Genomic DNA, 41448 nt, shown 5'->3' with positions numbered 1-41448 from the left:
ACGGGGGGGGGGGGGCGGGGGGGGGGGGGGGGGGGGGGGGGGGGGGGGGGGGGGGGGGGGGGGGGGGGGGGGGGGGGGGGGGGGGGGGGGGGCCCCCCCCCCCCCCCCGGCCATGGGCCCGCAGGATCCGCAGCGCCTCGATGGTGACGATCGGCCGGGACTCCAGTGAGGTCCCCGGCGCCCACTCGCGCCAGGTGACCGGCCAGCCGCCGTCCGACAGCTGCTGACCGGCGAGGAAGTCGAGCGACCGCTCCATCTCGCCGTCCGTGAACCAGCGGCGGGCCAGGGACTGGGGCACGCGCGCGTAGTCGTGCGGAAAGTGGTGCTCACCCGGCGCGTACCCCGGTGGTACGGGGTGCTCCGCGCGGCGCCCGGGATCCAGTACCGCCAGCCCCTGGTCCCGTACCAGCCGGCCGAGCCGGTCCGCCGCCGTCTCGGCCCGCGCCCGGTCGGGGACGCCGTCCAGGAAGGCGACCGCGGCCTGGATCTCGTACGGATGTGACTTCGCCAGGTTTGCGACGGCGGCCCAACAGAAGTCGGTGGCCCGGAAGAGCCAGGCGTGCCATACCTCGTTGCGGTGCAGGAGCCCGACCACCGGGCCCGTCGCGAGCAGTTCGCCCGGCGGGTCGTCGACGACCGGCAGGAAGGGCGCGAATGGATAGTCCCGAGCGGAGGGATGGAACGCGGGCAGCGCTCCCTCCGGGGTCGACACGGCGGTCAGATAGCGGCAGATCCGTTCCACCCGGGGCCCGTCGCAGCGTCCGATGGAGTCGAGGACCCGCAGCGCGTGCGCGGTGTGGAGGGGCTGGCTGACGGGGCCGCGCAGATCGGGTTCGAGACCGTGTCCGTACCCGCCGTCCTCCTCGCGGTACGCGGTGAGCGCGGCCTCGACGGCTTCCTCTCCCCCGCCCGTCCCGCCGTTCAGGAAGTGGTGGGCGAACAGACGTTGTTCGAGCACCCGGGCGGTCAGCCAGACGAAGTGTTCGGCGCGGGAGAGGGGGGACGCGGTGGATCCTGCGGTGCCAGCCATGTTCCGACCGTAGGGCGCAAACGGCCGGGAGCAAGGGGGACGGGCCCGGCTGCACTCTCAGGGGCGGGATACTGAGGGCATGCGGTTGACGATTTTCTGGGAGCGGATGGCGGACCACTTCGGTGCGGCCTACGCGGATTCCTTCGCCCGTGACCATGTGATGACCGAGCTGGGCGGCCGTACGGTGCACGAGGCGCTCGACGCCGGCTGGGAGGCCAAGGACGTCTGGCGCGCGGTCTGTTCGGCTGTGGGCGTTCCGGCGGAGAAGCGCTGACGAGGCTGCGGGACCCGATGTCCGTGCCGTAGGCCAGACTTGATCCGTGGCAGCGACAGACAACACCGCACCGGACACGCCCCCGTCGGCCCCGCCCACGGTCCCTCCACAGGCCGCGCCTCCCGTGCCGGGGCCAATCAGCCCGGGGGACGGCGGCGCCGGTCAGGTCCGGATGCCCCGGTGGCTGCCGCGTGCCATGGTCCTGGCGCTGGCGCTCGTCGCCTGTTTCCAGCTGGGCAGTTGGGCGTTTCATCAGCTCATCGGACTGCTGATCAATGTGCTGATCGCCTTTTTCCTGGCGCTGGCGGTGGAGCCCGCCGTCGGCCGGATGGCGGACCGCGGTCTGCGGCGAGGACTCGCCACTTTCCTCGTCTTCTTCGGTGTGCTGGTCGTGAGCGTCGGCTTTGTCGTGATGCTCGGCTCGATACTGGCGAGTCAGATCATCGACATGGTCGAGTCCTTCCCGGAGTATCTGGACTCGGTGATCAACTGGATCAACGAGAACTTCCGTACGGAACTGTCGAGGGTCGAGGTCCAGGACAGCCTGCTGCACTCCGACTGGTTGCAGAGGTACGTGCAGAACAGCGCGACCGGCGTCCTCGACGTCTCCACCACCGTGCTGGGCGGGCTGTTCCGGCTGTTGACGATCTTCCTGTTCTCGTTCTACTTCGCCGCGGACGGCCCCCGGCTGCGGCGCGGGCTCTGCTCCGTGCTCCCGCCCGCCCGGCAGGCCGAGGTGCTGCGCGCCTGGGAGATCGCGGTCGACAAGACCGGCGGGTATCTCTACTCACGCGGGCTGATGGCGCTCATCTCCGGTGCCGCCCACTACATCCTGCTGGAGATCCTCGGCGTGCCGTACGCCCCGGTGCTCGCGGTGTGGGTCGGGCTGGTCTCCCAGTTCATCCCGACCATCGGCACCTATCTGGCGGGTGCCCTGCCGATGCTGATCGCCTTCACGGTCGCCCCCTGGTACGCGCTGTGGGTGCTCGGTTTCGTGGTGATCTACCAGCAGTTCGAGAACTACATGCTCCAGCCGAAGCTGACCGCCAGGACCGTCGACATCCATCCTGCCGTGGCCTTCGGCTCGGTCGTCGCCGGTACGGCGCTACTGGGCGCGGTCGGCGCGCTGATCGCGATCCCGGCGATCGCCACGCTCCAGGCCTTCCTCGGGGCGTATGTGAAGCGGTACGACGTGATGGACGACCCGATGGTGCGGGGCCGCAGGCCGCGCGGCCCCGTCCCGCTCCTGGCGCAGCTGCGGCGGCTGCGCGGAGGCGATGGCGGACGGTCCTGAGCCGGGCGTGAGCCATGACACCGCGGTGTTCAGGCGTGCTGACGTTCGTCCCGCTGCCGGATCAGTTCCTCGACCGCGCTCGGGAGGGTCGTCTCGAAGTCGATCAGCTTCGCCCATGTCGGGGTCACGACGATCCGGACCATTCCGTTGTAGAGCGAGCGGACGCCGGCCTCCCACTCGACCCGTTGCTCGGGCGTCATCTTGTAGCTGCCGCTCGCCTGAAAGTACTCGTCAGGGATGCCCTCGACGGTATCCAGCCCCGCCCGGCCGCGGATGAGCAGGATCTTCGGCGGATGCACCTCGGTGTCGATCGTCAGGGCGACCGTCGGATTGCGGCGCAGGGCCGGTAGCTTCGGGGCGTTCTTCGATGTGCACATAACGATTTCCGAGCCGTTCCAGACGAACCCGATCGGGATGGCCCGGGGGGTGCCGTCCTTGGCGACGTAGGCCAGTCGGGTCAGGTCGCGGGCCAGGAGCTCCTGGCTGAGCGGACGGTTCAGAACCTCGGCGATCTCGCTTGGCTCCACGGTCGGACCCACCTTTCAGCGGTCGTTCACCAGTACGCCCCAGTTTAAGAGCCTTCGGTCGCCGACCGCGCCTCGTCCGGAGCTCCGTCCGGTGCGGGCGCGACACGGCGAGTCCGCGGAGGGATGCGCTTGACACTGAAATCGAACATCTATTCTCATGGGGTGGCGGGCGGTGTTTCCCGGGGCCGGCCGGCGTGGATGTGTGGTGGCGTGGCGGGTGTGCCCGGGGGCGACCGTCCGAAGTTGTCCACAGGCCGGGAGGGCGTCGGGACGCGTTGTCAGTGGCAGGGGATAGCGTCATCGACGTGAAGCGATCGACTCAAGCAAATCGGGTGGAACCCATGGCAGGAACCGACCGCGAGAAGGCGTTGGACGCCGCTCTCGCACAGATTGAACGGCAATTCGGAAAGGGCGCGGTGATGCGCCTGGGCGACCGGCCGAACGAGCCCATCGAGGTCATCCCCACCGGGTCGACCGCGCTGGACGTCGCTCTCGGCGTCGGCGGTCTGCCGCGCGGCCGAGTGGTGGAGGTGTACGGACCGGAGTCCTCCGGAAAGACGACTCTGACGCTGCACGCCGTGGCCAACGCGCAGCGGCTCGGCGGCTCGGTGGCCTTCGTGGACGCCGAACACGCCCTCGACCCGGAGTACGCGAAGAAGCTCGGCGTCGACATCGACAGCCTGCTGCTGTCCCAGCCGGACAACGGCGAGCAGGCGCTGGAGATCGTGGACATGCTGGTCCGCTCCGGTGCGATCGACCTGATCGTCATCGACTCCGTCGCGGCTCTGGTGCCACGCGCGGAGATCGAGGGCGAGATGGGTGACTCGCACGTGGGTCTGCAAGCACGGCTGATGAGCCAGGCGCTCCGGAAGATCACCAGCGCGCTCAACCAGTCCAAGACCACCGCGATCTTCATCAACCAGCTCCGCGAGAAGATCGGTGTGATGTTCGGCTCGCCGGAGACCACGACCGGTGGCCGGGCGCTCAAGTTCTACGCCTCGGTGCGTCTCGACATCCGTCGTATCGAGACGCTGAAGGACGGCACCGAAGCCGTCGGTAACCGCACCCGCGTCAAGGTCGTCAAGAACAAGGTCGCACCGCCCTTCAAGCAGGCCGAATTCGACATCCTCTACGGCCACGGAATCAGCCGCGAGGGCGGTCTGATCGACATGGGCGTGGAGCACGGCTTCGTACGGAAGGCCGGCGCCTGGTACACGTACGAGGGCGATCAGCTCGGTCAGGGCAAGGAGAACTCCCGCAACTTCCTCAAGGACAACCCCGATCTCGCCAATGAGATCGAGAAGAAGATCCTGGAGAAGCTCGGGATCGGGGTCAAGCCGGAGGCGGCCGGAGCCGAGCCCGGTCCGGACGCGGCCGTCGCCACAGCCTCGGCAGGGGACCCGCTGAAGGCCGTGCCCGCCCCCGCCGCCAAGGCCAAGCCGGCCAGGGCGGCAACGGCCAAGAGCTAGTTCGGACCGTGCCTTACGCAAAGAGGCGGCGAACAGAGAAGCCGGGCGGCGACTCCGACTCGTCGAGGGCCGAGCAGGAGCTGTCGCCCCAGGATCCGGCGGAGCGGGCGCGGGCGATCTGTTTGCGCCTGCTCACCGGGACCCCCCGCACCCGTAGACAACTGGCGGACGCGCTGGAGAAACGGGAGATCCCCGAGGACATCGCGCAGGAGGTGCTCTCCCGTTTCGAGGATGTGGGGCTGATCGACGACGCGGCGTTCGCGGACGCCTGGGTGGAGTCCCGGCATCACGGCCGGGGCCTTGCCCGGCGCGCCCTCGCGCGGGAGCTGCGTACGAAAGGGGTGGACGCCGCTCTGATCCACGAGGCGGTCGGGCAGCTCGACTCCGACCGGGAGGAAGCCACCGCCCGTGAGCTGGTCGCCCGCAAACTCCGCACCACCCGTGGTCTGGAGCGCGACCGGCGGGTGCGGCGGCTCGCGGGAATGCTGGCCCGCAAGGGCTATCCGGAGGGCATGGCACTGCGTGTGGTCAGACAGGCATTGGAAGAAGAGGGGGAGGATACCGAGGGACTGGACGAGAACCTCTACTAGAGGAGCAGAAGGACCGGAGAGCTTGGAGGACTCGGGATCATAAGGGCCTGGAGGATCTGGGAGCAGAAAGAGTCCGGGGGACCCGGACGGGGGCCGCGCGCCCGCTGCACCTGGGGGCGGTGCCTTCCGTACCGCGAGGGCGGGGCTTGCCCCACACCGGATGCCGGTCCGTTCCCGTACGCGGGCTTCATGCACGGATACGGCGGTGCGTGGCGGGCGGGCGGCATGCTGCGCCCGCGTCGCGCTCACCGCGATACCGGCAGCCCCTCCGCCTTCCACGCCTGGAAGCCTCCGACGAGGTCGGTCGCGCGGTGCAGTCCCAGTTGTCGCAGGGACGCCGCCGCGAGGCTGGACGCGTACCCCTCGTTGCAGATGACCACCACCCGCAGATCGTGGCCGGTGGCCTCGGCCGCGCGATGGCTGCCCTGCGGATCGAGCCGCCACTCCAGCTCGTTGCGCTCGACGACGAGGGAGCCGGGGATCAGCCCGTCACGGTCGCGCAGCGCGGCGTACCGGATATCCACCAGCAGCGCTCCGGCGGCGGCCGCGGCGAGGGCCTCCCGGGGTTCCACACGGTCCAGGTCCGCGCGTACCCGCTCCAGCAGTTCGTCGATCCCCACCCGGTCGCTCACTGCCACTCCTGGGGACGCTCGACCTGCTCAAGACGGAGCACCGCACCCGTGCGGCTGTAGCGCCGCATCAGCGGCAGCGGCGGGAAGTAGGCGTGGACGGAGACGGCGTGCTCGGCCCCGGACTCATTGCGCACCTCGTGTACATGGTGCTTGCCGAACGCCCGGCTCTCGCCCGCTGTCAGCCGGCGCTCGCGGTCGATGCCCTCGGCCAGTTCCAGGGTCTTCCACCCCTCGGTGGGCAGCCGGGCCGCGAGCGAGTCCTCCTTGAGGGTGCCCGAGGCCGTGGCGAACGCTCCGTGCGAGCCGCCGTGGTCGTGCCAGCCGGTGCCCGTGCCCGGCGGCCAGCCGATCAGCCATGCCTCGCTGCCCGAGGGACCGTCGAGCCGGATCCAGGTCCTGCCCTCCGGGTCGAGAGGCAGCGAGGCGACCAGCGCGCTGTCGGTGGCTGTCCGGCGGACGAAATCGAGCAGCTCGGCGGGGGTGGGCCCGGAGGCCGCAGGGACCGGAGCCGCTCCGTCGGGCGCGGAAATACGTACGGGAACAGACATGGTGACCGTCCTGAGAAATTCGCGGGGTCGCGCCCTGCCACGATGCGGCGCGGCGAGCGCGTGGAGAGAACAGAGGCGAAATCAGCAGGACGGGCGACACACGCAGCCCGCATAGCGGAGCAGGTCCATATGGACCCTCCGCCACAGGCGCACATCGGTGTCGGTCACGCTTCGGAGTACACCATGCGGGCCCGCGACGGTCAATTGACGTTCGCGGTACGGTCGGTAGTTACCGGCGCGTCCGGCTCCGCGTGGGCGGACGGAGTGCCCCCGCGCGCAGCGTCCGCCGCCGCGTACAGCTCCAGAGGGCGCACTCCGCCGAAGGCCGCCACCAGATGCCCGTCCGGCCGCACGAGCAGCACGTTGTGCGCGGAAGCGCCCGGATACGCCTCGGCGACCAGCAGCTCGGCCCGTACCGGCAGCGCGTTCACCGCCGCGGCGAGCCGGGGCATCACCCCCGCGGTCAGCCAGTGCCGCCGGTCCCACACCCCGGTACCCGGCGCGACCAGCACCACCAGCAGCCGGCCGAGCCCGAACCGCTCCCCGATCCGTACGGTCGCGCCGTCCGGCGTGGTCACCCGCACATCGGCGACCGGCCCGCCGGGGGGCGTCCCCACCGTGGTCTGCGCCTCGGCGTACGGGGCAGCGAGGGGGGAGTACGGATAGGACGGCGGCGCGCCCAGCGGCCCGTTCCCGAGATGCCCGTCGGCGAGCAGCGTGTCGTGCCCGCGCGCGGCGCCGGGCATGTACGTCCGCAGCCCGCCGCCGCCCCGCAGTATCGGCAGCGACTGATCGGCCGCCCGCAGCCGCGCGGCGACAGCGGTGCGCCGCTCGGCCTGGTAGCTGTCGAGCAGGATCTCCGACGCCCCGTGGTGCCAGTCCTCGGCCACCTTCCAGGCGAGATTGCCGACGTCCCGCAGCCCCTCGTCCAGCCCCTGGGTGCCCACCGCCCCGAGCAGATGGGCCGCGTCCCCGGCGAGGAAGGCCCGGCCCGAGCGCCAGCGCCTGGCCAGCCGGTGGTGCAGCGTGTAGACGCCGGTGTCGAGCAGTTCGTACGGCGGGGTCTCACCGCACCAGCCGGCCAGAGTGTCCCTCAAACGGGCCACCAGCGCGTCGGGCGTGACCAACTCGCCCCGGGAGGGCAGCAGCCAGTCGAGCCGCCACACCCCGTCGGAGAGGGGCCTGGCGGACACCTCCTCGCCACCGTCGCGCCAGGGCGGCTGCCGGTGCAGCAGCGCCTCGCCGGGCCAGGGGAGATCGGTGCGCAGCGCGGCGACGGCGTGCCGTTCCACCGCCGTACGCCCGGGAAAGCGGATGCCGAGCAGCTTGCGGACCGTGGACCTGGCTCCGTCGCAGCCCACCAGATGGCTGCCGCGCCACCAGGTCGCGCCGGGGCCGCGTGTGTGCACGGTGACGCCACGGCCGTCCTGCTCCAGGGAGTCGATCCGGCTGCCGGTGATCACACGGACCAGGTCCTGCCCGGCGATGGCGTCGCGCAGACCGTGCGACAGGGCGTGCTGGGGGATGTGCAGAGGCGCCGGTGAGCCGTCGCCGTCCTCGCCGAGCGGCAGCTCCCGGGTCAGCTGCTTGCGCCGCATCAGGCGCCAGCCGGACCAGCGGGTCCCCTCGTCACGGAGGGTGGTGCAGCCGAGCCGGGCCACCAGGGCGGCGGTGTCCGGGCGCAGTATGGCGGTACGCGCCGGGCGGGGGGCGTCCGTACCGTCCCCTTCGTCGAGAACGACGGAGGGGACGTCCTGGGCGGCGAGTGCCAGGGCGAGCGCGAGCCCGACGGGGCCCGCGCCGGCGACGATCACCGGGTCCACGGCGCGACCCCTCCGGCCCGTGCGGTCATACGGTCAAGGGCGGTAGGAGCCCGGTGTGTGATCACAGAACGTATGCAACCCACTGGGGGTTCCCGCGTCAAGCGACGGGCTGGGCGGTGCGTGCACCCCCCGTCCCATCCGTCTCAGGCGGCGTGTACACCGTCCACGGTGTGCCCCGGACCGTGGGCCGTATGAGGCTCTCCGGTGCGGGGAACCTCCCCGCTGCTCTTCTTGCCGCGCCGCAGCCACTTCTCCAGCCACCCGGCGAAGGCGGTGAGCAGGGAGTTCAGAACGATGTAGATCAGGGCGATGACGACCAGCGTCGCGATGGTGTTCGCGCCGTAGTTCGCGGTGATCGCGCGGTTCTGCGAGAGCAGCTCGGAGAATCCGAGCAGCGCGCCGCCCAGCGCGGTGTCCTTGACGATCACGACCAGCTGGCTGACCAGCGCGGGCAGCATCGCGGTCACCGCCTGCGGCAGCAGGACGTACGACATGGTCTGGCCCTTGCGCATCCCGATCGCCTTAGCGGCGTCGGTCTGGCCGCGCGGCAGCGTGAGGATGCCTGCCCGGACGATCTCGGCGATGACCGAGGCGTTGTAGAGGACCAGGCCGGTCACCACCGCGTACAGCGGCCTGATGTCGGACGAGAGATCGCTGAACTGCACGTACAGCGCGGCGCCGAACACCATCATCAGCAGCACCGGGATCGCGCGGAAGAACTCGACCACGACGCCGACGGGCACCCGCACCCAGGCGTGGTCGGAGAGCCTGCCGATACCGAGCAGCGCACCGAACGGCAGCGCGATCACGATGGACAGGGCCGCCGCCTTGAGGGTGTTGCCCAGCCCCGGCAGCAGATAGGTCGTCCACACCCGGGAGTCCGTGACGAACGGGCTCCACTTCTCGGACGCCAACTGGTCCTTCTCGGCCATCGCGGCCAGCACCCACCAGGCGGCGAGTGCGAAGAGCACCAGGAACACGATCGTGTAGATGATGTTGCGCCGCTTGGCGCGCTTACCGGGGGTGTCATAAAGAACGGACGAGGCACTCATCGCTTCACCGCCACTCGCTTGCTGACCCAGCCCAGGACCAGACCGGTCGGGAGGGTGAGAACGATGAAGCCGAAGGCGAATATCGCGAAGACCGCGAAGAGCGCGCTGGTTTCGTTCTCGATCATGGTCTTCATCAGTGCCGAGGCCTCGGCGACCCCGATCGCCGAGGCGACCGTGGTGTTCTTGGTGAGGGCGATCAGCACATTGGCCAGCGGCGCCACGACGGACCGGAACGCCTGGGGGAGCACGATCAGGGTCAGCACCTGGAAGAAGTTCAGCCCCAGGGCGCGGGCGGCCTCCGCCTGACCGACGGGCACGGTGTTGATGCCGGACCGCAGGGACTCGCAGACGAAGGTGCCGGTGTACGCGATCAGACCCAGTACGGCCAGCCGGAAGCCGATGGACTTGGAGTCCCCGCCGCCGAGGGTGACTCCAAGGGTCTGGTAGAGCCCCAGCGAGCAGCCGATGAGGACCAGCGTCAGTGGGGTGTTACGTACCAGATTGACGTATCCGGTGCCGAAGACACGCATGAGAGGCACGGGACTGACACGCATCCCGGCCAGCAGCGTTCCCCATATGAGGGAACCGGCTGCGGAGTAGAGGGTGAGTTGCACCGTCACCCAGAAGGCGCCGAGCAGGTCGTACTGCCCGGAATCAAGAAAGTCGAACACGATGCCCCGCGCTCTCCCCTGGTTGGCTGTTCGGTACGCGCCGCCGGCCGGGCCGGCGGCGCGTCACTGCGGTCTCAGCTGCCTTCGGTGATCTTCGGGGCAGGCTCGTTCTTGTATCCGGCGGGACCGAAGTTGGCGGTCACGGCCTTCTGCCAGGAACCGTCCGACTCCATCTTGGTCAGCGCGGCGTTGATCTTCTTCTGCAGCTCGGTGTCGCCCTTCTTGAGGCCGATGCCGTAGTTCTCGTCGCTGAGCTTGAGGCCCAGGAGCTTGAACTTGCCCTGGAGCTCCTTCTGCGAGGCGTAGCCCGCGAGGATGGAGTCGTCCGTGGTCAGGGCGTCAACGGCCTTGTTCTGCAGGCCGGTCAGGCACTCGGAGTAGCCACCGAACTCCTGGAGGTCGGCCTTGGGCGCGAGCTTGTCGTGGACGTTCTGCGCCGAGGTGGAGCCCGTGACCGAACACAGCTTCTTGGAGTTCAGGTCCGAAGCCTTGGTGATGGAGTTGTCGTCCGCGCGGACCAGCAGGTCCTGGTGGGCGAGGAGGTACGGGCCGGCGAAGTCGACCTTCTTCTTGCGCTCGTCGTTGATCGAGTAGCTCGCGACGACGAACTTCACGTCACCGTTGGAGATCAGGTTCTCGCGCTCGGCGCTGGGAGCCTCTTTCCAGATGATGTTCTTGGCGTCGTAGCCCAGCTGCTTGGCGACGTAGGTGGCGACGTCGACGTCGAAGCCGGCGTAGGTGCCGTCCGGCTTCTTCAGACCGATACCGGGCTGGTCGAACTTGATGCCGATGGTGATCTTGTCGCCAGCGCTGCCGGCGCTGCTGCCGTCCTTGCCGCCGCCACCACAGGCGGTGGCGGTCAGGGCGAGGACCAGAGCGGCGGCGGCCGCCGCGCTTGCCTTCTGAAGCTTCATGCGTGAACTTCCCTCGTGGTGAGACGTGAACGAACAGGTTCCGCCGAAACAGGCGGGGAACCGTGAGCCATGAGCCGTAAAACCGCAGCTGTCGAGCCGTACGAGAACTGTGCTGAAGTGCCGCGAACAGCCGATCCGGTGAGCAACGCCCCGATACCGATGGGGCCGGTGCTCACCGAGGTGGTGCTGTGGTGCGTGGGGTTCAGTGGTGCAGGATCTTCGACAGGAAGTCCTTCGCGCGGTCGCTGCGCGGGTTGCTGAAGAACGCGTCGGGGGTGGCCTCTTCGACGATCCGGCCGTCGGCCATGAAGACGACGCGGTTCGCGGCGGAGCGGGCGAAGCCCATCTCGTGGGTGACGACGACCATCGTCATCCCGTCGCGCGCCAACTGCTGCATGACCTCAAGGACTTCATTGATCATCTCGGGGTCGAGCGCCGAGGTCGGCTCGTCGAAGAGCATCACCTTGGGCCCCATCGCCAGCGCCCGCGCGATGGCGACACGCTGCTGCTGGCCGCCCGAGAGCTGGGCGGGGTACTTGTCCGCCTGCGAGCCGACACCCACCCGGTCCAGCAGCGAGCGCGCGTTGTTCTCAGCGGTCTTCTTGTCCGTCTTGCGGACCTTGAGCTGGCCCAGCATGACGTTCTCCAGCACCGTCTTGTGCGCGAAGAGGTTGAACGACTGGAAGACCATGCCGACATCGGCGCGCAGCCGCGCCAGCTCCCTGCCCTCCTCGGGCAGCGGCTTGCCGTCGATCGTGATCGAACCCGAGTCGATCGACTCCAGGCGGTTGATGGTGCGGCACAGCGTGGACTTGCCGGACCCCGAAGGCCCGATCACGACCACGACCTCGCCACGGGCGATGGTCAGGTCGATGTCCTGGAGCACGTGCAACGCGCCGAAGTGCTTGTTCACGTTGCTCAGTACGACCAGATCGCCCGCCGCCCGTACGGCGTCCTGGGTGCCCTTGATCGCTGACACTCCGCTCATCGGCTTTTTGCTCCGTCCCACTCGGTTGGGGAGGACCATAGTCACGCACTGCGATCAGCGTCATTACATCTGAGCTGAACTTGAGCATAACGATCCGGCCGCAACCGGACATACCTTCCGAAGAAGGAAGTGCGAGGAGTACCGGGTAGGTAACGGAAACCCCGGCATAACGGGGAGACACTTGACTGATACGACGCGATGAGCGTGGATGCCAGATACGTACTCGACTCGACCGCGACCGCTGAGGGGGCCCGTGAGACTGCTGCTCGTGGAGGACGACAACCATGTCGCCGCCGCCTTGTCGGCCGTGCTCGCCAAGCACGGATTCCAGGTGGTCCATGCCCGCAGCGGGGAAGAGGCCCTCCAGGCGCTGCTGCCCGCCGCGAATGTGGGCAGGACACCGTTCGGCGTGGTGCTGCTCGACCTCGGCCTGCCCGACCAGGACGGCTACCAGGTCTGCGGGAAGATCCGGAAGATCACCGCTACCCCGGTGATCATGGTGACCGCGCGGGCCGATGTCCGGTCGCGGATCCATGGCCTCAACCTCGGCGCCGACGACTACGTGGTCAAGCCGTACGACACCGGCGAACTGCTCGCCCGTATCCACGCCGTCAGCCGGCGCACCGTGGGCGGCGAGGAGCCGGGGCCGCTGCCCGGCACGGCTCAGCGGCTGGGACGCCTCACCCTCGAACTGCCCACCCGGCGGGTCACTGTCGACGGCACGCCCGTGCAGCTGACCCGCAAGGAGTTCGACCTGCTGGCCCTGCTCGCGCAGCGGCCGGGCGTCGTCTTCGGCCGCGAGCAGATCATCAGTGAGGTGTGGCGCACCAGTTGGGAAGGGACGGGCCGCACGCTGGAGGTCCATGTGGCCTCCCTGCGCGGCAAGCTCGGGATGCCGGCGCTGATCGAGACGGTGCGGGGCGTCGGTTACCGGCTTGTCGTCCCGGCCGCGCACCAGGAGCCGTAACGCCCGGTGCGTACTCGACTGCTGCCACTGCTGATCATCCTCATGGCCGGCGTTCTTCTCGCCCTGGGGTTTCCGCTCGCCGTGAGTCTGGCGGCCGCGGAGCAACAGAACGTCGTCGTCGACCGCATCGACGACACGTCGCGCGTCGCGGCCCTCGCCCAGCTCGTCGCCGAGGGCCGCCCCGGCGCCAAGGAGCGGCGCGAGCTGCTGGAGGAGGAGCTGATCCGCTATCACGAGGTGTACGGGATCAAGGTCGGCGTCTTCTACCGCAACAACAAGGCCATGGCCCGCGCTCCGAAGAACTGGCGCGTGCCCGCGACAGGCCAGGGGCGCAGGTCCTTCGAGGAGGCCCTGCTGGGCCGCCGCAGCGGTGATCCCGAGCAGGTCTGGCCCTGGCAGACCGGTCGGCTCATCGTGGACTCGCCGGTCGTACGGGACGGGGACGTCGTCGCGGTCGTGGTGACCGACTCGCCGACCGAGCGGATGCGCTCCCGCATTCTCAAGGGCTGGCTGGTCATCGCCGTGGGCGAGGCACTGGCCATGCTGGTCGCGGTCGGGGCCGCCATCCGGCTGACGGGCTGGGTGCTCCGTCCGGTACGGGTGCTGGACGCGGTCGCCCATGACATCGCCACCGGCCGGATGAAGTCCCGGGTCGCCGCGGCCGGCGGCCCGCCCGAACTGCGCCGGCTGGCGGGCGCGTTCAACGAGATGGCCGACAACGTCGAGGATGTGCTGGAGCAGCAGCGCGCCTTTGTCGCCGATGCCTCCCATCAGCTGCGCAATCCGCTCGCGGCGCTGTTGCTCCGTATCGAACTGCTCGGTCTCGAACTGCCCGAGGGCAACGAGGAGATCGCCGCGGTACGGACCGAGGGGAAGCGGCTCGCCCAGGTCCTCGACGATCTGCTGGGGCTGGCCCTGGCCGAGCACGCCGCCGCCGATCTGAGGCTTACCGATATCGGCGAGCTGGCGGCCGAGCGGGTGGCCTCCTGGCGGGCGCTCGCCGAGGAGAAGGGCGTACGGCTGACCGAGCACCGCGCCGCGGTCACCGCCTGGGCCGATCCCATCGCGCTCTCCAGCGCCCTGGACGCCGTGATCGACAACGCGCTCAAGTTCACCCCGCCGGGGGAGGAGGTCACCGTCACCGTGGGGCGCGACGGCGAGACCTCCACGATCGTCATCGACGACAGCGGTCCAGGCCTCACCGACGACGAGATCTCACGGATCGGCGACCGCTTCTGGCGCAGCAACCAGCACCAGAACGTCAAGGGGTCGGGGCTCGGCCTGTCCATCACCCGGGCGCTGCTCGCGGCGGGCGGTGGCTCCATCGCGTACGGCCATGCCGAACCGCACGGCCTGCGGGTCACGATCAGCGTCCCGAGATCCTCACCGACACACTGAGCCGGGCTTCTCGGGACTCCGGGATCCGGCGCCTCAGGGCTTGGCCGTCTGGTAGTACCGCATGGCGCCCTTGTGGAGCGGCAGAGGGTCCGTATAGATCGCTGTCCGCAGGTCCACCAACTGCGCGGGGTGCACGACATCGCCTATCCGGTCCCGGCTCCTGATGACGGTACGGGTGAAGCCCTCGACCAGCCCCGGGTCCGTCCGTTCCGTGGTGACCAGCAGATTCGCCACCGCGACCGTCGATACGGCCGTGTTGTCCTGGGCCTTCCCGTAGGCGTCGGCGGGTATCGTCGCGGCGCGGTAGTAGCGCGAGGCGGCCTCGCCCGAGGCGTGCAACCTGCTGATCAGAGCGGGCTCCAGCGGCACCAGTCGAATGGCGAAGCGCTGCGACAGGTCCTGTACGGCGCCGGTCGGCAGCCCGCCCGACCAGAAGAAGGCGTCGAGCTTGCCCTCTTCGAGGAGCTTCGGCATGGTGTCGATCCCCGCCGAGATCGGGGTGATGCTTTTCCTGGGATCGAGCCCGGCGGCCGTCATCACGCGGTTGGCTATCAGCCGGACCCCTGATCTCTCCTGTCCCACGCCCACCGTCCTGCCGCGCAGATCGGCGGCGGAGCGGATGTCCGAGGACTTGGCGGCTATCAGCTGCACATAGTCGTCGTACAGCCGGGCGCAGCCGCGCAGCAGGTCCGCGCCGGGCTCGCCGTCCTTCTGGTATTCGGCGACGGCGTCGGCGGTGGCGATCGTGAAATCGGCCTTGCCGCTCGCCACGCGCGCGAGGTTCTCCTGGGAGCCCTGGCTGTCGCGCAGCTTGACCGACACATTCGGCAGATCGCGGGCGAGGTCCTCCCGCAGCAGCGTGCCGTACCGCTGGTAGACCCCCGTCGTCACCCCCGTACTGAACGTGACCGAGCCCTTCGGGGACGAGGCGCCGACCGGCAGCAGCCACCACACCAGCAGCCCGAGCACCACCGCGAGGGCGGCGGCGCCCCGCAGCACGAGGCCGAGTCCGATACGGGCGGGAAAGGTCACCATGCACCGATCCTGTCAGGTCACTCCCCGTAATGGCCAGGCCCTGGCATGAGGTCGCCACGGGCGACCCGGGGAATCCCCGGTCGGCGGTCCCGGCCGACCCCGTACCCTGGTGGGCGAGATGAGCGCGAAGACTTACGAGGTGCGCACCTACGGGTGCCAGATGAATGTCCACGACTCCGAGCGGCTGTCGGGCCTGCTGGAGGGAGCCGGATACGTCCGCGCGCCCGAAGACGCCGACGGGGACGCCGACGTCGTCGTTTTCAACACCTGTGCGGTGCGGGAGAACGCCGACAACAAGCTGTACGGAAATCTCGGCCGGCTCGCGCCGATGAAGACGAAGCGGCCGGGCATGCAGATCGCCGTCGGCGGCTGTCTCGCGCAGAAGGACCGCGACACCATCGTGCGGCGGGCGCCCTGGGTGGATGTCGTGTTCGGCACACACAACATCGGCAAGCTGCCCGTCCTGCTGGAGCGCGCGCGGGTCCAGGAAGAGGCGCAGGTCGAGATCGCCGAGTCGCTGGAGGCGTTCCCCTCCACGCTGCCGACCCGCCGCGAGTCCGCCTACGCCGCGTGGGTCTCCATCTCGGTCGGCTGCAACAACACCTGCACCTTCTGCATCGTCCCCGCGCTGCGCGGCAAGGAGAAGGACCGGCGGCCGGGAGACATCCTGGCCGAGATCGAGGCCCTGGTCGCCGAGGGCGTCTCCGAGATCACCCTGCTGGGCCAGAACGTCAACGCGTACGGCTCCGACATGGGGGACCGCGAGGCGTTCTCCAAGCTGCTGCGTGCCTGTGGCGCGATCGGGGGCCTGGAGCGGGTGCGGTTCACCTCGCCGCATCCGCGCGACTTCACGGACGACGTGATCGCGGCGATGGCCGAGACGCCGAATGTGATGCCCCAGCTCCATATGCCGCTCCAGTCCGGCTCGGACACCGTCCTGAAGGCGATGCGCCGTTCGTACCGGCAGGACCGCTACCTGGGCATCATCGACAAGGTCCGTGCCGCCATTCCGCACGCGGCCATCTCCACCGACATCATCGTGGGCTTCCCCGGCGAGACCGAGGAGGACTTCGAGGAGACCATGAAGGTCGTCCGGGAGGCCCGCTTCGCGCAGGCCTTCACCTTCCAGTACTCCAAGCGTCCCGGGACCCCGGCCGCCGAGATGGAGGGGCAGATCCCCAAGGCGGTCGTCCAGGAACGCTATATGCGGCTGTCCGCCCTCCAGGAGGAGATCTCCTGGGCGGAGAACAAGAAGCAGGTCGGGCGGACGCTGGAGGTCATGGTCGCCGAGGGCGAGGGCCGCAAGGACGGCGCCACCCATCGGCTCTCCGGGCGCGCCGCGGACAACCGCCTGGTCCACTTCACCCAGCCCGACGAGGAAGCGCGGCCGGGCGATGTGGTGACCGTCGAGATCACGTACGCGGCACCCCACCATCTGCTCGCCGAAGGCCCTTCCCCGAAGGTACGGCGTACCCGCGCCGGGGACGCCTGGGAGCGCCGCAACGCGGCAGGACCGGTGAAGCCCGCGGGGGTCCTGCTCGGGCTGCCGAAGATCGGCGTACCGGCCCCACTGCCGGCCGTGACGGGCGGCTGCTCAGTCGAGTGAGGGGCGCGGCGGGCGTGCGAGGGCGAGCGAAAGACCCGGCCCGGTCGGCGGCTGACGGCCGGGAGCCGGTCCTCTAGGCTGCGGATCATGCTCGTATCCGCTGCCGTATGTCCCAGTCCGCCGCTGCTCGTCCCCGCCGTGGCGGCCGGAGCGGCCCCCGAACTGGAGGGGGCGCGGGCCGCGTGCGCCGATGCCCTCGGGGTGCTGGCCGCCGCCCGGCCCGACCGGCTGATCGTCGTCGGGCCCGTGGGAGAGGACGGCACGCGGGAGTACTCGCGGGGGGCCGTGGGGTCGTTCCGCGGGTTCGGCGTGGACACGAGTGTCGTACTGGGAAGTCAACCCGAAGGTACGGAACGACTGCCGGTCTCCCTCGCGGTCGGGGCCTGGCTGCTGGAGCGGGTCCGCTGGACGAGCGCCCCGGTGTCCGGGCTCGGGGTGGGGGAGCGCCTCGACGCCGAGCGGTGCGTCCGCGCCGGACGGGAGATCGCGGCGGGCCCCGAGCGGGTGGCGCTGCTGGTGATGGGCGACGGCAGCGCGTGCCGCACGGTCAAGGCGCCCGGCTATCTGGACGAGCGGGCGGCCGGGTTCGACACGGCGGCGGCGCGCGCCCTGGCGGCGGCGGACGTGGCGGCCCTGAAGGTGCTGGACGCGGAGCTGGCGTACGTACTGAAGGCGGCGGGTCGCGCGCCCTGGCAGGTGCTCGCGGGCGCGGCGGAGGACGCGGGCCTGGGCGGTGAGCTGTTCTACGAGGACGCGCCGTACGGGGTCGGGTATCTCGTCGCGGCCTGGTCCTGACGCTTGTGACGGAGCCGGACGGCGGCGGCCGCGGAGCGCTGTTCGCGCTCCGCGGCCGCCATAGCCGTGCGTGGATGTGAGGTACCGAGAATCAAGAGGCGGGCGGCGGCGGGGGAGTGCCGTCGTCCTTGTGGGCGAGCTTGCCGAGGGCGTCCTTCGCCTTGCCCGTCCCTGAGTCGATCTTGTCGCTGTACTTGCCCTTGGTCTTCTGATCGACCGTACGGGCAGCCTTGTCCAGCCCTTGCTGGATCTTGCCCTCGTGCTGCTGCGCGAGGTCGGAGACCTTTTCCTTGGCCGGACCGATCTTGGCCTTCAATGAATCCAGGAAGCCCATGGGCCACCTTCCCTCGGAGGTAACAACAGCCTACTGGCGGGTGCCCCATCCGGCTTTCGTCACTACCTGCCGACGCGTTGCGCGCCGCATGGATCACAGGATGAACCGCGCAGAAACACCCATAACCTCTTAAAATAATACCCGCGAGGGTGGAAAAGTGCGACAGACAGCGAAGCCGTCGTCACCCATTCCGTAACTCGTTCGGGAAGGCGCACCTAAGTTTGCGAGACTGGGGCAGTGAGAAGTACAGCTACCGCACCGCGGGTCATCGCCGTCGTCGGTCCCACCGCGGCCGGCAAGTCCGATCTGGGCGTCCACCTCGCCCGGCAACTCGACGGTGAGGTCGTCAACGCCGACTCCATGCAGCTCTACCGGGGGATGGATATCGGTACCGCCAAGCTGACGACCGAGGAGCGCGCGGACGTTCCGCACCATCTGCTGGACATCTGGGAGGTCACCGAAGCGGCCAGCGTCGCCGAGTATCAGCGGCTCGCGCGGGCGGAGATCGACCGGCTGCTCGCGCTGGGCCGCACCCCCGTGCTGGTGGGGGGCTCCGGGCTGTACGTGAGGGGCGCCGTCGACGCCCTCGACTTCCCCGGCACCGACCCCGAGGTGCGCACCCGGCTGGAGGAGGAGCTCACCCTGCGCGGGTCGGGCGCCCTGCATGCCAGACTCTGCGCCGCCGACCCCAGGGCGGGCCGCGCGATCCTCCCCAGCAACGGCCGCAGGATCGTCCGCGCCCTGGAGGTGATCGAGATCACCGGCAAACCCTTCACCGCCAATCTGCCGGGCCACGACTCGGTGTACGACACCCTCCAGATCGGCGTCGACGTCGCCCGCCCCGAGTTGGACGCGCGCATCGCGCAGCGGGTGGATCGGATGTGGGACGCGGGCCTCGTGGACGAGGTACGCGTGCTGGAGGCCCGGGGGCTGCGCCAGGGGCGTACCGCCTCGCGCGCCCTCGGCTACCAGCAGGTGTTGGCGGCGCTCGCGGGGGAGTGCACCGACGAGGAGGCGCGCGCCGAAACCGTACGCGCCACCAAACGCTTCGCGCGCCGTCAGGATTCCTGGTTTCGGCGGGACTCGCGCGTTCACTGGCTGGGCGGCGGAGCCGAGCATCGTGAGGAACTCCCGCACCGGGCGCTGGCGTTGGTCGAACGGGCGGTCACAGCCTGATCACGTGATGGCATCGGGACGCTCCGGGCGGCCTCGCGGTACGTCCCGGCGTGCCATCATCGAGCATCGGTCGACCATCGGGCATCGATCGACCAGTGGAGTCCGACTTGGGAGGGCGCGTGGCGATGGAGGCCGGCCCTCGCGACAGAGAACCCACGGCGTCGGGCATCCCGGACGACGCTCCCCGGCTGAGTCCTGACGGGCCGGAGGAGGAGACCGTGACCCCCGAGGTCGAGGTCGAGCTGCGGCCGCAGCGCAGAATGAGGATCTGGCAACTCGCCCCGATCGTGGCGCTCGCCACGGTCGGCTCGCTGATGTTCGCCTTCCCCCTCGCCTTCGGCACCGGCGACGGCGGAGCGGTCGTCGCCATGCTCGGACTGCTCATCAGCTGCTGCGCGGCGGGCTGGGGCATGATGGCCGCCCGTCGCGTCGGCCACACCTGGCCGGGCCTGCCCAGCCGCTCCTCGGGCGAACGCCCGGACTGGCGGGTCATCGCCCTGTACGTGACCGTGGGCGCCGTCCTGGTCGCCCTCGCCGTCTGGCGGGTCGCCAGGCTGCGCTGACCGCCGCCGGACCGGGTTGTCGGTGCCTGCTCGTACGATGGATTCCGTGAGCACACAGAACGCGCCGATCGCCTTCCTCAAGGGCCACGGGACCGAGAACGACTTCGTGATCGTCCCCGACCCGGACAACGCCATGGACCTGTCTCCCCGCGCCGTGGCCGCCCTCTGTGACCGGCGGGCCGGCATCGGCGGTGACGGGCTGCTCCATGTCGTACGGTCCGAGGCGCACCCCGAGGCGCGCGCGATGGCCGGTGAGGCCACGTGGTTCATGGACTACCGCAACGCGGACGGATCCATCGCCGAGATGTGCGGCAACGGTGTGCGGGTCTTCGTCCGTTATCTCCAGCGCGCGGGCCATGCGGAGGCCGGCGACCTCGCCGTGGCCACCCGGGGCGGGGTGAAGAGGGCCCACCTCGCCAAGGACGGCGGCATCACCGTCGACATGGGGCGCGCCGTACTGTCCGGGGAAGGGGTGACCGTCACGGTCGGCGACCGCCACTGGTCAGCCAGGAACGTCAACATGGGCAATCCGCACGCGGTCGCCTTCGTCGAGGATCTGGCGCACGCGGGGGACCTGCTCTCCGGACCGCCCGTCACCCCCGCCGCCGTCTACCCCGACGGTGTGAACGTCGAATTCGTCGTCGACCGGGGCCCGCGCCATGTCGCCATGCGGGTCCATGAGCGCGGCTCCGGCGAGACCCGCTCCTGCGGTACGGGCGCGTGCGCCGTGGCCGTCGCCGCCGCCCGCAGGGACGGCACCGACCCCGCGGTGACCGGTGCCCCCGTCACGTACACCGTGGATCTCCCCGGCGGACGGCTCGTCATCACCGAACGCCCGGACGGCGGGATCGAGATGACAGGACCCGCCGTGATCGTCGCGGAGGGGCATATCGACCCCGCGTGGCTCAACACGGTCCTCGGCTGACCTTCCCTCGAATGGGTGATCCGTTTCACGCCTGGCGGGACCGGGACTGCTCCACGTGGTGGGCTCGGTAGCATCAAGCACCGGCCCGGAGGGCGCTCCCGCCATCCACCGCCGGTCGATGCTGCCGGAGGCGCCCCATGAGTGCAGAGGCCACCAGCCCTGGTGCCCACAGCCGCAGACGAGGTCTTCCCAGGATCGACCTCCGCAGACTCGGCAGAGCCGCGCTGCTGGGCCCCGCCTCCAGGGACCGGCTGCCGGACGCCATGGGCCATGTCGCGGACGCCCACCGCGCGCACCACCCGGACGCCGACCTCGCCGTGCTGCGCAAGGCGTACGTCCTCGCGGAGGCTTCGCACCGGGGGCAGTACCGCAAGAGCGGTGAGCCGTACATCACCCATCCGCTGGCCGTGACCCTGATCCTGGCCGAACTGGGCGCCGAGACCACCACGTTGACGGCCTCCCTCCTCCACGACACGGTGGAGGACACCGAGGTGACGCTCGATCTGGTGCGCGCGGAGTTCGGCGACGAGGTCTGCTATCTCGTCGACGGGGTGACCAAGCTGGAGAAGGTCGACTACGGCGCCGCCGCCGAGCCCGAGACCTTCCGCAAGATGCTCGTCGCCACCGGCAACGATGTCCGGGTGATGTCGATCAAGCTCGCCGACCGGCTGCACAACATGCGCACCCTCGGTGTGATGCGCCCCGAGAAACAGGCGCGTATCGCCAAGGTCACCCGCGACGTCCTCATCCCGCTCGCCGAGCGGCTCGGGGTCCAGGCGCTCAAGACCGAGCTGGAGGACCTGGTCTTCGCGATCCTCCACCCCGAGGAGTACGCGCACACCCGCGCCCTGATCGCGGACAACGCCACCGCCGGTGACGCGCTCGCGGCCATCTCCGAGGACGTCAGGCGGGTGCTGCGCGAGGCGGGTATCACCGCCGAAGTGCTGGTGCGGCCGCGCCATTTCGTCTCCGTGCACCGGTCCGGGCTCAAACGCGGAGAACTGCGCGGCACCGACTTCGGCAGGCTGCTGGTGCTCGTCGGTGAGGACGCCGACTGCTACGCGGTCCTGGGCGAGCTGCACACCTGCTTCACCCCGGTGATCTCCGAGTTCAAGGACTTCATCGCGGCGCCCAAGTTCAACCTGTACCAGTCGCTGCACACGGCGGTCGCCGGTCCGGACGGGGCGGTCGCCGAGGTCCTCATCCGTACGCACCAGATGCACAAGGTCGCCGAGGCGGGCGTCGTCGCCCTCGGCAACCCGTACACGTCCGTCGACAGCGCCGGACCGCAGGACGGTGCGGAGGCGGGCCCCGTCCCGGAGCAGCCCGACGGCGAGCGCGCCGATCCGACCAGGCCGGGCTGGCTCTCGCGCCTCCTGGAATGGCAGCAGGCCACCACCGACTCGGACGCCTTCTGGACCACCCTGCGCGCGGAACTGGCGCAGGACGCGGAGATCACCGTGTTCCGCGCCGAGGGCGGCATGCTCGGGCTGCCGGCCGGGGCGACCTGTGTGGACGCCGCGTACGCGCAGCACGGCGAGGCCGGGCACGGCTGCCTCGGGGCGCGGGTCAACGGCCGGCTGGCGCCCCTGTCCACGGTCCTGCGGGACGGCGACACGGTCCAGCTGCTGCTGGCCCAGGACGCGGCCTCCGGGCCCTCCCCGGAGTGGCTCGACCACGCGCGTACGCCCGCCGCCCAGATCGCGATCACCGGCTGGCTCGCCGCGCACCCCGAGACGGTCGGGCAGCCCGCCGCCGCGCCCCGTACGCCGCTCGCCGTCACCGGGGACCGGCGCGGCGGCGCCGACGCGGTGGTGGACCTGGAGGGCGCGACCGTACGGCTGGCGGGCTGCTGTACGCCCGTACCACCGGACGAGATCACCGGCTTCGCGGTCCGCGGCGGCGTGGTCACGGTCCACCGGCGGGAGTGCCGCGCGGTGGCCCGGATGCGCGCCCTGGACCGCGCCCCCGTCGCGGTGAGCTGGGGGGACACGCCCGAGTGCCGGGTCACGCTGTACGCCGAGTCCTTCGGCCGTCCCCGGCTGCTCGCCGATCTCACGGAAGCCATCGCCACGGCCGGGGCGGCGATCGTCGCGGCCACCGTGGAGCCGCCCAGCGAACAGCGGGTGCGGCACACCTACACGCTGGAACTCCCCGACGTGGCGGACCTGCCCGCTCTGATGCGCGCCATGCGCGACGTGCCGGGGGTGTACGACGTGAGCCGTGCCCAGCATCCGGCGACCGCCTGACGGGATGCGAGCGGCGGTTCTCGCGGACAGTGGTTCTGCTCTCACCAGCAGTAGTTCTGCCGAGCCGTTTCGTCAACCGAGTGATACGCGCCCGTCAACCGTCGTCGTCAACCGGATACGTCAACTGCGCGACCACGGGCATCCGGCCGCCGGGCCCGCGCTGACCTGCCCCTTTCGGGTGTGCGCGGTGCGCGCCGTCACCGTGCGCCGGACGGGCGCTGGTAGCGATGGATCATGCTGCTCACCTCCCGTCGACTCCGCGCCGCCCTGTTGGCCGTGGCCTCGGCCACGCTCGTCGCCGCGACGCTGCCCGCACCCGAGCCGCTCGGCATCGGCGACCCGCTCTTCCCGTATCTGGGCAATCCGGGCTACGACGTACTCCACTACGACCTCGACTTCACCTATGGAGGCGACAACACCAAGCCCCTGGACGCCATCACCAAGATCGACGCGCGGGTGACCCGGCCGCTCGACCGGATCAACCTCGACTTCACCCATGGCGAGGTCCGCTCCGTCGAGGTCAACGGAGTGAGCGCGGCCTTCGCGACGGCCGGCGAGGACCTGGTGGTCACCCCGGCGCGCTCCGTCGCCCAGGGATCGCGCGTCCGGATCACCGTCAGCCACACCAGCGATCCGGCCGGCCGGGCGGGCGGCTGGCTGCGGACCGCCGACGGGCTGGCGATGGCCAACCAGGCCGACGCCGCACGTCGTGTCTTCCCCGGCAACGACCACCCCGCCGACAAGGCGTACTTCACCTTCCGCGTCACCGCGCCCGAGGCGCTGACGGTCGTCGCCAACGGACTGCCCGAGGGGACGACCCGCCACGACGGGAACACCACCTGGGTCTACCGCACCCGTCACCCCATGGCCACGGAGCTGGCCCAGGTCTCCATCGGCAGCTCGGCCGTCGTCCACCGCGAGGGCCCCGACGGACTTCCCGTACGGGACGTGGTGCCGGCGGCGGACCGCGAGCGGCTGGAACCCTGGCTCGAGAAGACCCCGGGACAGCTGCGATGGATGGCGGACCAGGTCGGCCCGTACCCCTTCGAAACGTACGGAGTCCTGATCGCCGGCGCCGACACCGGCTTCGAACTGGAGACACAGACGCTCTCGCTCTTCGAGCGGTCCCTGTTCGTACGCCCCGAGTACCCCGAGTGGTACGTCGACTCGGTCATGGTCCATGAGCTGGCCCACCAGTGGTTCGGCAACAGCGTCTCGCCGTACCGGTGGTCCGATCTCTGGCTCAACGAGGGACACGCGACCTGGTACGAGGCGCGGTACGCCGAGGAGCACGCAGGCAAGCCGCTGGAGGCACGGATGCGCGAGGCCTACCGGCTGTCCGACAGCTGGCGCGCCAGGGGCGGCCCGCCCGCGGCCCCCGAGCCCGCGGCCGCGGGATACCAGATCAGCCTGTTCCGGCCGGTCGTGTACGACGGCAGCGCCCTGGTGCTCTACGCGCTGCGGCACGAGCTCGGCGCGGACGCCTTCCAGCGCCTGGAGCGGGACTGGGTGCGCGACCACCGGGACGGGACCGCGACCACCGAGGACTTCGTCGCGCTGGCGTCACGGATCGGAGGACGCGATCTGTCCGGCTTCTTCGCGGCGTGGCTGTACGCGAGGAAGACCCCGCCGATGCCCGGACACCCGGACTGGACCAGCGAGGCACCGGCCGCCGCCGGTGCGGCGGCTCCCGGGCCGGGCGCGAAGGCCGCTCCCGCTCCTGGACCAGGTACGAAACCGGAGTGACGGCCGCGCCGAACCGTGCCACCATCGACGGGTCGGCGACGCGTCGGGGAATCATTCCCGATCGTCACGCGTTGTGACTGGCGTAACGGACTCAATCTTTTCGACGTAAGGATCCAATGACCTCCTCTTCTTCCCCTTCCCAGGACGCGCAGAACTTCGCGGACACCCGCACGGACAGCCTTCGGGCCGATGCCCTGATGGAAGAGGACGTCGCCTGGAGCCACGAGATCGACGGAGAGCGGGACGGCGATCAGCTCGACCGCTCCGAGCGCGCCGCCCTGCGGCGTGTGGCGGGTCTCTCCACCGAACTCGAAGACGTCACCGAGGTCGAGTACCGCCAGCTCCGGCTGGAGCGTGTGGTGCTCGTCGGTGTCTGGACCTCGGGCACGGTCCGCGACGCGGAGAACTCCCTCGCGGAGCTGGCCGCGCTCGCCGAGACCGCGGGCGCTCTGGTGCTCGACGGTGTGGTGCAGCGTCGCGACAAGCCCGATCCGGCCACCTATATCGGCTCGGGCAAGGCGAACGAGCTGCGTGACATCGTGCTGGAGAGCGGTGCCGACACGGTCATCTGTGACGGTGAGCTGAGCCCCGGCCAGCTGATCCACCTTGAGGACGTCGTCAAGGTGAAGGTCGTCGACCGGACGGCCCTGATCCTGGACATCTTCGCCCAGCACGCCAAGTCCCGTGAGGGCAAGGCGCAGGTCGCGCTGGCCCAGATGCAGTACATGCTGCCGAGGCTGCGCGGCTGGGGCCAGTCGCTCTCCCGTCAGATGGGTGGCGGCGGCGGTGGCGGCATGGCCACCCGCGGTCCCGGTGAGACCAAGATCGAGACCGACCGGCGGCGGATCCGCGAGAAGATGGCGAAGATGCGCCGGGAGATCGCGGAGATGAAGACCGGCCGCGAGATCAAGCGGCAGGAGCGGCGCCGCAACAAGGTGCCGTCGGTCGCCATCGCCGGATACACGAACGCGGGCAAGTCCTCGCTGCTCAACCGGCTCACCGGCGCGGGCGTGCTGGTGGAGAACTCCCTGTTCGCCACCCTCGACCCGACCGTGCGCCGGGCCGAGACCCCGAGCGGCCGCGTCTACACCCTGGCCGACACGGTCGGATTCGTCCGGCATCTGCCGCACCACCTCGTCGAGGCGTTCCGCTCCACGATGGAGGAGGTCGGCAACTCCGATCTCATCGTGCACGTGGTGGACGGATCGCACCCGGTGCCGGAGGAGCAGCTGGCCGCCGTGCGCGAGGTGATCCGCGAGGTCGGCGCGGTCGACGTACGCGAGATCGTGGTGATCAACAAGGCGGACGCCGCCGATCCGCTGGTCCTCCAGCGGCTGCTGCGCACCGAGAAGTACGCGATCGCCGTCTCGGCGCGTACGGGCCAGGGCATCCCCGAACTGCTCGCGCTGATCGACGAGGAGCTGCCGCGGCCCGAGGTCGAGCTGGAGGTACTCCTTCCGTACACGCACGGCGGGCTGGTCTCGAGGGTGCACGCCGAGGGCGAGGTGCTCTCCGAGGAACACACCCCGGAGGGCACGGTGCTCAAGGCGCGGGTCCACGACGAGCTGGCCGCGGCGCTCGCCGCGTATGTGCCGGCGGCGAGCTGACCGACCGCCCGACAGGCCGATGGGCCCGCCTCCTCACTCCGAGGAGGCGGGCCCATCGCCGTACCCACTGGCCCTGCTGGTTCTACGGGCAGCTACCGGTTCGCGAACTTCTCGCTGACCCCGCTGAAGACGTCCTTGGCGGCATCGCCGAGGCGCGGACCGGCCAGCCAGCCGGCCGTGACCGGGCCGATGGAGGTGTTGGACACCAGGGCGGGCTTGCCGTCCTGACCGGTCGCCACCCAGCCGCCGCCGGACGAACCGCCGGTCATGGTGCAGCCGATGCGGTACATCGTCGGGTCATCGGCGTTCAGCGACAGCCGTCCCGGCCGGTCCTGGCACCGGAAGAGCTTCTGGCCGTCGAACGGCGGAGCCGCCGGGTAGCCCGTCGCCGTCAGCTCGGAGATCTTCGCGGCGGCCGGAGCGTTGAACTCGACCGGCAGCGCCGAACCGACCGTCTCCTCCAGCGACTTGCCCGTGCCGCCCTTCTCCGGGGTGACATGGATCACCGCGAAGTCGTACGGAGCACCCTGGCCGCCGGTCGCGGCGCCCTGGGCGATCCACTGCTCGGAGGTCTGCGCCCAGTCGGCCCACCACACACCGTCGGGAGCGACCTGCTCCTTGGGTGCGGCGTCGAGCGCCGACGTCTCCAGGGCCTTGTCGTTGTAGGCCGGGACGAAGGCGAGGTTGCGGTACCAGCCGCCACTCTTGCCCGCGTGCACACAGTGGCCCGCCGTCCACACCATGTTGGACTTGCCGGGGTGCGCCGGGTCCTTGACCACGGTCGCCGAGCAGACCATCGACCCGTCGGGCCCGTCGAAGAACAACTTCCCCGACTCGGCCGCGTTCTCGCTGTACGGGGCGGCCACGGCCTGGGCGGTGACCGGCGCGGGCGTCGGGTCGGTGACACCCTCGTCGCCCGAGATGTCCTGGTCGCCGACCGGGTTGTCCGGCGGCTCCTCCGCGCCCCGCATCCGGTCCGGGTCCCAGAGGCCCTCGATGATCGGATTGACGTAGTCCCTGGCCTCACGCAGCCAGGTGGCCTTGTCCCAGTTCTTCCACTCGCCGTTGCGCCACTTGTCCATGTCGATCCCGTGCTCCTTGAGCCGGTCCTTGAGATCGTCGGGAATGGTTATCCTGCCGTCGGACGCGGCGGTGGCGGACTCGGTCGGCTGGGCGGCGGCGTTGTCCTCGTCGGGTCCGCAGGCGGTCGCCGTCAGCGCGAGGGCCGCGGCCATCGCGGCGGCGGCGAGAACGGGGGAGGTTCTGCGCCGGGCGCTCCTCCCACGGCGTGCGGCGAGCGTCGGGCGAATGGGTCGCATGGCGTAATCCCCCTGGGACTTCGAGGTCATTCGGAACAAGTGACAGTCGGCGTACCCCTGTCACGGTCGTGAAGCCGGTACGCGGCCCCCACTATGCCGGTGCCGTGGGGGAGGGTGTGCGGCAGGGGCGCGGTTCCGCGGCCGAAGGATCTCCCGGACGCCCGTGATTCCCGGCGCACCCCGTCGTTGGTACGTACGGAGGCCAGAGCGGCGTTCACCGTCGAACATTCGCCGGGCGGGCGCCGTACTGACAAGTGACCGAACGGTGACAACGGGAGGACGACAGACGTGGCTGTGACCGGACCACCTCCGGCGGCACCGACCGTCGCGCACGCGGGCATCCTCCGGCGCCAGAGCCTGCGCGAGTCCGCGGCCCGTACCTACGCGAGATCACTGCCCATCGTGCCGGTGCGCGCACGGGGGTTGACGATCGAGGGGGCGGACGGACAGCGGTATCTGGACTGCCTCTCGGGGGCGGGCACGCTGGCCCTCGGCCACAACCACCCGGTGGTCCTCGACGCGATCAGGAAGGTCCTCGACTCGGGCGCCCCGCTGCACGCCCTCGATCTCGCCACCCCGGTCAAGGACGCCTTCACCACCGAGCTGTTCGCCACCCTGCCACTGGAGTTCGCCGCGAAGGCGAAGGTGCGGTTCTGCGGTCCCACGGGCACCGACGCGGTCGAGGCCGCCCTCGCGCTCGTCCGTATCGCCACCGGCCGCGGCGGAATCCTCTCCTTCACCGGGGGCCACCACGGGATGACGGCGGGCGCCCTCGCCGTCTCCGGCGGCGCCGAGGACGTACGGGTGACCCGGCTGCCGTATCCGTACGACTACCGCTGCCCCTTCGGGGTCGGCGGGGAGCGCGGCGCCGAACTCGCCGCGCGCTGGACCGAGAACCTGCTCGACGACCCCGAGGGAGGAGTGCCGGCGCCCGCGGGCATGGTCCTCGAACCGGTGCAGGGCGAGGGCGGGGTGATCCCCGCCCCCGACGCGTGGCTGCGCAGAATGCGCGGGATCACGGCGGACCGCTCCATCCCGCTCATCGTCGACGAGGTCCAGACCGGGGTCGGGCGGACCGGCGCCTTCTGGGCGGTGGAGCACAGCGGGATCACCCCCGATGTCATGGTGATGTCCAAGGCGATCGGCGGCTCCCTGCCCCTGGCGGTGATCGTCCACCACGAGGACCTCGATCTCCGGCCGCCCGGCGCCCACGCGGGCACCTTCCGCGGCAATCAGCTCGCGATGGCGGCGGGTGCCGCCACGCTCGCCTACGTACGGGAGAACGAACTCGCCGCCCGCGCCGCGGTGCTCGGCGCGCGCATGCTGGGGCAGCTCCAGGGGCTCGCCGCCCATCACCCCTGTGTCGGAGATGTACGCGGGCGTGGTCTCATGATCGGTGTGGAACTCGTCGCCCCGGCGGCCGGCGACCCGGCTCCGCCGGATCCCGCCCTCGCGGCCGCCGTTCAGCAGGAGTGCCTGAGCCGTGGCCTCATCGTCGAACTCGGCGGACGCCAGGGCGCCGTCGTACGGCTGCTCCCTCCGCTCACGCTCACCGACGAGCAGGCGGTCGCGGTCCTCGACCGATTCGCCGACGCCCTGGCCGCCGCCGAGCGTGCCGCGCTCCGTCGGACAGAGCCCGGCCCGTCCTCCTGACCCCGGACACCCCACAAGGAAGCCCTCAGTGAACCCCACCACACCTGATGTGCCCGAGTCGGACGGCCGCGCCCTCGCCGAGGCGGCGACGGTGCCACGGCAACCGGCGGGTGGCTTCGGCGAACAACCCACCACCGCCCACGCGTTCGACGCCCCGCTCGTCGCCGATCAGCTCGACCACCCCGATCCGCTCAAGGCCGCCGACGCGGCGGCCGTCGAGAACCTGCTGCGCTGCTGGGTCCGGGAGAACGACCTGCCCCGCCCGGACGGCCGGATCCTGCGGATCCCGCTCGACGCCAGCGGCACCGCACTCCTCGTCCCCGTCCGCCACTGGTCGGCCACCGGCTGGCACCGCTTCGGCATGCCGTTCCTGGAGGGCTGCCCCCCGGACGCCCCCGCCGCCGAGGCCGTCACCGTCGCGGCGCTCCTCGGCCGGGAGTCGGGCCGCTACCAGGGCGCCGACCTCGTCGGCAGGGTCGCCAACTCCCTTTCGCACACAGCCGACTTCATCGCCGACCGGCGCGGCGGCCCCGAGCCCGCCGCCGGTGCGGACCTCTTCCTCACCGCCGAACAGTCACTTCTCCTCGGACACCCCCTCCACCCGACGCCCAAGAGCCGGGAAGGACTCTCCGAGACCGAAGCCCGCCTCTACTCACCGGAGTCGCGCGGCTCCTTCCCGCTCCACTGGATGGCCGTCGACCGGTCCGTACTCGCGACCGACTCGGCCTGGACCGAACAGGGCCGCATCCTCCCCGCGGAACAGCTCATGGCCCGCTTCCTCGGGGGCACGGCCCTGCCCGAAGGCACCGTCGCCCTGCCGCTCCACCCGTGGCAGGCACGCGAGTTGGCGCACCGCCCCGCCGTCTCCCGGCTGCTCGACGCCGGACTCCTCCACGACCTCGGTCAGCGGGGAGAGCACTGGCACCCGACCTCCTCCATCCGTACGGTGTACCGGCCCGGCGCCGCCGCCATGCTCAAGCTCTCCCTCGGCGTACGCATCACCAACTCCCGCCGGGAGAACCTCCGCAAGGAACTCCACCGGGGCGTCGAGGTCCACCGGCTGCTGCGCGGCGGCCTCGGCAAGGAATGGCAGGCCGCCCACCCCGGCTTCGACATCGTCCGCGACCCCGCCTGGCTCGCCGTCGACGACCAGGACGGCGAACCGGTGCCCGGCCTCGACGTGATGCTGCGTCACAACCCGTTCACCTCCGACGACGACGCCGTCTGCCTCGCCGGACTGACCGCCCCGCGTCCCTACCCCGGCCGCACCGGGATGCACTCGCGGCTGGCCGCGATCGTCTCCGGGCTCGCCGCCCGCACCGGCCGTACCGGTGGGGCCGTGGCCGCCGAGTGGTTCCTGCGCTATCTCGACCAGGTCGTACGCCCGGTGCTCTGGCTGGACGGTACTGCGGGTATCGCCCTGGAGGCACACCAGCAGAACACCCTGGTCCTCCTCGACACCGCGGGCTGGCCCATCGGTGGCCGCTACCGCGACAATCAGGGCTACTACTTCCGTGAGTCACACCGCCTCCAACTGGAGCGCAGGCTCCCCGGCATCGGCTCCGTCAGCGACACCTTCGTCTCCGACACGGTCACCGACGAACGCTTTGCCTACTACCTGGCCATCAACAACGTCTTCGGTCTGATCGGGGCGTTCGGCGCCCAGGGGCTCGCCGACGAACGCCTCCTCCTCGCGGCCTTCCGGCAGTTCCTCGCCGGGTCGTCGGGGCTCGGCTCATCGCTGCCCGGACAGCTCCTGGAGAGCCCGACCCTGCGCTGCAAGGCCAATCTGCTCACCCGGCTGCACGGCCTCGACGAACTCGTCGGCCCTGTGGACACCCAGTCCGTCTATGTCACCATCGCCAACCCCCTTCGCGATTGAAGGCACCCGACCGACCGAACTGCCGAGAGGAGAGCGCCCCTGTGCCTCCCACCGACGCGGGCACCGATACCGGAGCCGGCCGCCCCGCCCCGCATCCCGCCGGTGACGGCGAGGACCCCCTCGATCCCCCGGCCGGTGATCTGCTCGACACCCCCGCCGACTGGGGCCCGGCCACCACCTCCGCAGGGGTGTTCCGCCTCGTGCCCGTACGAGCCGAACGCGACCTGGGGCTGATCAGCCGCTGGATGAACGACCCCGCCGTGGCCGCCTTCTGGGAGCTGGCCGGGGCCGAAGCCGTCACCGCCGCCCATCTCCGCACCCAGCTCGACGGCGACGGGCGCAGCGCCCCCTTCCTCGGTGTGCTGGGCGGGGTCCCGATGAGCTACTGGGAGCTGTACCGCGCGGACCTCGACCCCCTCGCGCGGCACTACCCCGCCCGCCCGCACGACACCGGGATCCATCTCCTCCTCGGCGGCGGCGCCGACCGGGGGCGGGGTCTCGGCACCACCCTCCTCCGGGCCGTCTCCGACCTCGTCCTCGACCACCGCCCCCGCTGCGGACGCGTCGTCGCCGAACCCGACCTGCGCAACACCCCCTCCGTCGCCGCCTTCCTCAGCGCGGGCTTCCGCTTCTCCGCGGAAGTCGACCTCCCCGACAAACGAGCCGCTCTCATGGTCCGTGAACGCACCTTCCGCGATCTGCTGTGAACGATTTCGCTGCCCCCGTCCCGCTCGATCCCCATCGGTTCCCACCCGAGGAGTTCTCGTGCCAACGTCCTCTGCCAACCATGACTCCACCGGCCCCGCCGGTCCCGTACCCTCCACCGGCTCGGACGAGCCGCCGGTACTGTTCTCCCCGCCCGAGCTGAACCCGCATGCGTGGAACCGGGCAAGTCGTCCACTTCTCGCCAAAATGATTGCCGAGTTCGCGTACGAGGAAATAGTCGAGCCGCTCCAGGTCGCCGACCCGGCCGAGGGCCGGTACGCGCTGACGTTCGACGATGGCGAAACGTTCACCTTCAAGGCGGCACGCGGCTCCTACGGCAGCTGGCGTGTTGATCCCGACTCGATGGAGTGCCGGGGCGAGCCCTTCACGGACCCCCTGCGCTTCCTGCTGCGCTCCCGGGGGCTGCTCGCCCTCGACGGCGGGACGCTCGGCCATCTCGTCCGCGAACTCACCACCACGCTCGCCGCCGACGCCAAGCTCGGCCACACCGCCCTCAGCGCCGCCGACCTCGCCGACCTGGGCTACGCGGAGCTGGAAGGACACCAGACCGGCCACCCCTGGATCGTCCTCAACAAGGGCCGGGTCGGCTTCTCCGCCTCGGACGCCGACCGCTGGGCGCCCGAGGGACGTATCCCCACGACGCTTCCCTGGATCGCGGTCAGCACCTCCCTGGCCACCTACCGGGGAGTACCGGCGCTGGACGCGCCCGGTCTGCTCTACGCCCTCGAACTCGACGACGCCGTCCGTGAGCGCTTCGACTCCGTGCTGCGCGGGCGGGGACTCGATCCGGCCGGCTACCTCTACCTTCCGGTGCACCCCTGGCAGTGGGACGAGGTGCTGGTCCAGCTCTACGCGCCCGCGATAGCCGAGGGAGCGATCGTTCCGCTCCCCACCGACGGTGATCTCCGGCTGCCGCAGCAGTCCATCCGTACGTTCCTCAACATCGCGCGCCCCGGCCGGCACACGGTCAAACTGCCGCTGTCGATCCTCAACACGCTCGTCTGGCGCGGACTGCCCACCGAACGCACGACGGCCGCCCCCGCTGTCACCGCGTGGATGCACGGGGTACGTGACGCCGATCCGTTCCTGCGCGACGAGTGCGGTGTGATCCTGCTCGGCGAAGTCGCCTCCGTGACCGTTGAGCATCCCCTCTACGACCATCTCCCGGAAGTCCCGTACCAGTACAAGGAACTGCTCGGTGCCATCTGGCGCGAGCCCCTCCAGACCCGGCTGGCCCCGGGCGAGCGCGCCCGTACACTCGCCTCCCTGATCCATACGGATCCCGAGGGACGGGCGTTCACCGCCGAGCTGGTCGCGCGCTCCGGGCTCGTCCCCGCCGACTGGCTCCAGCGGCTCTTCGCGGCGCTCCTGCCGCCCCTGCTGCACTTCCTGTACCGGTACGGGACGGTCTTCTCCCCGCACGGCGAGAACGCCATCGTGGTCTTCGACGGCCAGGACGTGCCCGTACGGCTCGCGATCAAGGACTTCGTCGACGATGTGAACCTCAGCGCCCGGCCGCTGCCCGAGCACGACACGATGCCCGGCGAGGTGAAGGACATCCTCCTTACAGAGGAGCCCGCCTTTCTCACGCAGTTCATCCATTCAGGGCTCTTCGTCGGGGTCTTCCGCTATCTGGCGCCGCTGTGCCAGGAGCAACTGGACGTGCCGGAGGACGAGTTCTGGTCCCTCGTACGGGCGGAGATCCTGCGGTACCAGACCAGGTTCCCCGAGCTGAAGGAGCGCTTCGAGACGTTCGACCTGCTCACACCCCGGATCGAGCGCCTCTGCCTCAACCGCAACCGGCTGCATCTCGACGGCTACCGGGACCGCTCCGACCGCCCGCACGCGGCGGTGCACGGTACGGTTCCCAACCCGCTCGCGTCCCGGCGTCCGAGCGGGTGACCGCCGTTGTCAGTGGCGCGCCGTAGGGTGGTCGGGCTATGACGAAGCCATCACTCCCCGAGCTCCTCCACGCCGCCGTCGCCTCCGTCGGCGGTGTGGAACGGCCAGGCCAGGTCACCATGGCCGAGGCCGTCGCCGAAGCCATCGACGCCCCGTCCCATCTGCTCGTCCAGGCAGGCACCGGCACCGGAAAGTCCCTGGGCTATCTGGTGCCCGCCCTGGCGCACGGCGAGCGGGTCGTGGTGGCCACCGCGACCCTCGCCCTCCAGCGCCAGCTGGTGGAGCGTGACCTTCCGCGTACGGTCGACGCGCTGCATCCGCTGCTGCGCAGACGTCCCGAGTTCGCCATGCTCAAGGGCCGGTCGAACTACCTCTGCCTGCACCGGCTGCACGAGGGAGTCCCGCAGGACGAGGAGGAGGGGCTCTTCGATCCGTTCGAGGCGGCCGCGCCCAGCAGCAAGCTGGGCCAGGACCTGCTGCGGATGCGGGACTGGGCGGACGAGACGGAGTCGGGCGACCGGGACGATCTGACCCCGGGCGTCTCCGACCGAGCCTGGGCCCAGATCTCCGTCTCGTCGCGGGAGTGCCTGGGCGCGACGAAGTGCGCGTACGGCGCCGAGTGCTTCGCCGAGCAGGCACGTGAGCGCGCCAAGCTCGCCGAGGTCGTCGTCACCAACCACGCGCTCCTCGCGATCGACGCGATCGAGGGCGCCCCGGTGCTGCCGCAGCACGAGGTGCTGATCGTCGACGAGGCGCACGAGCTGGTCTCCCGGGTCACCGGGGTCGCGACCGGAGAGCTGACCCCGGGGCAGGTCCACCGCGCGGTCCGCCGCTCGGCCAAGCTGGTGAACGAGAAGGCGGCCGACGAGCTCCAGACGGCGGCCGAGGGCTTCGAGCGGGTGATGGAGCTGTCGCTGCCCGGCCGGCTCGAAGAGGTCCCCGAGGACCTCGGGTACGCGCTGATGGCGCTGCGGGACGCGGCTCGTACGGTGATCTCGGCGCTCGGGTCGACCCGTGACAAGTCCGTTCAGGACGAGGACGTCGTACGCAAACAGGCGCTCGCCTCCGTCGAGTCCATCCACGGGGTGGCCGAGCGGATCGCCAACGGCTCCGAGTGGGACGTCGTCTGGTGCGAACGGCACGACAGGTTCGGCGCGTCCCTGCGGGTCGCGCCGCTCTCCGTGTCGGGGCTGCTCAGGGAGAAGCTCTTCACCGACCGCTCGGTCGTCCTGACCTCCGCCACGCTCAAGCTCGGCGGTGATTTCAACGGGGTGGGCGCTTCGCTCGGTCTGTCGCCGGAGGGCACCGAGGGCGAGGACATCCCGCAGTGGAAGGGCATCGACGTCGGCTCGCCCTTCGACTACCGCAAGCAGGGCATTCTGTATGTCGCGCGCCATCTGGCCACGCCGGGGCGGGAGGGTTCGCGCGGCGACATGATGGACGAGCTGGCGGAGCTGGTGGAGGCCGCCGGCGGGCGTACGCTCGGGCTGTTCTCCTCCATGCGGGCCGCCCAGGCGGCGGCGGAAGAGCTGCGCGGCAGGCTGGACGCGCCGATCCTGCTCCAGGGCGAGGAGACGCTCGGCGAGCTGATCAAGGCGTTCGCCGCCGATCCCAGGACCTGCCTCTTCGGCACGCTGTCGCTGTGGCAGGGTGTCGATGTACCGGGGCCCAGCTCGCAGCTCGTGGTGATGGACCGGATTCCGTTCCCGCGTCCGGACGATCCGCTGATGAGCGCGCGGCAGAAGGCAGTGGAGGAGGCGGGCGGCAATGGGTTCATGGCGGTGGCGGCGACACACGCGGCCCTGCTGATGGCCCAGGGCGCCGGGCGTCTGGTGCGCGCGAGCGGGGACCGGGGCGTCGTGGCCGTACTCGACCCGAGACTGGCCAACGCCCGCTACGGCAGCTTTCTGCGGTCCTCGCTGCCCGACTTCTGGTACACGACGGACCGCAATACGGTGCGGCGGTCCCTGGCGACGATCGATGCCGCGGCGGTGGCCGACGGTCGGTGAGCCGTGCGGCCGGGCGGACAGCCGCTCGGAGGGAGATCCACGCACAAAGTTGCGGTACACGGGGGTTCGGGCGTGTACCGCAACTTCTTCTCCGAAGCGGTTCCTGATGGAGGAGTCGCCCGGCGGGGCAGGGCGTCAGACGCGCCGGAGGACCGCCACCACCTTGCCGAGGATCGTCGCCTCGTCGCCGGGGATCGGCTGGTAGGACGCGTTGTGAGGGAGCAGCCAGACATGGCCGTCCTCACGGCGGAAGCGCTTGACCGTCGCCTCGCCGTCCAGCATCGCGGCCACGATGTCGCCGTTCTCCGCGACCGGCTGGCGGCGGACCGTCACCCAGTCGCCGTCACAGATGGCCGCCTCGATCATCGAGTCACCGACGACCTTCAGCACGAACAGCTCTCCGTCCCCGACCAGCTGGCGGGGCAGCGGGAAGACATCCTCCACGGACTCCTCCGCCAGGATCGGTCCGCCGGCCGCGATCCGGCCCACCAGCGGCACGTACGAGGCGGCGGGCTTGCCGGTCGTGTCCGTCTGCTGGGTGCTGGGCTGGTCCGATCCCCGGACCTCGTACGCCCTAGGCCGGTGAGGATCGCGGCGCAGAAAGCCCTTGCGCTCCAGGGCCATCAACTGATGGGCCACCGACGAGGTGCTGGAGAGGCCCACGGCCTGGCCGATCTCCCGCATCGAGGGCGGGTAGCCACGGCGCTGCACGGAGTCGCGGATGACCTCGATGACCCGTCGCTGCCGGTCCGTGAGACCGGAGCTGTCCGCCCTGATTCCAGGAGGTCGGCCGGGCAGCGAACGGTTGGGCTTCGAACCCTCCGGGTTCATGACTGCGTCATTCATGGAGTGCACCGGCTCGAATCGGCTCTGGGAGCGGTCCTGGGCAGTGATGGTGGCACTGTCTGCGGTGGTGGTCACGTCGGCCCCTCTCGAAATGTTCTCCCTAGCTGGACAACGGTAGTAGCTTTCGAAAGGTTGCGCCAAACACACGTTCGAGTGAAAAATCGTAGAGTAACCACCTCGAAGGTCTGAATGGGTGTATGGCAGCCTTTCGAGTGGCGATGGAAAGCGCCTTCGGCGTGGTGGCGTTCGGCGCCGCGCGGGCGGAGTCCGTACCGGCCGCCAGTCTTCCACCGGGCGGCCCGGAACCCCGGCGCGCCGCGCCCTTCCCGTAGGCTCGTCGGCGGCCCGCGAGGCCCGCGCCACCTGCCCCGACACGCGACACGCGCCGGGGTCGTAGGATGCACCCAAACCCCAGATCTAGTGGTTGGATTGTCGCAGCCACCCAGACCTTGTGGTCCCCCGGTCTTTGACGGGTGAGGTCATCGCCTATGCTTGGGCTTGCTTCGAGGGGCTCTTCCGGGCCCTGGCGAGGCTATTTCGTCGCGCTGTGAAGGAGGGTTGGTAGCCATGCACTGTCCCTTCTGCAGACATCCGGACAGCCGTGTCGTCGACAGTCGCACCACCGACGACGGGACCTCGATCCGGCGCCGCCGCCAGTGCCCCGACTGCTCCCGCCGCTTCACCACGGTGGAGACCGCCTCACTGATGGTGATCAAGCGCAGCGGCGTGACCGAGCCCTTCAGTCGCACCAAGGTCATCTCCGGCGTGCGCAAGGCGTGCCAGGGGCGGCCGGTCACCGAGGACGCCCTCGCCAAGCTCGGCCAGCGGGTCGAGGAGGCGGTGCGCGCCACCGGCAGCGCCGAGCTGACCACCCACGACGTGGGGCTGGCCATACTCGGACCGCTGCGGGAGCTCGACCTCGTCGCGTACCTGCGCTTCGCGTCCGTGTACCGGGCGTTCGACTCGCTCGAAGACTTCGAGGCCGCCATCGCGGAACTGCGCGAGCGGCCTCCCTCGGAGGAACGCGGTGTCGACGGGGCCAGTGCGGTCCCCGCGCCCGCCACCGCCGCGGACTGACCGGCCGGCCCGATCCTGGCCGCTCCGCGGTGACGCAGACCTGTCCCGGGCGCTTCCAAGCGCGCCCGGGACATCAGACACACACCCGCGCCATGGGAAGAACATGGCATTTCAGGGCGTTTTTGTACGTATATGGGAGGCGGCATGACAGAGACGGCGAGCGGCCCGGCACGGAGTTCCCGGACCAAGGGAACCAAGCCCGGCAAGGGGCTGCGTATCGAGCGCATCCACACGACCCCCGGCGTGCATCCGTACGACGAGGTGGTCTGGGAGCGCCGTGACGTCGTCATGACCAATTGGCGCGACGGCTCGGTCAACTTCGAGCAGCGTGGCGTCGAGTTCCCCGACTTCTGGTCGCTGAACGCGGTCAACATCGTCACCAGCAAATACTTCCGCGGGGCCGTCGGCAGCCCGCAGCGCGAGACCGGGTTGAAGCAGCTCATCGACCGGATCGTGAAGACGTACCGCAAGGCCGGTGAGGACTACCAGTACTTCGCCTCGCCCGCGGACGCCGAGATCTTCGAGCACGAGCTGGCGTACGCACTCCTGCACCAGATCTTCAGCTTCAACTCCCCGGTGTGGTTCAACGTCGGCACGCCCCAGCCGCAGCAGGTCTCGGCCTGCTTCATCCTGGCCGTCGACGACTCGATGGACTCGATCCTCGACTGGTACAAGGAAGAGGGAATGATCTTCAAGGGGGGCTCGGGCGCCGGCCTGAACCTCTCCCGGATCCGTTCCTCCAAGGAACTGCTCTCCTCCGGCGGCAACGCCTCCGGACCGGTCTCCTTCATGCGCGGCGCGGACGCCTCCGCCGGAACGATCAAGTCGGGCGGCGCCACCCGCCGCGCGGCCAAGATGGTCATCCTCGACGTCGACCACCCCGACATCGAGGACTTCATCGAGACCAAGGTCAAGGAAGAGGAGAAGATCCGCGCCCTGCGCGACGCGGGCTTCGACATGGACCTGGGCGGCGACGACATCACGTCCGTCCAGTACCAGAACGCCAACAACTCGGTCCGTGTGAACGACGAGTTCATGAGGGCCGTCGAGACCGGCGGCAAGTTCGGGCTGCGCGCCCGGATGACCGGCGATGTCATCGAAGAGGTCGAGGCCAAGTCCCTCTTCCGCAAGATGGCCGAGGCCGCGTGGGCCTGCGCCGACCCGGGCATTCAGTACGACGACACGATCAACCGTTGGCACACCTGCCCGGAGTCCGGCCGCATCAACGGCTCGAACCCGTGCAGCGAGTACATGCACCTGGACAACACCTCGTGCAACCTCGCCTCCCTGAACCTGATGAAGTTCCTCAAGGACGACGGCGAGGGCAGCCAGTCCTTCGAGTCCGAGCGCTTCGCCAAGGTCGTCGAGCTGGTCATCACCGCGATGGACATCTCCATCTGCTTCGCCGACTTCCCCACCCGGAAGATCGGCGAGAACACCCGCGCCTTCCGCCAGCTGGGCATCGGCTACGCCAACCTCGGCGCCCTGCTGATGGCCACGGGCCACGCGTACGATTCCGACGGCGGCCGCGGTCTGGCCGGTGCCATCACCTCACTGATGACGGGCACGTCGTACCGCCGCTCCGCGGAGCTGGCCGCCGTCGTCGGTCCGTACGACGGCTACGCCCGTAACGCCGAGCCGCACAAGAGCGTCATGCGGCAGCACTCCGACGCCAACGCGACGGCCGTGCGGGTCGACGACCTGGACAGTCCGGTCTGGGCCGCCGCCACGGAGGCCTGGCAGGACGTGCTGCGCCTCGGCGAGAAGAACGGCTTCCGCAACGCCCAGGCCTCGGTCATCGCGCCCACCGGCACCATCGGTCTCGCGATGTCCTGCGACACCACCGGCCTGGAGCCCGACCTCGCCCTGGTCAAGTTCAAGAAGCTGGTCGGCGGCGGCTCGATGCAGATCGTCAACGGCACGGTGCCGCAGGCGCTGCGCCGCCTCGGCTACCAGCCGGAGCAGATCGAGGCGATCGTCGCCCACATCGCCGAGAACGGGGTGGTGGTCGACGCGCCCGGTCTGAAGACCGAGCACTACAGCGTCTTCGACTGCGCCATGGGCGAGCGCTCCATCTCCGCCATGGGCCATGTCCGCATGATGGCGGCCATCCAGCCGTGGATCAGCGGCGCGCTCTCCAAGACGGTGAACCTTCCGGAGACCGCCACCGTCGAGGACGTCGAAGAGGTCTACTTCGAGGCGTGGAAGATGGGCGTCAAGGCGCTCGCGATCTACCGCGACAACTGCAAGGTCGGCCAGCCGCTCTCCGCCAAGAAGAAGGAGGAGAAGGTCACCGAGAAGGCGGCGGAGACCATCCGCGAGGCGGTGGAGAAGGTCATCGAGTACCGCCCGGTACGCAAGCGTCTGCCCAAGGGACGTCCCGGTCTGACCACCTCCTTCACGGTGGGCGGCGCCGAGGGCTACATGACCGCCAACTCCTACCCGGACGACGGTCTCGGCGAGGTCTTCCTCAAGATGTCCAAGCAGGGATCCACCCTGGCCGGGATGATGGACGCCTTCTCGATCGCCGTCTCGGTCGGTCTGCAGTACGGCGTGCCGCTGGAGACCTATGTCTCCAAGTTCACCAACATGCGCTTCGAGCCGGCCGGTATGACGGACGACCCGGACGTACGGATGGCGCAGTCGATCGTCGACTACATCTTCCGCCGTCTCGCGCTGGACTTCCTGCCCTTCGAGACCCGCTCCGCCCTCGGCATCCACTCCGCCGAGGAGCGCCAGCGACACCTGGACACCGGTTCGTACGAGCCGTCGCTGGACGACGAGGACCTCGACATCGAGAGCCTCGCCCAGTCGGCCCCCCAGGTGTCGGCCCCGGCGGCCGCTCCCCCGGCGGCCGTGATCCCGTCGCCCAAGGAGGCGCGCACCTCGGCCGAGCTGGTCGAGATCCAGCTCGGCATCAGCGCCGACGCACCGCTCTGCCTGTCCTGCGGTACGAAGATGCAGCGGGCCGGGTCGTGCTACATCTGCGAGGGCTGCGGCTCCACCAGCGGCTGTAGCTGATTCTCGGGCGCGGGCCGGCCGGGCCCGCGCCGGGCTGTGAACGGAGGGGCGGTGAACCCAAGGACGGCTCACCGCCCCTCCGGCATCCGGGGGCGGCCCGGCCGGACGTTGTCCATGACCCGGGTCAGGCGCTGCCCATGACGGCGCCGAAGGACTGCGGGTCGGTGTCGAATCCCCGGACCGCCGTACGGAACTGCCAGGCGCCCGAGGCGTCACGGGTGAACTCGGCGAAGGTCGCCGCGGTCGCCCCGGAGACGCCGCTGAAGTCGTGCTTCGCCAACTCGGTGTACCCCTCCAGGACGCGCACCCTGGGGTTGGCCACCGAGCCGAAGGCCAGACGGCCGTCGCGCTGCTGGATGGCCACGCCGACGATCACGCGGACATAGTCGGACCCCAGCCGGTCCAGCTCCAGGGTCATCTCCTCGTCGGAGCCGAAGCCCTGGCCGGTGCGGCTCTCCCGGTCCAGCGTGATGGTGCCGTCCGGCGAGCGGCTGCCGAAATGGACCAGATAGGCGGGTGTGCCCGGGGCGCCGGACGTGTAGGTCGCCGCGACGATATCGAGATCGTGCGGGGACTCGCCCCTGGGACTGGGGTCCCATTTGAGCTCGACCTCGACCTTGGACACCCCTCTGTTGAGGCTGCTCACCAGTTTTCCCCCTCCTCGGAACCGGCCGGAACTCCGGCCACTGGACGCAAGGCTAGTGCCAAGGCCGTGAAGTTTGCGGGTTGGGTTGGGTTGTCAAGGGCCTGCGGGCGCGAGGATTTCGATGCGGGTGGTGGCTTTGTAGCTGGTCCGGTCG

General features: G+C 70.2%; 35 protein-coding genes and 2 pseudogenes. 22 read left to right on the top strand and 15 right to left on the bottom strand.

Annotated features, from left to right (window positions below; translation table 11 throughout):
* Nucleotides 1-106: 106 nt before the first annotated feature.
* Nucleotides 107-1030, bottom strand: a pseudogene (locus ACIP8W_RS27385) (hypothetical protein); the annotation flags it as partial.
* A gap of 79 nt (nt 1031-1109) precedes the next feature.
* Here ACIP8W_RS27385 and ACIP8W_RS27380 point away from each other — a divergent pair.
* Both ACIP8W_RS27380 and ACIP8W_RS27375 read left to right on the top strand, forming a co-directional pair.
* A complete protein-coding gene (locus tag ACIP8W_RS27380) occupies nt 1110-1304 on the top strand; it encodes a DUF3046 domain-containing protein (RefSeq protein WP_401949147.1) in 195 nt (64 codons plus the stop codon).
* A 46-nt stretch (nt 1305-1350) separates the two neighbouring features.
* A complete protein-coding gene (locus ACIP8W_RS27375) occupies nt 1351-2598 on the top strand; it encodes an AI-2E family transporter (RefSeq protein WP_401949150.1) in 1248 nt (415 codons plus the stop codon).
* Nucleotides 2599-2627: 29 nt separating this feature from the next.
* On the opposite strand, the gene ACIP8W_RS27370 is transcribed toward ACIP8W_RS27375, so the two are convergent.
* Complete coding sequence (locus ACIP8W_RS27370; RefSeq protein WP_401949153.1) at nt 2628-3125, bottom strand: pyridoxamine 5'-phosphate oxidase family protein; 498 nt, start codon at nt 3123-3125, stop codon at nt 2628-2630.
* 341 nt (nt 3126-3466) lie between these two features.
* Here ACIP8W_RS27370 and recA point away from each other — a divergent pair, with 341 nt between their 5' ends.
* Together recA and recX are read left to right on the top strand one after the other, a co-directional pair.
* Nucleotides 3467-4594 (top strand): recombinase RecA, encoded by a 1128-nt coding sequence (recA, locus tag ACIP8W_RS27365; RefSeq protein ID WP_401949155.1) that lies wholly within the window; start codon nt 3467-3469, stop codon nt 4592-4594.
* A pseudogene (gene recX / locus ACIP8W_RS27360) lies at nt 4516-5184 on the top strand (recombination regulator RecX); the annotation flags it as partial. The gene recA and the pseudogene recX, both read left to right, overlap by 79 nt.
* Before the next feature lie 245 nt (nt 5185-5429).
* Here recX and ACIP8W_RS27355 read toward each other — a convergent pair.
* From ACIP8W_RS27355 to ACIP8W_RS27320, 8 genes are all read right to left on the bottom strand, one after another.
* Nucleotides 5430-5816, bottom strand: coding sequence for a rhodanese-like domain-containing protein (locus tag ACIP8W_RS27355; RefSeq protein ID WP_402205007.1), 387 nt, complete (start codon nt 5814-5816; stop codon nt 5430-5432).
* Entirely contained in the window at nt 5813-6364 is a 552-nt protein-coding gene (locus tag ACIP8W_RS27350) for a cysteine dioxygenase (RefSeq protein ID WP_401949161.1), read from the bottom strand. Before ACIP8W_RS27350 ends, ACIP8W_RS27355 begins: the two co-directional genes overlap by 4 nt.
* 81 nt (nt 6365-6445) lie before the next feature.
* On the bottom strand, nt 6446-6517 hold the full coding sequence (locus tag ACIP8W_RS27345) for a putative leader peptide (protein ID WP_310851512.1): 72 nt from the start codon (nt 6515-6517) through the stop codon (nt 6446-6448).
* Between the two features lie 47 nt (nt 6518-6564).
* Nucleotides 6565-8187, bottom strand: coding sequence for an FAD-dependent monooxygenase (locus tag ACIP8W_RS27340; protein ID WP_402205005.1), 1623 nt, complete (start codon nt 8185-8187; stop codon nt 6565-6567).
* A 143-nt stretch (nt 8188-8330) separates the two neighbouring features.
* The gene (locus ACIP8W_RS27335) at nt 8331-9239 is read right to left on the bottom strand and encodes an amino acid ABC transporter permease (protein ID WP_402205003.1); all 909 of its coding nucleotides are present in this window, start codon (nt 9237-9239) and stop codon (nt 8331-8333) included.
* Entirely contained in the window at nt 9236-9910 is a 675-nt protein-coding gene (locus tag ACIP8W_RS27330; protein ID WP_402205001.1) for an amino acid ABC transporter permease, read from the bottom strand. The genes ACIP8W_RS27335 and ACIP8W_RS27330 overlap by 4 nt, the downstream gene beginning before the upstream one ends.
* Nucleotides 9911-9984: 74 nt before the next feature.
* Entirely contained in the window at nt 9985-10824 is an 840-nt protein-coding gene (locus ACIP8W_RS27325) for a glutamate ABC transporter substrate-binding protein (protein WP_401949171.1), read from the bottom strand.
* A 202-nt stretch (nt 10825-11026) separates the two neighbouring features.
* Nucleotides 11027-11812, bottom strand: coding sequence for an amino acid ABC transporter ATP-binding protein (locus ACIP8W_RS27320; RefSeq protein WP_402150009.1), 786 nt, complete (start codon nt 11810-11812; stop codon nt 11027-11029).
* A gap of 253 nt (nt 11813-12065) precedes the next feature.
* Between ACIP8W_RS27320 and ACIP8W_RS27315 the strand changes: the two genes are divergently transcribed.
* Both ACIP8W_RS27315 and ACIP8W_RS27310 read left to right on the top strand, forming a co-directional pair.
* A complete protein-coding gene (locus ACIP8W_RS27315) occupies nt 12066-12779 on the top strand; it encodes a response regulator transcription factor (protein ID WP_401949177.1) in 714 nt (237 codons plus the stop codon).
* Nucleotides 12780-12785: 6 nt separating this feature from the next.
* Entirely contained in the window at nt 12786-14177 is a 1392-nt protein-coding gene (locus ACIP8W_RS27310) for a sensor histidine kinase (protein ID WP_401949180.1), read from the top strand.
* 33 nt (nt 14178-14210) lie between these two features.
* Here ACIP8W_RS27310 and ACIP8W_RS27305 read toward each other — a convergent pair whose 3' ends face one another.
* Nucleotides 14211-15212, bottom strand: coding sequence for a TAXI family TRAP transporter solute-binding subunit (locus ACIP8W_RS27305; RefSeq protein WP_401949182.1), 1002 nt, complete (start codon nt 15210-15212; stop codon nt 14211-14213).
* Nucleotides 15213-15330: 118 nt separating this feature from the next.
* On the opposite strand from ACIP8W_RS27305, the gene miaB reads away from it, so the two are divergent.
* Together miaB and ACIP8W_RS27295 are read left to right on the top strand one after the other, a co-directional pair.
* Nucleotides 15331-16818, top strand: a complete 1488-nt coding sequence (gene miaB / locus ACIP8W_RS27300; RefSeq protein WP_401949185.1) for a tRNA (N6-isopentenyl adenosine(37)-C2)-methylthiotransferase MiaB — start codon at nt 15331-15333, stop codon at nt 16816-16818.
* 87 nt (nt 16819-16905) lie between these two features.
* Entirely contained in the window at nt 16906-17613 is a 708-nt protein-coding gene (locus ACIP8W_RS27295) for a class III extradiol dioxygenase subunit B-like domain-containing protein (protein WP_402204999.1), read from the top strand.
* Between the two features lie 91 nt (nt 17614-17704).
* On the opposite strand, the gene ACIP8W_RS27290 is transcribed toward ACIP8W_RS27295, so the two are convergent.
* A complete protein-coding gene (locus tag ACIP8W_RS27290; RefSeq protein ID WP_401949190.1) occupies nt 17705-17947 on the bottom strand; it encodes an antitoxin in 243 nt (80 codons plus the stop codon).
* Nucleotides 17948-18184: 237 nt separating this feature from the next.
* On the opposite strand from ACIP8W_RS27290, the gene miaA reads away from it, so the two are divergent.
* From miaA to hflX, 6 genes are all read left to right on the top strand, one after another.
* The gene (miaA, locus tag ACIP8W_RS27285) at nt 18185-19123 is read left to right on the top strand and encodes a tRNA (adenosine(37)-N6)-dimethylallyltransferase MiaA (protein WP_401949193.1); all 939 of its coding nucleotides are present in this window, start codon (nt 18185-18187) and stop codon (nt 19121-19123) included.
* A gap of 125 nt (nt 19124-19248) precedes the next feature.
* Nucleotides 19249-19686: a hypothetical protein gene (locus ACIP8W_RS27280; RefSeq protein ID WP_401949524.1), complete on the top strand. Its 438-nt coding sequence runs from the start codon at nt 19249-19251 to the stop codon at nt 19684-19686.
* A gap of 37 nt (nt 19687-19723) precedes the next feature.
* Entirely contained in the window at nt 19724-20611 is an 888-nt protein-coding gene (gene dapF, locus ACIP8W_RS27275; protein WP_402204998.1) for a diaminopimelate epimerase, read from the top strand.
* A 137-nt stretch (nt 20612-20748) separates the two neighbouring features.
* Nucleotides 20749-22860, top strand: coding sequence for a RelA/SpoT family protein (locus ACIP8W_RS27270; RefSeq protein WP_401949198.1), 2112 nt, complete (start codon nt 20749-20751; stop codon nt 22858-22860).
* A 234-nt stretch (nt 22861-23094) separates the two neighbouring features.
* Nucleotides 23095-24606 carry a M1 family metallopeptidase gene (locus tag ACIP8W_RS27265; protein WP_401949201.1) on the top strand — a complete coding sequence of 504 codons (1512 nt, stop codon included), beginning with the start codon at nt 23095-23097 and terminating at the stop codon, nt 24604-24606.
* A 116-nt stretch (nt 24607-24722) separates the two neighbouring features.
* Complete coding sequence (gene hflX, locus ACIP8W_RS27260) at nt 24723-26213, top strand: GTPase HflX (protein WP_401949204.1); 1491 nt, start codon at nt 24723-24725, stop codon at nt 26211-26213.
* 92 nt (nt 26214-26305) lie between these two features.
* On the opposite strand, the gene ACIP8W_RS27255 is transcribed toward hflX, so the two are convergent.
* Entirely contained in the window at nt 26306-27532 is a 1227-nt protein-coding gene (locus ACIP8W_RS27255) for a trypsin-like serine peptidase (RefSeq protein ID WP_401949207.1), read from the bottom strand.
* 288 nt (nt 27533-27820) lie between these two features.
* Between ACIP8W_RS27255 and ACIP8W_RS27250 the strand changes: the two genes are divergently transcribed.
* The 5 genes from ACIP8W_RS27250 to ACIP8W_RS27230 are packed head-to-tail and all read left to right on the top strand — an operon-like array spanning nt 27821 to nt 35704.
* Nucleotides 27821-29185 carry a diaminobutyrate--2-oxoglutarate transaminase family protein gene (locus ACIP8W_RS27250; protein ID WP_401949208.1) on the top strand — a complete coding sequence of 455 codons (1365 nt, stop codon included), beginning with the start codon at nt 27821-27823 and terminating at the stop codon, nt 29183-29185.
* A gap of 28 nt (nt 29186-29213) precedes the next feature.
* Entirely contained in the window at nt 29214-31067 is a 1854-nt protein-coding gene (locus ACIP8W_RS27245; RefSeq protein WP_401949211.1) for an IucA/IucC family protein, read from the top strand.
* 41 nt (nt 31068-31108) lie between these two features.
* Nucleotides 31109-31774, top strand: coding sequence for a GNAT family N-acetyltransferase (locus ACIP8W_RS27240; protein WP_402204995.1), 666 nt, complete (start codon nt 31109-31111; stop codon nt 31772-31774).
* Nucleotides 31775-31832: 58 nt separating this feature from the next.
* Complete coding sequence (locus ACIP8W_RS27235) at nt 31833-33695, top strand: IucA/IucC family protein (protein WP_402204993.1); 1863 nt, start codon at nt 31833-31835, stop codon at nt 33693-33695.
* A gap of 38 nt (nt 33696-33733) precedes the next feature.
* Nucleotides 33734-35704, top strand: a complete 1971-nt coding sequence (locus ACIP8W_RS27230; RefSeq protein WP_401949218.1) for an ATP-dependent DNA helicase — start codon at nt 33734-33736, stop codon at nt 35702-35704.
* Nucleotides 35705-35839: 135 nt separating this feature from the next.
* Here ACIP8W_RS27230 and lexA read toward each other — a convergent pair whose 3' ends face one another.
* Entirely contained in the window at nt 35840-36625 is a 786-nt protein-coding gene (lexA, locus tag ACIP8W_RS27225) for a transcriptional repressor LexA (protein WP_401949221.1), read from the bottom strand.
* A 122-nt stretch (nt 36626-36747) separates the two neighbouring features.
* Here lexA and ACIP8W_RS27220 point away from each other — a divergent pair, with 122 nt between their 5' ends.
* The 3 genes from ACIP8W_RS27220 to ACIP8W_RS27210 all read left to right on the top strand — a co-directional run bounded on the left by ACIP8W_RS27220 (nt 36748) and on the right by ACIP8W_RS27210 (nt 40648).
* The gene (locus ACIP8W_RS27220; RefSeq protein WP_401949224.1) at nt 36748-36882 is read left to right on the top strand and encodes a hypothetical protein; all 135 of its coding nucleotides are present in this window, start codon (nt 36748-36750) and stop codon (nt 36880-36882) included.
* Nucleotides 36883-37117: 235 nt separating this feature from the next.
* Nucleotides 37118-37627: a transcriptional regulator NrdR gene (gene nrdR / locus ACIP8W_RS27215; RefSeq protein WP_402150905.1), complete on the top strand. Its 510-nt coding sequence runs from the start codon at nt 37118-37120 to the stop codon at nt 37625-37627.
* A 144-nt stretch (nt 37628-37771) separates the two neighbouring features.
* Nucleotides 37772-40648: a vitamin B12-dependent ribonucleotide reductase gene (locus ACIP8W_RS27210; RefSeq protein WP_401949229.1), complete on the top strand. Its 2877-nt coding sequence runs from the start codon at nt 37772-37774 to the stop codon at nt 40646-40648.
* 124 nt (nt 40649-40772) lie between these two features.
* On the opposite strand, the gene ACIP8W_RS27205 is transcribed toward ACIP8W_RS27210, so the two are convergent.
* Nucleotides 40773-41294, bottom strand: a complete 522-nt coding sequence (locus ACIP8W_RS27205; protein WP_401949232.1) for a TerD family protein — start codon at nt 41292-41294, stop codon at nt 40773-40775.
* Between the last annotated feature and the right edge of the window lie 154 nt (nt 41295-41448).

It is taken from the genome of Streptomyces sp. NPDC088554 (assembly GCF_044752945.1).
Lineage (GTDB): Bacteria > Actinomycetota > Actinomycetes > Streptomycetales > Streptomycetaceae > Streptomyces.
This window is presented reverse-complemented; position numbering and strand designations above follow the sequence as displayed.

Coding starts and splice junctions, on each gene's coding strand:
- ACIP8W_RS27380 (WP_401949147.1), top strand. CDS start 1,110: ATGCGGTTGACGATTTTCTGGGAGCGGATGGCGGACCACTTCGGTGCG.
- recA (WP_401949155.1), top strand. CDS start 3,467: ATGGCAGGAACCGACCGCGAGAAGGCGTTGGACGCCGCTCTCGCACAG.
- ACIP8W_RS27350 (WP_401949161.1), bottom strand. CDS start 6,364: ATGTCTGTTCCCGTACGTATTTCCGCGCCCGACGGAGCGGCTCCGGTC.
- ACIP8W_RS27335 (WP_402205003.1), bottom strand. CDS start 9,239: ATGAGTGCCTCGTCCGTTCTTTATGACACCCCCGGTAAGCGCGCCAAG.
- ACIP8W_RS27325 (WP_401949171.1), bottom strand. CDS start 10,824: ATGAAGCTTCAGAAGGCAAGCGCGGCGGCCGCCGCCGCTCTGGTCCTC.
- ACIP8W_RS27320 (WP_402150009.1), bottom strand. CDS start 11,812: ATGAGCGGAGTGTCAGCGATCAAGGGCACCCAGGACGCCGTACGGGCG.
- ACIP8W_RS27305 (WP_401949182.1), bottom strand. CDS start 15,212: ATGGTGACCTTTCCCGCCCGTATCGGACTCGGCCTCGTGCTGCGGGGC.
- miaB (WP_401949185.1), top strand. CDS start 15,331: ATGAGCGCGAAGACTTACGAGGTGCGCACCTACGGGTGCCAGATGAAT.
- ACIP8W_RS27295 (WP_402204999.1), top strand. CDS start 16,906: ATGCTCGTATCCGCTGCCGTATGTCCCAGTCCGCCGCTGCTCGTCCCC.
- ACIP8W_RS27290 (WP_401949190.1), bottom strand. CDS start 17,947: ATGGGCTTCCTGGATTCATTGAAGGCCAAGATCGGTCCGGCCAAGGAA.
- ACIP8W_RS27280 (WP_401949524.1), top strand. CDS start 19,249: ATGGAGGCCGGCCCTCGCGACAGAGAACCCACGGCGTCGGGCATCCCG.
- dapF (WP_402204998.1), top strand. CDS start 19,724: ATGGATTCCGTGAGCACACAGAACGCGCCGATCGCCTTCCTCAAGGGC.
- ACIP8W_RS27270 (WP_401949198.1), top strand. CDS start 20,749: ATGAGTGCAGAGGCCACCAGCCCTGGTGCCCACAGCCGCAGACGAGGT.
- ACIP8W_RS27265 (WP_401949201.1), top strand. CDS start 23,095: ATGCTGCTCACCTCCCGTCGACTCCGCGCCGCCCTGTTGGCCGTGGCC.
- hflX (WP_401949204.1), top strand. CDS start 24,723: ATGACCTCCTCTTCTTCCCCTTCCCAGGACGCGCAGAACTTCGCGGAC.
- ACIP8W_RS27255 (WP_401949207.1), bottom strand. CDS start 27,532: ATGCGACCCATTCGCCCGACGCTCGCCGCACGCCGTGGGAGGAGCGCC.
- ACIP8W_RS27230 (WP_401949218.1), top strand. CDS start 33,734: ATGACGAAGCCATCACTCCCCGAGCTCCTCCACGCCGCCGTCGCCTCC.
- ACIP8W_RS27220 (WP_401949224.1), top strand. CDS start 36,748: ATGGCAGCCTTTCGAGTGGCGATGGAAAGCGCCTTCGGCGTGGTGGCG.
- nrdR (WP_402150905.1), top strand. CDS start 37,118: ATGCACTGTCCCTTCTGCAGACATCCGGACAGCCGTGTCGTCGACAGT.
- ACIP8W_RS27210 (WP_401949229.1), top strand. CDS start 37,772: ATGACAGAGACGGCGAGCGGCCCGGCACGGAGTTCCCGGACCAAGGGA.